At 65.9% G+C, this 57,671-nt stretch carries 47 protein-coding genes (2 of these 47 only partly in view); 23 read left to right on the top strand and 24 right to left on the bottom strand.

Annotation, left to right across the window (positions count from 1 at the left end):
* Positions 1-1,244, top strand: partial view of a bifunctional UDP-N-acetylglucosamine diphosphorylase/glucosamine-1-phosphate N-acetyltransferase GlmU gene (gene glmU, locus NTCA1_RS01360; RefSeq protein ID WP_159827528.1) — the 3' portion only. The gene continues 127 nt to the left of window position 1, outside the view; only the last 1,244 of its 1,371 coding nucleotides appear in the window; its start codon lies off the left edge, out of view; its stop codon occupies positions 1,242-1,244.
* A gap of 291 nt (positions 1,245-1,535) precedes the next feature.
* On the opposite strand, the gene NTCA1_RS01355 is transcribed toward glmU, so the two are convergent.
* Positions 1,536-2,261: a tetratricopeptide repeat protein gene (locus NTCA1_RS01355; RefSeq protein ID WP_086492013.1), complete on the bottom strand. Its 726-nt coding sequence runs from the start codon at positions 2,259-2,261 to the stop codon at positions 1,536-1,538.
* Between the two features lie 200 nt (positions 2,262-2,461).
* Between NTCA1_RS01355 and NTCA1_RS01350 the strand changes: the two genes are divergently transcribed.
* From NTCA1_RS01350 to NTCA1_RS01340, 3 genes are all read left to right on the top strand, one after another.
* Positions 2,462-3,310, top strand: coding sequence for a TIGR00266 family protein (locus NTCA1_RS01350; RefSeq protein ID WP_159827525.1), 849 nt, complete (start codon positions 2,462-2,464; stop codon positions 3,308-3,310).
* A 136-nt stretch (positions 3,311-3,446) separates the two neighbouring features.
* Positions 3,447-5,270, top strand: coding sequence for a glutamine--fructose-6-phosphate transaminase (isomerizing) (gene glmS, locus NTCA1_RS01345; RefSeq protein ID WP_159827522.1), 1,824 nt, complete (start codon positions 3,447-3,449; stop codon positions 5,268-5,270).
* 115 nt (positions 5,271-5,385) lie between these two features.
* Positions 5,386-7,737 carry a bifunctional diguanylate cyclase/phosphodiesterase gene (locus NTCA1_RS01340; protein WP_236549035.1) on the top strand — a complete coding sequence of 784 codons (2,352 nt, stop codon included), beginning with the start codon at positions 5,386-5,388 and terminating at the stop codon, positions 7,735-7,737.
* 21 nt (positions 7,738-7,758) lie between these two features.
* Here NTCA1_RS01340 and NTCA1_RS01335 read toward each other — a convergent pair whose 3' ends face one another.
* Both NTCA1_RS01335 and NTCA1_RS01330 read right to left on the bottom strand, forming a co-directional pair.
* Positions 7,759-8,751: a dihydrodipicolinate reductase gene (locus NTCA1_RS01335; RefSeq protein ID WP_236549034.1), complete on the bottom strand. Its 993-nt coding sequence runs from the start codon at positions 8,749-8,751 to the stop codon at positions 7,759-7,761.
* A gap of 83 nt (positions 8,752-8,834) precedes the next feature.
* Complete coding sequence (locus tag NTCA1_RS01330; protein ID WP_159827513.1) at positions 8,835-10,487, bottom strand: MFS transporter; 1,653 nt, start codon at positions 10,485-10,487, stop codon at positions 8,835-8,837.
* Between the two features lie 221 nt (positions 10,488-10,708).
* On the opposite strand from NTCA1_RS01330, the gene NTCA1_RS01325 reads away from it, so the two are divergent.
* Together NTCA1_RS01325 and NTCA1_RS01320 are read left to right on the top strand one after the other, a co-directional pair.
* Positions 10,709-11,962: an acetyl-CoA C-acetyltransferase gene (locus tag NTCA1_RS01325; protein WP_159827510.1), complete on the top strand. Its 1,254-nt coding sequence runs from the start codon at positions 10,709-10,711 to the stop codon at positions 11,960-11,962.
* Positions 11,963-11,988: 26 nt separating this feature from the next.
* Positions 11,989-12,477: a MarR family winged helix-turn-helix transcriptional regulator gene (locus tag NTCA1_RS01320; protein ID WP_236549033.1), complete on the top strand. Its 489-nt coding sequence runs from the start codon at positions 11,989-11,991 to the stop codon at positions 12,475-12,477.
* Positions 12,478-12,566: 89 nt separating this feature from the next.
* On the opposite strand, the gene NTCA1_RS01315 is transcribed toward NTCA1_RS01320, so the two are convergent.
* Together NTCA1_RS01315 and NTCA1_RS01310 are read right to left on the bottom strand one after the other, a co-directional pair.
* A complete protein-coding gene (locus NTCA1_RS01315; RefSeq protein WP_159827507.1) occupies positions 12,567-12,884 on the bottom strand; it encodes a hypothetical protein in 318 nt (105 codons plus the stop codon).
* 62 nt (positions 12,885-12,946) lie between these two features.
* Entirely contained in the window at positions 12,947-13,243 is a 297-nt protein-coding gene (locus tag NTCA1_RS01310; RefSeq protein WP_159827504.1) for a hypothetical protein, read from the bottom strand.
* 17 nt (positions 13,244-13,260) lie between these two features.
* On the opposite strand from NTCA1_RS01310, the gene NTCA1_RS01305 reads away from it, so the two are divergent.
* The 5 genes from NTCA1_RS01305 (at position 13,261) to NTCA1_RS01285 (ending at position 19,058) form a co-directional block, all read left to right on the top strand.
* Positions 13,261-14,490 carry a CaiB/BaiF CoA-transferase family protein gene (locus NTCA1_RS01305; RefSeq protein WP_236549032.1) on the top strand — a complete coding sequence of 410 codons (1,230 nt, stop codon included), beginning with the start codon at positions 13,261-13,263 and terminating at the stop codon, positions 14,488-14,490.
* Positions 14,491-14,566: 76 nt separating this feature from the next.
* The gene (locus NTCA1_RS01300; RefSeq protein WP_086492020.1) at positions 14,567-14,857 is read left to right on the top strand and encodes a hypothetical protein; all 291 of its coding nucleotides are present in this window, start codon (positions 14,567-14,569) and stop codon (positions 14,855-14,857) included.
* 16 nt (positions 14,858-14,873) lie between these two features.
* Complete coding sequence (locus tag NTCA1_RS01295) at positions 14,874-16,388, top strand: class I adenylate-forming enzyme family protein (protein WP_159827501.1); 1,515 nt, start codon at positions 14,874-14,876, stop codon at positions 16,386-16,388.
* Positions 16,378-17,622, top strand: coding sequence for a CoA transferase (locus NTCA1_RS01290; protein WP_236549031.1), 1,245 nt, complete (start codon positions 16,378-16,380; stop codon positions 17,620-17,622). The genes NTCA1_RS01295 and NTCA1_RS01290 overlap by 11 nt, the downstream gene beginning before the upstream one ends.
* Entirely contained in the window at positions 17,616-19,058 is a 1,443-nt protein-coding gene (locus NTCA1_RS01285; protein ID WP_159827498.1) for an amidohydrolase family protein, read from the top strand. Before NTCA1_RS01290 ends, NTCA1_RS01285 begins: the two co-directional genes overlap by 7 nt.
* Here the strand turns inward: NTCA1_RS01285 and NTCA1_RS01280 are convergent.
* Entirely contained in the window at positions 18,981-19,940 is a 960-nt protein-coding gene (locus NTCA1_RS01280; protein WP_159827495.1) for an enoyl-CoA hydratase/isomerase family protein, read from the bottom strand. The two genes, NTCA1_RS01285 and NTCA1_RS01280, sit on opposite strands and share 78 nt — an antisense overlap.
* A 296-nt stretch (positions 19,941-20,236) precedes the next feature.
* On the opposite strand from NTCA1_RS01280, the gene NTCA1_RS01275 reads away from it, so the two are divergent.
* The gene (locus NTCA1_RS01275; protein ID WP_086492024.1) at positions 20,237-21,040 is read left to right on the top strand and encodes a helix-turn-helix domain-containing protein; all 804 of its coding nucleotides are present in this window, start codon (positions 20,237-20,239) and stop codon (positions 21,038-21,040) included.
* 79 nt (positions 21,041-21,119) lie between these two features.
* Here the strand turns inward: NTCA1_RS01275 and NTCA1_RS01270 are convergent, their stop codons facing one another.
* The 3 genes from NTCA1_RS01270 to NTCA1_RS01260 form a co-directional block, all read right to left on the bottom strand.
* On the bottom strand, positions 21,120-22,157 hold the full coding sequence (locus tag NTCA1_RS01270; RefSeq protein ID WP_159827490.1) for an alpha/beta hydrolase: 1,038 nt from the start codon (positions 22,155-22,157) through the stop codon (positions 21,120-21,122).
* Between the two features lie 202 nt (positions 22,158-22,359).
* Complete coding sequence (locus NTCA1_RS01265) at positions 22,360-24,906, bottom strand: penicillin-binding protein 1A (RefSeq protein WP_159827487.1); 2,547 nt, start codon at positions 24,904-24,906, stop codon at positions 22,360-22,362.
* A 201-nt stretch (positions 24,907-25,107) separates the two neighbouring features.
* Positions 25,108-25,977: an N-acetylmuramoyl-L-alanine amidase gene (locus NTCA1_RS01260; RefSeq protein WP_159827484.1), complete on the bottom strand. Its 870-nt coding sequence runs from the start codon at positions 25,975-25,977 to the stop codon at positions 25,108-25,110.
* A gap of 742 nt (positions 25,978-26,719) precedes the next feature.
* On the opposite strand from NTCA1_RS01260, the gene NTCA1_RS01255 reads away from it, so the two are divergent.
* The 4 genes from NTCA1_RS01255 (at position 26,720) to zapE (ending at position 32,250) form a co-directional block, all read left to right on the top strand.
* A complete protein-coding gene (locus tag NTCA1_RS01255) occupies positions 26,720-29,530 on the top strand; it encodes a ribonuclease E/G (RefSeq protein WP_159827481.1) in 2,811 nt (936 codons plus the stop codon).
* A gap of 319 nt (positions 29,531-29,849) precedes the next feature.
* Complete coding sequence (locus tag NTCA1_RS01250) at positions 29,850-30,632, top strand: succinate dehydrogenase iron-sulfur subunit (RefSeq protein WP_086492028.1); 783 nt, start codon at positions 29,850-29,852, stop codon at positions 30,630-30,632.
* A gap of 35 nt (positions 30,633-30,667) precedes the next feature.
* Positions 30,668-31,138 carry a PaaI family thioesterase gene (locus tag NTCA1_RS01245; protein WP_236549030.1) on the top strand — a complete coding sequence of 157 codons (471 nt, stop codon included), beginning with the start codon at positions 30,668-30,670 and terminating at the stop codon, positions 31,136-31,138.
* Positions 31,135-32,250, top strand: a complete 1,116-nt coding sequence (zapE, locus tag NTCA1_RS01240; RefSeq protein ID WP_159827478.1) for a cell division protein ZapE — start codon at positions 31,135-31,137, stop codon at positions 32,248-32,250. The genes NTCA1_RS01245 and zapE overlap by 4 nt, the downstream gene beginning before the upstream one ends.
* A gap of 364 nt (positions 32,251-32,614) precedes the next feature.
* On the opposite strand, the gene NTCA1_RS01235 is transcribed toward zapE, so the two are convergent.
* From NTCA1_RS01235 to NTCA1_RS01175, 13 genes are all read right to left on the bottom strand, one after another.
* Positions 32,615-34,918, bottom strand: coding sequence for an EAL domain-containing protein (locus NTCA1_RS01235; RefSeq protein WP_236549029.1), 2,304 nt, complete (start codon positions 34,916-34,918; stop codon positions 32,615-32,617).
* A gap of 236 nt (positions 34,919-35,154) precedes the next feature.
* On the bottom strand, positions 35,155-37,050 hold the full coding sequence (locus NTCA1_RS01230) for an XrtA/PEP-CTERM system amidotransferase (RefSeq protein ID WP_159827475.1): 1,896 nt from the start codon (positions 37,048-37,050) through the stop codon (positions 35,155-35,157).
* Between the two features lie 11 nt (positions 37,051-37,061).
* The gene (gene xrtA / locus NTCA1_RS01225; RefSeq protein WP_159827472.1) at positions 37,062-38,609 is read right to left on the bottom strand and encodes an exosortase A; all 1,548 of its coding nucleotides are present in this window, start codon (positions 38,607-38,609) and stop codon (positions 37,062-37,064) included.
* Positions 38,599-39,825 (bottom strand): TIGR03087 family PEP-CTERM/XrtA system glycosyltransferase, encoded by a 1,227-nt coding sequence (locus tag NTCA1_RS01220; protein WP_159827469.1) that lies wholly within the window; start codon positions 39,823-39,825, stop codon positions 38,599-38,601. The genes xrtA and NTCA1_RS01220 overlap by 11 nt, the downstream gene beginning before the upstream one ends.
* On the bottom strand, positions 39,825-40,901 hold the full coding sequence (locus NTCA1_RS01215; protein WP_159827466.1) for a FemAB family XrtA/PEP-CTERM system-associated protein: 1,077 nt from the start codon (positions 40,899-40,901) through the stop codon (positions 39,825-39,827). Before NTCA1_RS01215 ends, NTCA1_RS01220 begins: the two co-directional genes overlap by 1 nt.
* Complete coding sequence (locus NTCA1_RS01210) at positions 40,898-41,779, bottom strand: XrtA system polysaccharide deacetylase (RefSeq protein ID WP_159827463.1); 882 nt, start codon at positions 41,777-41,779, stop codon at positions 40,898-40,900. Before NTCA1_RS01210 ends, NTCA1_RS01215 begins: the two co-directional genes overlap by 4 nt.
* Positions 41,780-41,816: 37 nt before the next feature.
* On the bottom strand, positions 41,817-43,034 hold the full coding sequence (locus NTCA1_RS01205) for an XrtA/PEP-CTERM system-associated ATPase (protein WP_159827460.1): 1,218 nt from the start codon (positions 43,032-43,034) through the stop codon (positions 41,817-41,819).
* An 18-nt stretch (positions 43,035-43,052) separates the two neighbouring features.
* Complete coding sequence (locus tag NTCA1_RS01200) at positions 43,053-44,744, bottom strand: preprotein translocase subunit YajC (RefSeq protein WP_306439269.1); 1,692 nt, start codon at positions 44,742-44,744, stop codon at positions 43,053-43,055.
* Positions 44,745-44,779: 35 nt separating this feature from the next.
* Positions 44,780-45,838: a capsular biosynthesis protein gene (locus NTCA1_RS01195; RefSeq protein ID WP_159827457.1), complete on the bottom strand. Its 1,059-nt coding sequence runs from the start codon at positions 45,836-45,838 to the stop codon at positions 44,780-44,782.
* 9 nt (positions 45,839-45,847) lie between these two features.
* The gene (locus tag NTCA1_RS01190; protein ID WP_159827453.1) at positions 45,848-47,368 is read right to left on the bottom strand and encodes an XrtA system polysaccharide chain length determinant; all 1,521 of its coding nucleotides are present in this window, start codon (positions 47,366-47,368) and stop codon (positions 45,848-45,850) included.
* A 31-nt stretch (positions 47,369-47,399) separates the two neighbouring features.
* A complete protein-coding gene (locus NTCA1_RS01185) occupies positions 47,400-48,044 on the bottom strand; it encodes an XrtA/PEP-CTERM system exopolysaccharide export protein (protein ID WP_086492039.1) in 645 nt (214 codons plus the stop codon).
* A 180-nt stretch (positions 48,045-48,224) separates the two neighbouring features.
* Positions 48,225-49,451 (bottom strand): pyridoxal-dependent decarboxylase, exosortase A system-associated, encoded by a 1,227-nt coding sequence (locus NTCA1_RS01180; RefSeq protein WP_159827450.1) that lies wholly within the window; start codon positions 49,449-49,451, stop codon positions 48,225-48,227.
* The gene (locus NTCA1_RS01175) at positions 49,448-50,977 is read right to left on the bottom strand and encodes an acyl-CoA ligase (AMP-forming), exosortase A system-associated (RefSeq protein ID WP_159827447.1); all 1,530 of its coding nucleotides are present in this window, start codon (positions 50,975-50,977) and stop codon (positions 49,448-49,450) included. Before NTCA1_RS01175 ends, NTCA1_RS01180 begins: the two co-directional genes overlap by 4 nt.
* Before the next feature lie 32 nt (positions 50,978-51,009).
* Between NTCA1_RS01175 and NTCA1_RS01170 the strand changes: the two genes are divergently transcribed.
* From NTCA1_RS01170 to NTCA1_RS01155, 4 genes are read left to right on the top strand one after another with little or no spacing between them, the layout of a single operon-like run.
* Positions 51,010-52,026: a GNAT family N-acetyltransferase gene (locus tag NTCA1_RS01170; RefSeq protein WP_236549028.1), complete on the top strand. Its 1,017-nt coding sequence runs from the start codon at positions 51,010-51,012 to the stop codon at positions 52,024-52,026.
* Between the two features lie 38 nt (positions 52,027-52,064).
* Positions 52,065-52,328 carry a phosphopantetheine-binding protein gene (locus NTCA1_RS01165; RefSeq protein ID WP_086492043.1) on the top strand — a complete coding sequence of 88 codons (264 nt, stop codon included), beginning with the start codon at positions 52,065-52,067 and terminating at the stop codon, positions 52,326-52,328.
* 22 nt (positions 52,329-52,350) lie between these two features.
* Positions 52,351-53,019 carry a hypothetical protein gene (locus NTCA1_RS01160; RefSeq protein ID WP_159827441.1) on the top strand — a complete coding sequence of 223 codons (669 nt, stop codon included), beginning with the start codon at positions 52,351-52,353 and terminating at the stop codon, positions 53,017-53,019.
* A complete protein-coding gene (locus NTCA1_RS01155) occupies positions 53,016-53,795 on the top strand; it encodes a hydrolase 1, exosortase A system-associated (protein ID WP_159827438.1) in 780 nt (259 codons plus the stop codon). Before NTCA1_RS01160 ends, NTCA1_RS01155 begins: the two co-directional genes overlap by 4 nt.
* A gap of 69 nt (positions 53,796-53,864) precedes the next feature.
* Here NTCA1_RS01155 and trxB read toward each other — a convergent pair whose 3' ends face one another.
* Positions 53,865-54,833: a thioredoxin-disulfide reductase gene (gene trxB, locus NTCA1_RS01150; RefSeq protein WP_086492046.1), complete on the bottom strand. Its 969-nt coding sequence runs from the start codon at positions 54,831-54,833 to the stop codon at positions 53,865-53,867.
* A 182-nt stretch (positions 54,834-55,015) separates the two neighbouring features.
* Between trxB and NTCA1_RS01145 the strand changes: the two genes are divergently transcribed.
* Complete coding sequence (locus NTCA1_RS01145; protein ID WP_086492127.1) at positions 55,016-55,894, top strand: alpha/beta fold hydrolase; 879 nt, start codon at positions 55,016-55,018, stop codon at positions 55,892-55,894.
* A 110-nt stretch (positions 55,895-56,004) separates the two neighbouring features.
* Here the strand turns inward: NTCA1_RS01145 and NTCA1_RS01140 are convergent, their stop codons facing one another.
* Positions 56,005-56,223, bottom strand: coding sequence for a hypothetical protein (locus NTCA1_RS01140; protein WP_133084241.1), 219 nt, complete (start codon positions 56,221-56,223; stop codon positions 56,005-56,007).
* Between the two features lie 250 nt (positions 56,224-56,473).
* Here NTCA1_RS01140 and modA point away from each other — a divergent pair, with 250 nt between their 5' ends.
* A complete protein-coding gene (gene modA / locus NTCA1_RS01135) occupies positions 56,474-57,244 on the top strand; it encodes a molybdate ABC transporter substrate-binding protein (protein WP_086492048.1) in 771 nt (256 codons plus the stop codon).
* 34 nt (positions 57,245-57,278) lie between these two features.
* Positions 57,279-57,671, top strand: partial view of a molybdate ABC transporter permease subunit gene (modB, locus tag NTCA1_RS01130; RefSeq protein ID WP_201282390.1) — the 5' portion only. It continues 303 nt past the right edge of the window; only the first 393 of its 696 coding nucleotides appear in the window; it begins with the start codon at positions 57,279-57,281; its stop codon lies beyond the right edge, outside the window.

Genomic DNA, 57,671 nt, shown 5'->3' with positions numbered 1-57,671 from the left:
AAAGTGCAGCCGCGCTGGCGCCGCAGCGGCAGGTGGTGGTTGCCGGGCATGGCCGCGAGCAACTTGAAAAGGCCCTCGGCAGCCGCGCGGCGATCGCCGTGCAGGAACCGCAGCTCGGCACCGGCCATGCGGTGCAACAGGCAGAGGCTGCGCTCTCCGGCTTTTCCGGCGATGTGCTGATCCTTTACGGCGACGTGCCCTTCGTCAGCACCGCCACCATGCGCGCCATGATCGAGCGCCTTCATGCGGACGATTCGCCTGCCGTCGTCGTGCTGGGCTTCGAACCGGAAGACCCGCTCCAGTACGGCCGCGTCCTCGCCCATGACGACGGGCGCATCGCCATGATGGTGGAATACAAGGACGCCACCGAAGAACAGCGCGCCTGCCGCTTGTGCAACTCGGGCCTGATGGCGGTGAAGTCGGCCGACCTCTTCGATCTCCTCGCCCGCGTCGGCAACGACAATGCCCAGGGCGAATATTACCTCGTCGACATCGTCAATGTCGCGACGCTGGAAGGACGTGCCTGCGCCGTGATCGTCACGCCCGACCCGGACGAAGTGGGCGGCATCAACAGCCGCGGCGAACTGGCCGAAGCGGAAGGTCGCTGGCAGGCCAAGCGCCGCATCGCCGCCATGGCGGACGGCGTCACCCTGATCGCGCCCGAAACCGTGTTCTTTGCCTGGGACACGCAGCTGGGGCGCGACGTCATCATCGAGCCCAACGTGGTCTTCGCCCCCGGCGTGACCGTGGCCGACAATGTGACGATCCACGCTTTCTCGCATCTGGAAGGGGCGACTCTGGAAAGCGGCGTCGCGATCGGGCCTTACGCGCGCCTGCGCCCCGGCGCCGTGCTGCGCAAGGGCGCGAAAGTCGGCAACTTCGTCGAAGTGAAGAACGCCGAACTGGGCGAAGGCGCCAAGGCCAATCACCTTACTTACGTGGGTGACGCCAGCGTCGGCGCGAAGGCCAATCTCGGTGCGGGCACGATCACCTGCAATTACGACGGCTATTTCAAGCACCGCACCGTGATCGGCGAACGCGCCTTCATCGGCTCGAACAGCGCCCTTGTCGCGCCGGTGAAGATCGGCGCCGATGCCATCGTGGCGGCAGGCAGCACGGTAACCCGCGACGTGGCCGACGGCGAACTTCGCCTCGTGCGCGGAGAGCAACTGGTCAAGCCCGGCTGGGCCGACCGCTTCCATGACGCGATGAAGAAGAAAAAGGCCGAGAAATCGGGCGTTTGAAGCCTCTCCCGCTCAGGCTGAGCTTGTCGAAGCCCGAACGCAACGGCAGGCTATCGGGCCGATGGCAGGTACTTCCTCGGGCAAGCTCGAGATCTCGAACGCCGTATCGCCTTGCCGCAGGGGGCTTCGACAAGCTCAGCCTGAGCGGGTAGAAGAGGGCTGACTGGATCGCCGCTGTCTGGGAAAAAGCAATCGTCAGCCAAGCGGCCTAACAGAAAAACGGGCGGTCCACCCGGACCGCCCGCCTGCTGAACAGATCTGGGCCGAACCGATCAGATCAGGCTTTTCCGATCAAGCGCCGATCGCCTTTTTCTGGGCGATGAAGTCCAGTTCAGACTTCGCACCGGCGTTTTTCGGATCGTATTCCAGCGACTGGCGAAACAGCTTCTCCGCCTCGTCCAACCGGCCCATCTCGATCTTGGTATAGCCCATGCCGCGAAGCGCGCGGGCCGCTACCGAGGCGTCATCGCCCTTTGTATCCTTGTCCACGATCGCCCAGGCGTGGGAGAACAGATCGTAGGAACGCTGCCATTCCCGGCGCGATTTGAACAGTTCGGCATATTCGTTGGCGAAATGCGCGTTGTCCGGCGCCAGTTCGGTGGCGCGGCGCAGCTCCGCCTCGGCCAGATCGCCCCGGCCGAGATCGACAAGCGCATAACCCTTGCCGAAATGCGCATCGCAGACCGCGCTGCTGACCGCCACGGCCTTTCCTGATTCTATCGACCCCGCCGCGACCGGCCCGGCGGCACTATCGGACTGGCAAAGCCGCGGCCGCGCATCGCCGCCCAGGGCCTGTTCGCTGGCGAGAATCACCGAATCGAACATTTTCACGGCCTGCGCTGGCTTTCCGGCGCGGATCAGGGCGAAACCCTTGCTGACATCGCTGCGGCTCTCGACGTGAAGCGCGGTGTTCACGACCGCGCCGCCGCCGATATCGCGAGCGAAAACAGTGCCTGGCGAAGCAATCGTGCCCAAAGCAACAAGTGAAAATGAAACCGACTTCATGGCGAAGTTCATCGGCGTTATCCTCTCCAGGAACACCGATCGCGCCCCGGTCTCGGACCAAAGGTCCACGCCGGACGATTCTTCGTCGGAACAGTGTTCGTCGAAGCTGATAGACTATCCGACAGGCGCCGTTTGACAAGAACTTTCACGAATCCCAGATATCGAGAAGCGAATCTTTCCCGCTTACGTGCTTTTCATCTGCCGGAGTTTCCATGTCGAACAACCCCTGGAGCCACAGCCGCAATGCCGCGATCGCGGACGATGTCGATTTCGAGATCAAGGGGCACGAGCTCCAGTTCGTCGAGATCGAACTCGATCCCGGCGAAAGTGCCGTTGCCGAAGCCGGCGCCATGGTGTGGAAGGATGCCTCCATCGGCATGTCCACCGTGTTCGGCGACGGTTCCGGCCAGCAGGGCGGCGGCTTCATGGGCAAGCTGCTGGGCGCAGGCAAGCGCCTCGTCACCGGGGAAAGCCTGTTCACCACTGTCTTCACGCATGAAGGACGCGGCAAGGCCCGTGTCGCCTTCGCCGCACCGATTCCCGGCTCTATCCTGCCGATCAAGCTCGATGACGTGGGCGGGCAGCTGATCTGCCAGAAGGACGCCTTCCTCTGCGCGGCGCGGGGCGTATCCATCGGCGTCCACTTCCAGCAGAAGATCATGACCGGCCTGTTCGGCGGCGAAGGCTTCATCATGCAGCGCCTCGAAGGCGATGGCTGGGTCTTCGTGCAGATGGGCGGCACCGTGATCGAAAAGACGCTGGAGCCGGGCGAGGAACTCCATATCGATACCGGCTGCGTGGCCGCCTTCACCTCGGGCATCGATTTCGACGTCACCCGCGCGGGCTCGGTCAAGTCGATGATCTTCGGCGGCGAAGGCGTGTTCTTCGCAAGGCTGCGCGGCCCGGGCAAAGTCTGGATCCAGTCGCTGCCGTTCTCCCGCCTCGCCGGTCGGATGATGGCAGCCGCAATGCCCTATGGCGGGCAGAACCGGGGCGAGAGCACCCTGCTCGGCCTCGGCGCCGTCGGCGGGCTGGCTGCCATGATCGGTGGAGACGATTGAGCCTGCCGGATTACAACCGATAACCCATCCGATTTGCACACATTACCAAGCCTTCATGGTGGCGCCACCAAACGCCAGGCATTATCGGTATAGGGGCAAGACAGTTTCGGCTCGAACCTAAGGTAAACCCAGCGTAATGTGTGGAATCATCGGCATCGTCGGCAAGGAAGCTGTGGCGGATCGGCTCGTCGACGGCCTTCGTCGCATGGAGTATCGCGGCTATGACAGCGCGGGCGTCTGCACGGTAGAGAACGGCCAGCTCATCCGCCGCCGCGCGCAAGGCAAGCTGATCAACCTGGTGAACGAACTGGCCCGCGATCCCGCGCCTGGCCTGATCGGCATTGCCCACACCCGCTGGGCCACCCACGGCGCCCCCACCGCCGCCAACGCCCACCCCCATGCGACCGAGCACCTCGCCCTCGTTCACAACGGCATTATCGAGAACTTCAAGCCGCTGCGCGAAGCCCTCGAATCGCGCGGTCGCACCTTCGAGAGTCAGACCGACACCGAAGTGGTCGCCCACCTCGTTTCCGAACAGGTCGAGGCCGGACTTTCGCCTGAAGAAGCGGTGAAGGTCGTCCTTCCGCAGCTGCGCGGCGCCTTTGCCCTCGCCATCGCCTTCCGCCAGCACCCGGACCTCTTGATCGGCGCCCGCCTCGGCTCGCCGCTGGTCGTCGGCTATGGCGAGGGCGAGACCTACCTCGGCTCGGACGCGCTCGCCCTCGCCCCGCTGACGCAGCGCATTTCCTACCTCGACGAAGGCGACTGGGTAGTCGTGACCCGCGACGGCGCACGGATCTTCGATGCGGACAACAACCCGGTGGAACGCGAGATCGTCTCCTCCGGCGCCTCTGCCGTCGCCATCGAGAAGGGCAATTACCGCCACTTCATGCAGAAGGAGATCTTCGAGCAGCCGACCGTGGTGGCGCAAACCCTGCGCAGCTACATCCACCAGGTGGATCAGTCGGTCGCCCTGCCGCAGATCGATTTCGACCTTTCGGCGATCAAGCGTATCACCATCGTCGCCTGCGGCACCAGCTTCTACGCGGGCATGGTGGCAAAGTACTGGATCGAGACTTTCGCGCGCCTGCCGGTCGACATCGATGTGGCATCCGAATTCCGTTATCGCGATCCCGTTCTGGAGCCGGGCGGCCTTGCCCTGTTCATCTCGCAGTCGGGCGAGACGGCGGACACGCTCGCCGCGCTGAAGCACTGCAAGGCGGCCGGGCAGACCATCGCGGTCGTCGTCAACGTGCCCACCAGCACCATGGCGCGTGAGGCGGACCTGCTGCTGCCGACCCACGCCGGGCCGGAAATCGGCGTTGCCTCCACCAAGGCCTTCACCTGCCAGCTCGCCGTGCTCGCCGCGCTGGCCGCGCACCTCGCGGTCAAGCGCGGGCGCATGGACCGCACGGAAGAGAGCGAAGTCGTCGAGCACCTGCTCCAGACGCCCGCCAGCCTCAACGCCGCGCTCGCCTTCGACGAAGAGATCGCCGCGATGGCGCACCTGATCGCGCCTGCCCGCGACGTGCTCTATCTCGGGCGCGGTCCCGACTATCCGCTGGCCCTTGAAGGCGCACTAAAACTGAAGGAAATCAGCTATATCCACGCCGAAGGCTATGCCTCGGGCGAGATGAAGCACGGCCCCATCGCCCTCATCGACGAGGCGGTGCCGGTAATAGTGCTCGCCCCATCCGGCCCGCTGTTCGAAAAGACCGTCAGCAACATGCAGGAAGTGCGTGCGCGTGGCGGCAAGGTGGTGCTGATCTCCGACGCCGAAGGCATTGCCGAGGCAGGCGAAGGCTGTATCGCCACGATCGAGATGCCGCGCGTCCACCCGCTGATCGCGCCGCTGGTCTATGCCGTGCCGGTGCAGCTGCTGGCCTATCACGTCGCCTGCGTGAAGGGCACCGACGTGGACCAGCCGCGCAACCTCGCCAAGAGCGTGACGGTAGAATAGCACCAGCCAATAGCACCGGATCGGTGGCATCCCCGTCGCAGCGGAGTTTCCTCCCGTCCCGGAAATGCCCTATGCTTTACCGGGCGATAACCCTTCGCCCGGTAAGGCCCGAGGTGTGAGAAAGCGGTCGCACGCCATCCAACCGCTCCCGAAGGAGCTGCCCGTCTCCGCCATACTGGGGCTGAACCAGCCCGCGGAGGGAGACTGGGCGCGCCTGCGCGCTATCCAATATTCCTGCCTGGGCCGTGCCCCGCTGGCCCGCGCCGCCACCCAGTTCGCGGCAATGCTGGCCGCCGCCGCCCTGCTCGCGCCGCGTCTGGATCCGATCCCGATCCTGGCCTGGGCAGTGCTGGTCTGTGCCGCCGCCTGGCATGGCGCCCGTGTGGACCGCGCCGTTTCGGACGGCGGAGAGCATCTGCTCCATCGCGGACATAAGCGTGCGCACTTGCTGGCCACGATCGCCACCGGGCTGATCTGGTCGATCCCGGTCTGCGGCTTCGGCCCGTTTCTGGACCCGCAAGTCACCGTAAAGCTCTGGACCGTGCTGGCCATGCTGATGACGGCTTTCGCGGTTCTGATCCCCGGCGTTCCACTCGGCAGCCTGATCTTCACCGGACTTGTGGGCGGATCGGCCATCGCCTGCTTCCTGGTGCTGGGCCTCTATGACGTCGCGCTGGTCGCCTCGGCCTTCATGGCCGTCGTCATCGCCGGTGCCATCCAGTCCTCACGGCAATTCCTGATCGGAAAGCTGGCCGAAGCGGGCGTGTTGGAGCGGGACGAGGTGGTATCCCTGCTCCTGCGCGAATTCGAGGAAGGCGAGGCCGACTGGCTCTGGCAGATCGACGCCGCGCGCCGCATCCGCGCCGTATCGCCGCGCTTCGCTTTCGCGCTCGGCAGGCAACCGCGCGAGATGGAGGGCATGCCCTTCCTCCAGCTCGTGGCCGGGGCGGACTGGGAAACCGGCGATTTCCCCGCCAGCCTGCACGACCTGGCCGAACGGCTCAAACGCCGGGAGAGTTTCGCCAATCTGCTGATCCGCGTGACCATCGGCGGGAAGGTGCGCTGGTGGGAGATTTCCGGCACGCCGCAAGTCGATGAGAACGGCCAGTTCGACGGATTTCGCGGCGTCGGCTCCGACGTCACCGAAGCGCGGGAAAATTCCGACAAGATCGCATGGCTCGCCCGCTATGATCCGCTGACGGGAATGCCCAATCGCCTCATGCTGAACGAGGCGCTGGGCGAAGCGCTCGCCCATGCCTCGCAGTGGCGCATGCGCTGTGCGCTGCTGATGATCGACCTCGATCGCTTCAAGGCCATCAACGACACATTGGGCCACCATGTCGGCGACCAGCTTCTGGCGCGCGTGGCCGAGCGGCTCAAGGAGCAGATGACCGAGCGCGAGGTCTGCGGCCGGCTCGGCGGCGACGAATTCGCCATCGTCATCCGCGATGCCTGCGATCCGGGATATGTCGAACGCGTCGCACAGCGCGTCATCCAGAGCCTGTCGCAGCCCTATCAGGTGGACCACCATACCCTGTTCGTCGGCGCCTCGATCGGCTCCGCCCTGGGGCCGCGCGACGGCGACACGGTGGAAACGCTGATGCGCAATGCCGATCTGGCGCTCTATCGTTCCAAGGACGAAGGCGGCAACGCGCACTTCACTTACGAACCCGCGCTCCACGCCCACGCCGAAGAACGACGCAAGCTGGAATTCTCGATGCGTACGGCGCTGGAGCGGAAGGAGTTCACGCTACACTTCCAGCCGGTGGTCGATGCGCAGAACGAAACCGTGGTCAGCTTCGAGGCGCTGCTGCGCTGGAACAGCAGCGAGCACGGCGCCATCAGCCCGGTGAAGTTCATCCCCCTCGCCGAGGATACCCGCCTCATCGTCCCGATCGGCGAATGGGTGCTGCGCCAGGCCTGCCGGGAAGCCATGAACTGGCCGGACCATATCCGCGTGGCCGCCAATGTCTCCGGCGAACAATTGCTGGACCCCAACTTCGTCACCAGCGTCGTATCGGCGCTGACCGAAAGCGGCCTGCCCGCCGCGCGTCTCGAACTGGAAGTGACGGAAAGCATCTTCCTGCGCGACGCCGCCCTCGCCCGCTCCGCGCTGGAACAGGTCATGGCGCTGGGCTGCAAGGTGGCGCTGGACGATTTCGGCACCGGCTATTCCTCGCTCGGCTACCTTCGCAAGCTCCGCTTCTCGACGATCAAGGTCGATCGCTCCTTCGTACAGGGCGCGGCGACCGGCAACGCGGAAAGCCTGGCGATCGTCCGCGCCGTGGTTGCCATGGCCGACAGCCTGGGCATGTCCACCACGGCCGAAGGCGCCGAAACCGAGCGAGAGGTGGAAATGATCCGCAAGCTCGGCTGCCGCAAGATCCAGGGCTATTACTACGGCCGTCCGATGTCCGCGAAAGACGCAGCAGCGCTATTCCGCAACCGGGCCTTTTCGCAGGCGTGACCTGCCGCGCCCCTCTCAATTTCAAGCATAGATCGGCAATATCTGCGGCAGGTCCGCCGTCGTTCGGATACCCGGCGCGGCGGCGCAGACGGCAGCAATGGCATTGACGGGCCGATGCGCCGTCAGCCCCGGCGTATAGGCGGCATAGTCCTCCTCGGCGACCGGAAAGGTCACATCGACTTTGACCGGCGTGTCGCCTTCCGTGACGATCCGCCACCCGGACTCGCGCAAGTCCCAGTCATGCTCGATATCGCGCGTCACGTACCAGTTCGCCCGGAACCGCATGACCGGGCGCCCCTTGCTCTTGCAGGTGATGGTCGTGCGCATCGCGCCGACGGTTCCGGCCGAAACCGTACCTGCCGCAATCGACAGATCCGCGCGGGCGGGCGAGAGTTCGCCCACCGCCTCGATCTCGTCCACCACCAGCCCCACCGCATCGGCGACCTGCGATAGCGAACTGCCGAAATCGCCTTTGAGATGCTCGGCCCGGCGCTGGTCGAAAGGCGCCATCGGTGCGCCGAACCCCATGATCCGAAACAGCATCTCCGGCGAGTTGCGGCTGGAAACATCGGCATATTCGTCGATCGTCAACAAGCCATGCTCGCGCTGAAGCGACATCAGCGGGATGGCCAGGGCCTCGGTCACGAAACCGGGACTGGAACCGGTGCTGTAGATCGACGCATTGCCCGCCAGGCAAGCCGCCTCCACCCTTTCGCGCAGCACCGGGTCCATCCTTGCCGGATTGTGAAAGTCCCCGCGTGTGGTGACGATGTTCTTGCCCGAGGCCAGCAGCGCGCAGATTTCGTCCCAATCCGTGCCCTGGCGCATATAGAGAACGCAATCGGCATCGATCGCCACCATGTCATCGAGCGAGCCGGAAGCCTTCACCCCGGTCGGCGGCAAGCCGCAGAGTTCTCCCGCATCCTTGCCCCGTTTTTCGGGCGAGCTGACCCACAGGCCGACAAGCTCCATGCGCGGATGCTCGATCAGCGTTCGCAGGGCACGACTACCCACGTTTCCCGTTGCCCATTGAATGACCCGCCAATTCCGGTTCTGCGCCATTGCTTCTCTCCCTATTCCTGTCGATCGAGGCAGGATCATGGCGCCATCCAGCTTACCGTGTCATGCCGTGGGTCCGGCGAATCCGCCTGCCATCGCACCGATCCGAACGGTCGCTCCAGCCGGCGCCTGACCCGGCTGCCATGATGCGAACGATTGAAGGCGTCCGCCTGTGACTGGATATCGAAATCGGCCTGGGTAAAGCGGTCGCGCAGTCTCAGGTAATCGCCCCAGGTCGGGCAGTGGTAGCGCTCGGTCCAGAGCGTGGGATCGGCGATGTCACGCGCCAGGGACCATTCGAAGCCGCCGTTGCGCTTTCGCATCGACTGCATTCTCATCATCACTGCGTAGAATTCGCGGGCCCGTTCGGGATCGACGTCATAGTCCACCTCGATCACGATCGGACCGGAGCGCAAGGTCAGCGCCATGCCGACCGCCGGTGCGCTGCCCAATGGGACTTCCTCGGTATCAGCCTCGTCGCTGCCGATCGGCAGTACGAGGCCGAGCAACATCGTGGCCGCAACCGCAACCCCGGAGGCAACCAGCGCAAAGGCCACGCTCCAGCCCGCGGCGACTTCGCCCCAGCCCCAGGCCCCCAGGCCGATTCCCGCGGTGATCGCCGATGAAAACAGCGAAAGCGCCCTTGCCGTGACCCAGCGCGGCGCCGCCAACTGCACGGTCACATTGAGCATCGCGATCGTGAGAATGTTGCAGGCGCCGACGATCAGGAAGCCCACGCAAGTGAGGACGATCTCACGACTCATCCCGATCGTCACCAGCGCCATCCCTGTGCCCAGCGCGAAGAGACGCACCGCTTGCTCGGTGGAAATCGCTGCACGAATGTGGCTGACGAACAAGGCTCCGGCAACCGCGCCCACCCCCTGCGCCCCCAGCAGCACCCCGAAGATCGAGGCGTCGCCGCTCAGCAGGTCGCGCGCGATCAGCGGCGCCAGAGCCGAAGCCGTGGCCGTGCTCAGCCCGAACACGAAGACCCGCACCAGTGCCGTACGGATCGCCGGAGCGTGAAGCGCATAACGGACACCGCCGACGATCGCGCGGTCCATACGTTCCGGCGGCAGGCGCGACGGCACATGGCGGCGCTGCCATACGAAAAAGGAGAACAACAGCGGCAGATAGAGCAGCGAGGTCATGCCGAACACCGCCTTGGCCCCGTAGACCACGACGATCAGGCCGCCCAGTGCAGGCCCGAAACTGCGCGCGACATTGTAGCTGATCGTCCCCAACGCCACCGCTGCGGGCAAGTTCGCGCGCGAGACCTGTTCCGGGATCGAGGCCTGCCAGGCCGGCGAATAGAGCGCCACGCCGCCGCCGATCAGCACGCAGAAGCCCAGCAGCAGCCACGGCGTGACGAGGCCGAGAAAGGCGACAGCGGCAAGCCCTGCTGCGCAGATCGCGCTGAAACCCAATCCGTTCATGGCGATACGGCGACGGTCGAACATGTCGGCGATGGCCCCTGCGGGCAATGTCACCAGCACCAGCGGCAGCATCATGGCCGATTGCACGAGGGCCACCATGCTGGGCGAACTGCTCAGCCGCGTCATTTCCCATGCCGCGCCGACCCCCAGGAACAATTGCCCGAAGTTCGAGAACAGGCTGGCGGTCCAGATCCGCCTGAAGGTTCTTTCCCGCAAGGGTGCGAATGCACCGCCGGTCCCTTCGCTTTGCTCCATGCCCTCCCCTTCATCGGCTTTTCCAGGAAATGATGCCTCTGCTGACGGGATCGTCAAGCGAGCCGGGGCCTGTCTGGATGCAATCGCCAAGGCGATAGGAAACGGGCCTCCAATTGCAATTCCCGAAGTGGCCCAGCATGACCCGAAGCAACGGCGCCGTCGAAGGCGCGAGGCCGATGCGCCAACCGCTTCCGGCATCACATCCTGGAGGAGAGCAACTCGTGACGGACGCCTATATCATCGACGCGGTCCGCACCCCGCGCAGCATCGGCAAGATGGGCAAGGGTGCTCTTTCATCGATGCACCCCGAGCACTTGTCCGCCGCCGTGCTGGCCGCCCTGCGGGATCGCAACGGCTTCGACACGGCCGAGGTCGACGATGTGATCTGGGGCGTTTCCGCCGCGATCGGGCTGCAAGGGGGCGACATCGGCCGCATGGCGGCGCTCGATGCCGGTTACGACATCAAGGCGGGGGGCGTCACGCTCAACCGCTTCTGCGGCTCCAGCCTCACCGCGACCAGTCTGGCCTCCGCGATGATCATGTCGGGCATGGCCGATCTCATGATCGCGGGGGGGATGGACATGCTGTCCTACGCCAACGCCCATGGCATGAAGATGCGGGAAGCCGGTGTCGGCAGCGCGGGCATGGGCGCGGGCAATCCCCGGCTCCAGGCCAGGCATCCGCAGACCAACCAGGGCGTCGCGGCAGACGCCATCGCCGCGATGGAAGGCATCACGCGGCAGGAACTCGAAGCGCTCGGCGTCGAAAGCCAGCGCCGCGCCGCGCGCGCGATCGCGGAGGGCCGCTTCGACGGTTCGACCATCGCGGTGAAGGACGATGAAGGCCGGGTAATCCTGGACCACGAGGAATATCCCCGCCCGGATACGACCGCCGAAAGCCTCGCCCAGCTCAAACCCGCTTTCGAGATGTTCCTCGACATGCCTTCGGCGCCGGGCGGCAAGACCTTCCGGGAACTGGTTCTCCAGGTCTATCCGCAGCTCGACATCAAGCCGATCCATCACGCGGGAATTTCCTCGGGCGTGGTCGACGGCGCTTCCGCTATCCTGCTGGCATCACGGGATTATGCCGAAAGGCACGGGTTGAAGCCGCGCGCGCGTATCGTCGCCATGGCCGAAACCGGCGATTGCCCCACGCTCATGCTCAACGGTCCCGTCCCGGCCGCGAAGAAGGTCCTTGCCAAGGCCGGTCTGACCAAGGATCAGATCGACATATGGGAAGTGAACGAGGCCTTTGCCGTGGTGGTCGAGAAATTCATCCGCGACCTTGACCTCGACCGCGCGAAGGTCAATCCGAATGGCGGGTCGATAGCGTTGGGCCACCCCATCGCGGGAACCGGGGCAATCCTGATCGGCACCGCGCTCGACGAACTGGAGCGTACCGGGGGCCGTTACGGCCTCGTCACCATGTGCGCGGCCGGGGGCATGGCCCCGGCGATCGTTATCGAGCGCGTCTGAACATTAGGGCGAAGCAGGAGTTGCGAGTGGACACCGAGGCGGAAGAAAAGCTGACCGGCAAACTGGGCGAGACACTCGATGACCGGGATATCAGCATCCGCCGCCAGGTCGGCCTGCGCATGACGGTGATATCGCGTCTTCAACGCAACAATTTCGACCGCAAGGTGGCCGCGCTGAACGTCACCCGCTCGCAATGGTCGATGATCGCCGTCGTCGCCCGCTATCCCGGCTCGACCCAGCGCACCATTGCCGAATACCTGGAGATGTCGGAAGCCTCCGCAGGCCGCCTGATCGACCGGCTCTGCGCGGACGGATTGCTGGAAAGGCGCGACCGGGCCGACGATCGCCGCGCGCGTGCGGTCTATCTCACGCCCGAAGCCAAGCCATTGCTCGATCAGCTCGGCGAAATCGCCAACGAGAGCGAAGACCGCATGTTCCGGGGCTTTTCGGATGACGAGGTTGAGCGGCTGCGCGACTACATGAACCGCATCTACGATAACGTCGCGCGCGGCTGAAGCGCCGATATCCGTGCCGGAAACGAAAAGGGCGGCTCGTTGGAGCCGCCCTTTCTGTATGCGCTTTCTGTGTGCGTCGGCCGCGAAGATTACTTCGCCGAAGCAATTTCCTTCTTCGAAAGCGAAGTGGTCAGCTTGCCGTCTACCGCCGAAAGGCTGGATGCCGGAACCGTGACGAGACGACCGTTGAGGATCACCTGCGGGTTGCCGTCAGAGGCGACACGGTAGATCGGAGCCAGACGGTTGCCGTTGTCCGCATAGAGCATCTTGCCGGCCGACATATCGAGCGGCGCCGCAGCAGCGTCGGTAACGGCGCTGACCGACTGCGAAGTTCCTGCAAAGGCAGCCGGAACGACGGCGAACGAAGCGATGGAAGCGGCGGCGGCAAAAGCAACGAACTTGTTCATCTTGGGCATCTCCGAAAAACTTTTTTGATCTCGTCGAGGTTCCCTCAACTTACTAACCTAGGTTAGGAGTTGCTGAACAAACAGTCAATTGCATTTTTGGCAATAGTGAGAATATTTTTGCAACTGCACAGGGCGTGATGAACGCACACCCGGCCTCTTCGCACGCCCTCCGTCATCGACGTGTTGCAGCACAGCACGCGGGTATCGCTCAGGCGTACGGCGCTGCGGAACACCGCCATGATCGTCTGCACGATGGCGGGCGGGTTGCCAGTCCCGGCCTTTGCGCTCACATCGAAGGCAAGCCCGAGAGAGGGCGGAAATCCACCAGCGAAGGCGGATTTCAGGGAAAACGGCGACAAGCGGGGATAGGCTGAAGATGGCAACGAAGGTGATGCAGGGTGTGCGCGTCCTGGAAGTGGCGCAGTTCACGTTCACGCCGGCAGCCGGCGCGATCCTGGCCGATTGGGGCGCGGACGTCATCAAGATCGAGCACCCCGTACGCGGCGACACCCAGCGTGGTTTCCTGAACATGGGCGGCGTCCAGCTCGACCCTCTGCGCCATACGCTGTTCGAACATCCCAATCGCGGCAAGCGCAGTGTCGGGATCGACCTGTCCACGCAGGAGGGCCAGGAACTGCTCTATGAACTGGCAGGCCAGTGCGACGTTTTCCTCACCAACTATCTGCCGCAGGTTCGCCAGAAGAACCGCTTCGACATCGAACATATCCGCGCCGCCAATCCCAGGATCATCTACGCACGCGGCAGTGCCTGGGGAGACAAGGGACCGGAGCGGGAAAAAGGCGGCTTCGACGGTACGGCCTTCTGGTCGCGCAGCGGCATAGCCGACTGCATGACGCCGCCGGAACTCCCCGGCCCGCTTTCGCAGGGCATGCCCGCTTTCGGAGATTCGATCGGCGGCATGTTCATTGCCGGGGGCATCTCCGCTGCGCTCTTCCACCGCGAAAAGACGGGCGAGGCAACCGAACTCGACGTCTCGCTGATGAGCACCGCCGCATGGGCATCGGGTGCCAACATCGCGCAAGTGGTGGAAACCGGCGTGGTCTCGCGCAATTCGATGCCGAGTTCGGGCGGCAATGCCAAGAACCCGTTCATGGGCAACTTCTGGACGTCCGACGGCAGGACGATCAACTTGTGCATGGTCAGCCCGACCGGCCTGATCCGCGACACTTTCGAGCATGTCGGCAGGCCTGAAGCCGCCGACGATCCGCGCTTTGCGGATGTGCTCAGCCTGATCGAGAACGCGAAGGCCGCCAGCGACATTCTCGTCGAGGCCTTCGCGGCAAAGCCCTTCGCCTACTGGCGTGAGCATCTCAAGACGCTGAAGGGGCAATGGGCGCCCATTCTCAACCTCCTGGAACTTGCGGGCGACGAGCAGGCCCTTGCCAACGATCTCCTGGTCGAGGTCGAGGCGGCCGACGGCGGCGAACCGCTCAAGCTGGTGCGCGGCCCGGTCCAGTGGAACGGCGAAGCTCTGGAAACCACCCGTTCGCCGCAGGCCTCGGAGCATACCGAAATCGTTCTGATGGAAATGGGCATCGAGTGGGACAGGATCGAGGACCTGAAGACAAAAGGCGCGATTGCCTGAATTTTCGCGAAATACCCGGAATCAGACTGCCCAAAGTTCAGACTGCCCAAGTTTCAGACTGCAAGGACCCAACAAGATGAAGCCCGGAACCCGTCTCAAGAGTGCAGCCTGCGATACCGAAGTCATGGTGATCCGCTGCGCCGAAGGCACGATCGAATGCGGCGGCGCACCGATGGCGGAAGCCCGGCCCGCCGATGCCGCTCCTCTCGCCGCGGATTTCTCGGCCGGAACACTGATGGGCAAACGCTATGTCGATACGGAAGGCCGATACGAACTGCTCTGCGTAAAGCCCGGCAAGGGTTCGCTGTCGGTCGACGGCGTCGCGCTGGTCGTGAAGGACGCCAAGCCCCTCCCTGCATCCGACTGATCAGGACAGGCTCCCGATGAACATCGCGCTTCTTCTCGAAATGGCGGCGGAAGCCGCGCCCGACCGCGTCGGCCTCGTCTGCGAAGGCAGGCGCTGGACTTACGGCGATCTGCTGGCGGCGGCGCGGGGCGCTTTCGAGCTGATCCGGCAAAGCGATGTCCAGTATGTCGCCCTGCTCGATGAAAGCAGCGAGGCAGCCGTCATCGCAGTGTTCGGCGCAGCCTTGGCGGGCGTTCCCTATTGTCCGCTCAACTACCGCCTGCCCGACGCCGACCTTGCGGCGCTGCTGGCCCGGATCTCGCCCGCGCTGGTGATCGGAGACGAGGAGCGCATCACCCGCATCGCCGGCGATCACGGGCACCACGTGCTTTCCCGCGAGGAATTCGCTCTCAAGGTGCAGGAAACGGTTCCCGCAGAAGATGCCCGCGAATACGACCCCGGCGAGGGCATCGCCATCCAGCTCTTCACCAGCGGCACCACCGCTGCCCCGAAAGCGGCCATCCTGCGGCACTCCAACCTGCTGGGCTATATCCTCGGCACGGTCGAATTCGGCTCCGCAGACGAGGCCGATGCGGCGCTGGTGGTCGTGCCGCCCTATCATATCGCGGGCATTTCCGCGCTGCTCTCGTCTATCTATTCGCTGCGCAAGATCGTCATGCTTCCGGCCTTCTCGCCCGAGGCCTGGCTGGCGCTTGTCGCTGCGGAGCGCGTTTCCAACGCTTTCGTCGTGCCCACCATGCTTTCGCGCATCATCGAAGCCATGGAGCGCCTCGGCGGCACCCTGCCCCTGGCGTCGTCGCTCTCATCGCTCCGGGCCATCGCCTATGGCGGCGGCAAGATGCCGATCGAGGTGATCCGCAAGGCGCTGGAGCTGTTCCCATCGGCTGGTTTCACCAATGCCTACGGGCTCACGGAAACCAGTTCCACCATCGCACTGCTCGGCCCGGACGACCACCGCGCGGCGCTGGCCTCTCAGGACCCGAAAGTCCGCGCCAGGCTGACCTCGCTCGGCAAGCCGATCCCCACCGTCGAAATCGAGATCCGCGGGGAAAATGGCGAAGTCCTCGGCCCCGGCGAACCCGGCGAGATCTACGTGAGGGGCGAACAGGTCTCGGGCGAATACAAGGAGAAGAGCGCCCTCGATCCGCAAGGCTGGTTCCCCACCCGTGACGCCGGTTATATCGACGAGCATGGCTACCTGTTCCTCTCCGGCCGGGCTGACGATGTGATCGTGCGCGGCGGAGAGAACATGTCTCCGGGAGAAATCGAGGACGTTCTGCTCACCCATCCGGCCGTGGCCGATGCCTGTGCCTGCGCCATCCCCTCGCTGGAATGGGGAGAGGCCGTAGGCGTCGCCATCGTGCTGCGCGAGGGTCATGACGCGCCGGAAGAACCCGAGATCAGGGATCTCGTTCGCGGCCGCCTGCGATCGTCGCGCGTACCGGAGAAAATCGTGTTTCTTGCGGAACTGCCGTATAACGAAATGGGAAAACTGCTGCGCCGAAAGGTCAAGGACGTCCTTGCGGATTGAGCCGGATACACCTGAATCGAAAACGACCGGGCCGGAAACGGGCGCGCCAGAAGGCGTTCGCCTGGCCATTCCGCTGGCGCGCTGGGCGGACCGGCAGCTGGAAGCCCTCGCCCGCGATCATGGCCTGCCCCGTCTTGACGGTGCGACCTTGCTGGGAGAGCGCGCCGCGAACGGCGGTTTTCGGATCGGCGGCCGTGTTTCCGCAGGGCTTGGCGGCAGCCGGCTCCTGCCTACGCGCGACGGCAAATGGTTCGCGCTGACCCTGATCCGCGATATCGATCGGGAATTGCTTCCCGCCTTGTTCGGCACGACCGATCTTGCCGTTCACGACGATGCCGCGATCGCCGCCACCACACTTGAACACGAATGCGCCGAACTTCTCGAGCGCGGGCGCGCACTGGGCCTCCCGGTCGCCAGCGCCGACGAAAGCCCAGTCTCCGCGCCGGTGGAAGTCATCGAGCGCGGCGAACATCGCGCCCCGCCCAGGGGGCACCGGCCGCTGGTCGTGGATCTTTCCGCCATCTGGGCGGGTCCGCTGGCCGGACACTTGCTCTGGCAGGCGGGCATGGAAGTGGTAAAAGTCGAAAGCCGAACGCGCCCGGACCTCATTCGCCGCGACGATCCATCGACATTCGATCTGATGAACCAGGGCAAGGCAAATCTTCTCGTCGATTTCGCCTCCCATGAAGAAAAGGCGCGGCTGGTCGACCTGATCCGGCGCGCCGATATCGTTATCGAAAGTTCCCGCCCCCGCGCCCTGCGCCACCTTGGAATCGATGCGGATACTCTCGTGCGCGAGGTGCCGGGGCTGGTCTGGCTTAGCGTGACCGGTCACGGCGCGCGCGGGGAGGCCGCCGGATGGACCGGCATCGGCAACGATTGCGGCGTGGCGGGCGGACTATCGCGCGCACTCGCCCGGGCCAGCGGCCGAATGGGTTATGTGGGAGACGCCATCGCCGATCCCCTTACCGGCATCGTGGCGGCGCGCTCGGCCTTGCGCGCCCTCCGCGAAGGTCATGCTGTGCGGATCGGCCTCGCCATGAGCGCTATCGCGAACATGGCCTTGGCCGAAGAGACCGGTTTCGATCCAGCCGCGCTCGAAATCGAGCTGCGCACCTGGGGCCTGGCGGTGGGGCGCCCCTTCCCCCCGGTCTCGCGGCGCTCCCTGACTGCTGCGGTCCGCCCGCTCGGCGCCGATACCGACCGCTACCTTTCGGAATCCGCCCCATGCTGATCCGTAATGCCGAAATCCATGGCCACGGGCAGGCCGACTTGCGCATCGAAGGCGGCATCATCACCGCCATCGGCCACCTCGAACCGCGCGCGGGCGAACCTGTGATCAAGGCGCAAGGCGGCGCGCTTCTGCCGGGTCTTCACGATCATCACCTTCACCTTGCCGCATTGGCCGTGCGCGAAGCATCGATCGTTTGCGGTCCGCCGGACGTGACGAATAGGGACGCGCTTTTCGAAGCCTTCAGCGCGAGCGGAGAGGGTTGGCTGCGCGGCGTCGGCTTCTGCGAGAGCCTGCTGGACGGCATGCTTCCCGATGCGGCCTTTCTCGATACCCTTGCGCCACATCGCCCCTTGCGGATCCAGCATCGCACCGGCCGGATGTGGCTCCTAAATTCGATGGCCCTTGCGAAGTTGCTCGAAGGCGCAGCCCCGCCGCCGGGGCTGGAGCGCCTTAACGGCCGCTATACCGGCAGGCTTTTCGACGAGGATCGCTGGCTGCAACAGGCTCTCGGCAGCGCCCCTCCCGATCTTGCGATAACAAGCAGCCGCCTCGCCGCTTTCGGCGTGACCGGGCTGACCGACATGTCGCCCCGAAACGACCCGTCCATCGCCCGCCATTTCGCGCAGCAGATCGAAACCGGCGCGCTGAAGCAATCGCTGGTCCTCGCAGGCGCGCTGTCGATCGCCGAAGCGGAACCGGTCAACTGGCGCCTGGGCCCCGCAAAACTTCACCTTCACGAGAACGCCCTGCCCGATTTCGACGAGACTTGCGCCTGGATCGCCAGCGCTCACGATCAGGGGCGCGGTGTTGCGGTACATTGCGTCACGGAAGTCGAGCTGGTCTTCACCCTGGCCCTGTTCGAAGCGGCCGGCATTCCGAGAGCCTTTGGGCGCGGCGATCGCATCGAGCATGCTTCCATCGTCCCGCCCGATCTCGCGCGGCGTATGGCGGAACTGCACCTCAGCGCCTGTGTGCAACCCGGCTTCGTATCGCAGCACGGCGATCGCTATCTGGCCCAGGTGGAGCCTCGTCACCAGCCGGATCTCTACCGCCTCCGCAGCCTGCAGCAGGCCGGAGTACCCCTGGGAGCGGGCAGTGATGCGCCTTATGGCGAGACCGATCCCTGGGCTGCGATGCGCGCCGCCGTGCAACGGCGAACGCGCCGGGGTATAGCCTTCACGCCGGACGAAGCCCTCTCGCCCGAGCAGGCCCTGGCGCTCTATCTGGCCGATCCGCTGGACTTGCCCCGCCAGCGCCACATCGCCGTGGGCGGACAGGCCGATCTCTGTCTGCTCGACCGTCCCTGGCGTCAGGCACGTGAGCGGCTCTCGGCACAGGACGTGCGGATTACCATCGCTTCAGGCCGTGTCGTCCACCAGCGAATCGACCAAGCCCCACGCGAGCGCCTCACGCGCACCGAGCCGGCGGCCGCTTAGGATCAGAGACAGGGTTCGTTGGCGACCGATCCGCCGGCTGAGCGAAACGCAGCCCCCTGCGCCCGGCAGAATGCCCATGGCCAGTTCCGGCAACTGAAACCACGATCGCCGCGTCGCCGTGATCCTTGCGGCGAATGCGGCGAGTTCGAGTCCGGCCCCGATACAGGCACCGTCGATATGCGCTTCCATGCGATCCCGGCAGCGCACGGCCTGCCGCGCCGGCAGAGTCTCGCTGCGAATGGCATGGGCCCTTGCCGGATCCGTCGTCGTGCCGAACTCGGATAGCTCCGCACCGAGGCTGAAGCTGCGCCCTTGTCCGCGCAGGCATACCCGCTCGATCGTCGTGTCGGCATTGGCCAGCGCAAAAGCCTCATGCAGGGCGTCGCGCATGGCACGATCGATGGCATTTCCCGCTTCAGGCCGATCGAGAATCACGATCAGGACATCGTCCTCCCGCGACAGGACGACCCGGCCCTCCGGCAGGGGGGAGGTGTTGTGTGCGCGCGCCACGATCCAGCCGCGGTGAGCCTCGCTTCCCTGAAGGGCAGCATAGGCCAGCGACTCGGCGGTTAAAGCGTCGTCGTCGGCCAGTTGCGGCAACATTCTCAGCAACTGGGTCACGATCCGGGCCGCCAAGGGCTGGGCCGCGGCGGCAGCCGCGATGCTCTGCGCGTTATCTCGCGGTCCGATCACCGCGTCCAACCTCGCAGCGAGCGGATGTTCCCCCGATCCTATACCGATCAACGGGTAAGGCGGGAGGGTCGGGAGGGTGCTTTCGATACTTTCTCGCTCCAGATCGACGAAGCCGACCGGCAGGTCAGGAAAGCCACAGGGATGGATGCTCTCGGGAGCAATCAGGAGATCCTGCAGATCAGAAAGCATCCATGCCCCTCACAATTTCCAGACTGGACTCGGGCTCTCCCGGCCGATCGCGCGCCCCGTTTCGCCTCGCCTGAATGGCTTCTCGCCGCAGCAATTCCAAACGAAATTCCCGCATTTCCACGCTTTCAGATCCCTCCCTGTCATGGCCACTTCATCGCGGACACGAAACCTGTTGCTGCATCGCCGGCATGATGCTAACCAGGCTTAGCAAAAAACGAGTCAGGCTCAGTTTTATAGAGACCCGCTCGCGGAGAGAAGTGAGTTTTCCATCACCACCCTTAGGGAGGAGAGACCTCATGCCTGGAAAGACGACATCATCGAACAAGGCGAAGATCGCCCGTCGCGTTATCGAAGTTCTCGAGTATTTCGACGATTCCCACCGGGAAGCCACGGTGATGGATATTGTCCGGCGCTATAACCGCCCGCAGTCCAGCACGTCGGAATTGCTGTCGAGCCTCGTGGAACTTGGCCTGCTGAACAAGGATCCCTATTCGCGCGCCTATAGCCTTACACCTCGCGCCGCCCTGATCGGCACTTCCGGCCAGCCCGAACTCGTCCGTGACGGCCGCATCGTCCGCCTGATGGACCGGCTCGTCGCCCAGACCGGCCTTTCGGTGGCGCTCACCTCGATGGTCGGTCTGGACGTGCAGATCGTGAACTGGCGCCACGGCCCCCGCGCCCTCGCAGCAACGCGCGAACTGGCGGGCGGCATCAAGGAGCCCCTGGCCCGGAACGGTGCGGGCCTGCTCATGCTCTCGACGATCGCCCGGCAGCGCTGTGAAGGCATGGTGCGCCGCCTCAATGCCGAGGCGGCCGAGATGGACAAGTTCCCGTTCTCCGACATGATGGCCCGGATCGACGCCTGCCGGGATCCCCGCTACATTTTCGGCCCTGCCGGCTTCGGCAGCGGGGCCGACGCTCTTTGCGGCCTGCTGCCCCGCCAGCCGGAAGGCCATCCGCTGGTCATCAGCCTGATCTACGGCAAGGACGACAAGGTAAACCCGGAAGCCCTGCTCCAGTCGCTGAGCGACGCCATGCGCAAGTGCCTTCCCGATCCGGCCCCCGTCGCCGAACCCGAACAGCTTCCCCACGCGGCATGACCCGCGCCTGATCGGGTCGCACCGGCAACAGGAATGGGCCTCGCGATATCACTCGCGAGGCCCATCTGGTTTTCGCGCGCTATTTTCTTCCGGCCTCGACCTCGTCGAGCATGGTTTTGGCGATCTTCAGGAAATTCACGGTGTCTACCTGAGCGGACGGCACGGCCTGACGGAACGTGGCGAAACCGTGAATGAGTCCCCGTCCCTCGTAATAGGCTGTCGGCACGCCCGCCTCGACCAGCTTGGCGGCATAGGCCCTTCCCTGATCCCTCAGCGGATCGAGCCCCGCAGTTACCAGCACCGTTGGCGGCAGGCCGGAGAGGTCGCCCAGAATCGGCGAAGTGCGCGGACTCTTTTCATCGGCAGCATAGTGCTGGCGGAACAAGGCGGTCATACTATCATCAAGGCCGTAGCCGTTTCCGAACTGCCTGGCCGAAGGATACGCGCGCGTGAAGTCTGCTGCGGGATAGATCGGCACTTGCAGGATTACCGGCACCGCCGCGGGCTTGTCGCGCAAGGCTGCGGCGGCGATCAGCGTCAGGTTTCCGCCGGCGCTGTCACCGCTGAGCACGAGCCCGGTGACTTCGCGCCCCAGCGCCTTGCCGTTCGCGGCGATCCACCGCGCCGCAGCTTCTCCATCGTCCGGGGCGGCAGGCCAGGGATGCTCGGGTGCGAGACGATATTCGACCGACACGACCGGCAAGTCCAGTTGACGTGCGATTTCCGCTGCCAGGGCGGCGTGGGTATCGATGCTGCCCAGCACATATCCACCCCCGTGATAGAACACCACGACAGGCCCCGGCCCGCGTTCGGCCCTGCTGTCGAACAGACGCAGCGCCATTGCGCCGCCCGGTCCCGGCATCGAAAGGTCCTTGATCACGGCAAGCTCACCCACCGGCAGATCGCGCGAAGGCATGGCCGATGGCGGCAGCTTGCGGATCTGGGCGATGACTTCGGCCGTGAGCAGCGGCATCGGATGCGCGCTGGAAGCCTTGAGATAGGCTGCAACGTCCGGCCGTACTTCAGGCGCGGAAGTCGATGAGCGCGCCGCGACCGCAGCGTCTCTGGCAGCCAGATCATCCGGCGAGAAAGCGGCGGCAAGCACCGATGCCGCCATGGCAACTGCTGCAAACCGTTGGCCGCGCAGCCTATGAGTGCCAAAAGTCGAACCGGCGAAAGTCGAAGATCGTTTCTTCGTATCGATCGCACTCTTCGTATCGATCACTGGGTACATCCCATCCTCCCTGCTGTGGAGAATAGTTGTACGTGTGCCGCCTGTCCTTGGCGAGCGGGACAAGCCCCGCATCGCCAAGGCGAAATCAGTAAACGCCGCCTTGTTGCTCGGCGAAGTCCTGCTGATCGGTGGCGCCCGACGAAGCAGCCGCAGCGCGCGCTTCGCGAACACCGCGAATTTCGGCCACGAGCGCGTCGCGGCGGCGGGCGAATTCGTCTTCGGGCGTGTACTGGCGCGGCTCGGTATCCGGCTTGAAAGCTTCCCAAATCACGGCCGCTTTAGGATCGGTCCCCGGTTCGGCGCCCATGACCTGCTTGCCGCTGGCACGATCGATTCTCACCATGCGGATACCCGCAGGCGCCACGAACGGCTGCGTGCCCCAGCGCTCCTTGGTGGCCTGCACGACCTGCTTGAAGATCGGCGCGGCGATGCGACCGCCCTGGGCATAACCGCCTAGCGAACGCGGCGTATCGTAGCCCATGTAGACTCCGCCGACATAGTCCTGCGTACCGCCCACGAACCACACGTCGGTCGGGCCGTTCGTCGTGCCGGTCTTGCCGAACAGCGGCATGCCAAGGTCGCGCAGGACCACGGCCGTACCGCGCTGCACCACGCCTTCCAGCATGTGAACCACCTGGTAGGCCGTACCGGAATCCAGCACCTGCTTGCCGCGGCGCACGACGCGCGGCATCGGCTTGCCGTCCCATTCCGGCATGTTGCAGGTATCGCAGCGGCGGTTGTCCGGCTTCCAGATCACCTTGCCATTACGGTCCTGCACATAGTCGATCGGCGACGCGGCGAACTGCACGCCGTTGTTCGCCAGCGCCGAATAGGCGTTCACCATCCGCGCGACCGTGGTTTCACCCGCACCCAGCGCGAAGGAAAGATAGGGCTTGTAGTCCCCGATGCCGACCGTCTTGAAGGTCTTCACCACGCGCTTCATGCCGGTGTCGTTGGCGATGCGCACGGTCATAAGGTTGCGCGACTGTTCGAGGCCCCAGCGCATGGTATGGCTGCCCGCCCCGCCTTCCCCGCCGAAGTTGCGGAAGCACTTGTTGCCCAGCGCGCCGCCCTGATACACGCAGAACGTGCCGTCCAGCACCTGCGTCGCCGGGGTCATGCCGTATTGCAGACCGGTGGCGTAGACGAAGGGCTTGATGGTCGAACCGGGCTGACGCTCGGCCTGAACGGCGCGGTTGAAGGAATCGAGGCCGGAATCGAAACCGCCCTGCATCGCCATGATCCGGCCGGTGCCGGGCTGCTCGATCACCATGCCGCCCGAAACCTCGGGAATGGTGCGAACGGCGTAAGTGTCCGCAGAAACCGGCGCGGCGGCGACGAGATCGCCCACTTTCGCAAGCTCCGAGATATTGGTCAGCGCCGAGATATTGCCGTCGGAAAAGCCGATCCGGCCGGTCGAGGCGCTACGCTCCAGGATCACGCCGACGCGCCAGTCCTTGTAGTCGATCGTCTTGTTGGAAACGATGAGCTGGGACTGCCAGGTGCTCATATCGCTGATATGCGCGATCGGACGGGACCAGGTGCGGCCGCCCTGATAGCGCAGCAGGCCTGCCCGCAGGGAGTCGCGCACGGCGTCCTGCATCTGGGAATCGAGCGAAGTGCGCACCCAGAGCCCGCCGGCATAGACGCTGTTCGGGCCGTCCTCGGCCTTTTCGCCGTACTGGTCGATCAGGCGGCGGCGTACTTCCTCGATGAAGTAGCCGTTGCCGGACGGGTAGGTCTCCACCCGGCGGGCTATCAGCCCCAGCGGCTGCGCCTTGGCGGCATCGGCATCGGCGCGCGTCGCCCAGCCGTTGGTCACCATCTGGTCGAGCACCCAGTTGCGGCGCTCGATTGCCATATCCTCGTATTGCTTGCGTCCGTAGCGCTCCGGGGCCTTGGGCAGGATCGCCAGGAACGCCGCCTCGTGCAGCTGCAGCTGGTCTACGTCCTTGCCGAAATAGGCGCGTGCGGCGGCCTGAACGCCAAAGCTCTGGCGGCCGAGCGGGATCTCGTTGAGGTAAAGCTCCAGGATCTGCTGCTTGTTCAGCACGCTTTCGATCCTGCGGGCGACGACCATTTCCTTGAGCTTGCGGGTGACCGAATATTCGTCACCGATCAGGATGTTCTTCGCCACCTGCTGGGTAATCGTGGAACCGCCGCGCGCGCGCCCGCCGGAGCCGAGCTTGGACGCATAGTCCACCACCGCCCCGGCCAGGCCGGTAAGATCGACGCCGCCATGGGTCCAGAACGTCTTGTCTTCCGCCGAGAGGAAAGCATCCACCATCGGCTTGGGAAAATCGACGTAGCGCAGTTGCACGCGCCGTTCGCGGGCATAGCTGTAGACGATCTCGCCATCGAGCCCGCGCACCATGGTCGGCAGGGGCGGCTGATATTCGAGCAGCTTGCCCGCATCGGGCAGGTCATGGGTGAAGGCCACCCAGACGCCGCCGAACACCACCAGCCCCGCGCCCGCCACATACGTCAGGCGGCGCAGCACCTTGCGTTCGCGCCAGTTCCTTCCGATCGCGGCGAAAGCCCCGGCAATACGGCCGCTGTCGCCACGGCGAATGCGATAGTGGGCGTCCTCGGGCGGCTGTTCGGAGCCGTTGTCGATGGTCTCGTCGGTCATTTCGCCTGCCTCTAGAGCATTTTCCCGCCCGGGAGGGAACACCCGACCACCCGGAAAATGCGGCAAGAATGGATTATTCGAAGCTTGCGTCGCTCCGGTTCATGCGGTTTTCGCCCTAGCACGCGGATTCCGCGCAAGGCCAGACTGGCGCCGCTCGGCTCGCCGCAGCATCACCTTCGGTGAGGCGCAAGCCCGCCCTTCTCAAATCCCGCCTTTCCTTGCGAAGTAGGCGCGGATGGCACGCGCCGCCGCGTCCGCAAGCGATTGCTGCCCGGCGCGCGATGTCAGCAAACGGGCGTCCGTCTCGTTATTGATATAGCCGGTCTCGAACAGGATCGACGGGATGTCCGGGGCCTTGAGCACAGCAAGCGCCGCGGTCTGCACTTCATCGCGGTGCAGCCCGAGATTGGCGCTGCGCATCTCGCGCAGCACGAGTTCGCCCACTTGCGTCGATCCGGCCTGGGTCCCCCGCTGCGACAGGTCCAGCAGGATCGCACCCACCGTCTGGCTGGTCTGCGCCAGCGCGACGCCGTTGACCTTCCCTGCGGCGTTTTCGCGGGCCGCGAAACGCTCTGCCGCCTCGCCCGATCCCTTCTCCGACAGGACATAGACGCTGGCCCCGCGCGCCGCGTCGCTATCGGCACTATCGGCATGGATCGACACGAATAGATCCGCGCCGAGCCGCCGCGCCATGTCCGGCCGGTCCGCCAAGGCGATGAAGCGATCGGTGTCGCGGGTAAGCGCCACGCGAATGCCGCCGCCTTCGAGCAGACGGTTGCGCAGCGCCAGCGCGATCCTGAGCGCGACCGTCTTTTCCTTGACGTCGCCCTGCCCCGCACCGGGATCGAAACCGCCGTGACCGGCATCGATCACCACCAGCGGACGGCTGGCATCGGCCGGGCCGTCCACGCGCGGCAGGTCCACCGGCACTCCGGCATCCGGCAGATCGAAGCGCACGACATAGTCAAGATCGCGCGGCGATGGGAAAAACCTGGGCCAGAGCACCGCCAATGCGATCGCCAGCGCCAAAGGCGCGGACAAGATCATGACGAGCTGGATGGGGCGCGACATCACGCCTGACTAAATTTGCCCCGCCCGCGCCGCAATCCCGCCACCCCGCGCTTTTCCCCGGAATTCATCAGTCTGTCAGCGGGGGCCTGACGCGGGAGAAGGACAACATCGACGCCATATCTTGTCTCGATTCGCCGGCAATTCGGCAATGAACTTGCCGTACAGTGTCTTGGATGCTAGGCCGTTCCGACCCGGGCCAAAGAGCATCGGTCCACGCAAGCCGGAAAGACGCCACATTGGATGGCGCCGGGCGGGATCGGCCAGACCTACGTCCCGGGCGTCAAGAAACCGGAAAATTCGTTCCGATCGAACAGGTTGACGCGAGAGATGAGAAGCCAATTGCCGCTTTGCCAGCCTGCGCCTGAAAGGGCGATGGCGGTATGGGCGCAATTCTTCGCGTGTCCGAAATCGCCACGCACGCTTCCTCTCGCAGACACGCCCGCCAGTGTTTCGGCACCTGGTGCTTCGGCACCCAAGGCCTTACCACCTCGCCCTTCGGCAGCCCGCCTTCCGGCAGGTCGTCCGATGGCCGCGGGCAAGACCGCCGCGCCTTTCGCGGCAGACATGAAAACAGTCGCACTCGGGGCGCTGGATTGCCCCGTTTCAATTCTTACCTCCGCCCGCATCGAAGCGAGCCTTGCCGCATCCGGCAGGCCCGATGGTTTCGCGGCGGGCATCATCGAACAGACACGCGCCACCCCGGCTGATCCGGCCAGGGCAGAGCGCGTACGGAGAATACACAATGGCAACGCGCATGCTCATCGATGCGCGCCACCCGGAAGAAACGCGGGTGGCGGTACTCAAGGGAAATCGCATTGAAGAGTTCGATTTCGAATCGGCCGACAAGAAGCAGATAAAGGGCAACATCTACCTGGCGAAAGTCACCCGCGTGGAGCCTTCGCTCCAGGCGGCGTTCGTCGATTTCGGTGGCAATCGCCACGGTTTCCTGGCCTTCAGCGAAATCCACCCCGACTATTACCAGATCCCCAAGGAGGACCGCGAGGCCCTGCTGGCGGAAGAAGCCGCCCATGCCGAGGAAGAAGCCGCCCTGCGCGCTTCGGAAGGCGATGACGAGGACGAGGAAGGCGGCGAAGGCTACGATGGCGAAGGCTATTCGGACGGCGGCCTGACCGAAGTCGACACCTCCGAAAAGGACCAGGTCGCCACGATCGAGGACGGCGCCGTCGAGAACGGCTTCGAAACCGCCGAGGAAGAAGCGTCCGAGGAAGAGAACGGTGGCCGCGGCCGTCGTGGTCGTGGACGCCGCCAGGGTGGCCGCAGCGGCGGTCGCTCGAAGGAAGCCGACGAGCTGCGCGCCAAGCGCATGGCGCTGCGCCGCCGCTACAAGATCCAGGACGTGATCCACCGCCGCCAGGTGCTGCTGGTGCAGGTCGTCAAGGAAGAGCGCGGCAACAAGGGCGCGGCCCTCACCACTTATCTCAGCCTCGCGGGCCGTTACTGCGTGCTCATGCCGAATTCGAGCCACGGCGGCGGCATCAGCCGCAAGATCAGCTCGGCTTCGGACCGCAAGCGCCTGAAGTCGATCATCGCCGAAATGGACCTGCCGCGTTCGATGGGCTGCATCGTGCGCACCGCCGGGCTCCAGCGTACCAAGACCGAGATCAAGCGCGACTTCGACTACCTCGCCCGCCTCTGGGACGAACTGCGCGAACAGACGATGCGCTCGGCCGCTCCGGCGCTGATCCATTCGGACAGCGACCTGATCAAGCGCGCCATCCGCGACATCTACAACCGCGACATCGAGGAAGTCGTCGTCGAAGGTGAGGAAGGCTACCGCGCGGCCAAGGACTTCATGAAGCTCCTGATGCCCAGCCACGCGCGCAAGGTTAAGCCCTATTCCGACCCCGTGCCGCTGTTCCAGCGCTTCGGTGCCGAGGATCAGCTGACCGCGATGTACGACCCCGTCGTGCAGCTGCGTTCGGGCGGCTATATCGTCATCAACCCGACCGAGGCGCTCGTCTCGATCGACATCAACTCGGGCCGCGCCACCAAGGAGCACGGCATCGAGCAGACCGCCGTCGCCACCAACCTCGAAGCTGCGCAGGAAATCGCCCGCCAGCTTCGCCTGCGCGACATGGCGGGCCTCGTCGTCATCGACTTCATCGACATGGAGTACGGCTCCAACGTCCGCAAGGTCGAGAAGGCGATGAAGGAAGCGCTCAAGAACGACCGCGCGCGTATCCAGGTGGGCCGCATTTCCAGCTTCGGCCTGATGGAAATGAGCCGCCAGCGCCTGCGCACCGGCGTTCTGGAAGCGACCACGCGTTCGTGCCCGCACTGCGACGGCACCGGCCTGGTCCGCACCGCCAGCTCGGCGGGTCTCTCGGCGCTGCGCCTGATCGAGGACGAAGCGGCCAAGGGCAAGGGCATCGTGGTTTCGCTCTTCGCCTCGACCGAAGCGGCGATCTACCTGCTCAACGCCAAGCGCGCCGACCTTGCCGACATCGAGGAGCGTTACGGCGTCAACGTCGAAGTGATCCCCGAGGGCGAGAACGAAGGCGCGAAGATGCGCGTCGTCTCCTCCGGTCCGCGCAACGAATTCGTTCCGCGCTTCGACCCGATCGCCGAAGACGTCGAGGACGACTTCATCGACGATGAGGACGACTTCGAGGAAGAAGAGCGCGAGGAATCGCGCGGACGCGGCGACGCCGGTGACGAGGATGGCGAAGGCGGCTCGCGCCGCAAGCGCCGCAAGCGCCGCCGTGGCCGTGGCCGTGACCGCCGCGACGACAACGCCGCCGAAAACGGCGATGCAGGCGAGCCGTTCGAAGCCGAGGAAACTGGCGAAGAAGCCGGTGATTCCGACGAAGGCGACACCGGTAGCGATGAGGACTTTGGTCCTGCCGCCGAAGGCGACGATTCGGATGCGCCGCGCAAGCGTCGCCGCCGTGGTGGCCGTCGTCGGCGTGGACGTCGCAATGGCGAAAACGGTGAGAACGGCGAAAACGGTGAGGAAGCTGCCGAGGGCGACGTGACCGAAACCGAAGAACCGGTGGCAGTCGTGGCCGAAGTAGTGGTTGCCGCAGAGCCCGTCGTCGAAGCTCCGGTAGTGGAGGAAGCGCCGGCAAAGCCCAAGCGCACCCGTCGCAAGAAGACTGACGTCGCCGCCGAAACCGCGCCTGCACCGGAAGCACCTGCTCCCGAAGCACCGGTCGAGGCCCCGGCAGCGGAAGAAGCTCCGGCAAAGCCCAAGCGCACCCGCCGCAAGAAGGCAGACACCGCGGAGGCCGTGGCCGAAGCGCCTGCCGAAGCCCCGGCTGCGGAGGAAGCTCCGGCCAAGGCCAAGCGCACCCGCCGCAAGAAGGCCGATACCGCAGAGGCCGTGGCCGAAGCACCGGCTGCGGAGGAAGCTCCTGCCAAACCCAAGCGCACCCGCCGCAAGAAGGCCGACACCGCAGAGGCCGTAGCCGAAGCGCCCGCTCCCGCAGCACCCGAGCAGCCTGCTGCGGAAGTGCCTGCCGAAGAGCAGGGCGAATCGGCTGACGACTCCACGCCGCGTCGTGGCTGGTGGCAGCGCACCTTCGGCAACTGATCGCGAACAGGGGAGCGGCGCCCGCGCCCTCTCCTTTCCCGGCTACTTCGAAGCCCCCGCACGCCTGCGTGCGGGGGCTTCTGGTTTTCCGCCGTGCTCACACGGCCACTTCACCCGGCAGGCACCTTTTCAACCCCGATTGGCGCTGGTTTGCCCGCGAATCGTTCGTCCTTCGCAATCCCGCGGCACCGATTTGCAACACCCTGAGGCCACGAAACCGCTATCCGCCGCACTCTGGCCCTTGCCCCGCGCCGCTGAATCGCTAAGGGGACATTCAGTCGCGGTTCGTGCCGCAGTGCAAGATCACGGGGATTTCTTCATGGCTAGCTTCACCCTCCCGGCCAACAGCAAGATCAAGAAGCAGGGCAAGGTCCACAAGGCCGAGGGCGCGACCCGCGTCAAGAAGTTCACCGTCTACCGCTACGACCCGGATTCGGGCGAAAACCCGCGTTACGACACGTTCGAGATCGATCTCGACAATTGCGGCCCGATGGTTCTCGACGCGATCATCAAGATCAAGAACGAGATGGACTCGACGCTGACCTTCCGCCGCTCCTGCCGCGAAGGCATCTGCGGTTCCTGCGCGATGAACATGAACGGTTCGAACGGCCTGGCCTGCACCACGGCCATCGAGGACCTCAAGGGCGACATCCGCATCACCCCGCTGCCGCACATGGAAGTAATCAAGGACCTCGTCCCCGATTTCACGCACTTCTACGCGCAGTACGCCTCGATCCGCCCCTGGCTGCAAACGGTTTCGACCACGCCCTCGGGCAAGGAGCGTCTGCAGAGCCCCGAACAGCGCGAAAAGCTGGACGGCCTCTACGAGTGCATTCTCTGCGCCTGCTGCTCGACTTCGTGCCCCAGTTACTGGTGGAATTCCGACAAGTTCCTCGGCCCGGCAATCCTGCTTCAGGCCTATCGCTGGCTGGCCGACAGCCGCGACGAGATGACCGGCGAGCGCCTTGACGAGCTGGAAGATCCCTTCCGCCTCTATCGCTGCCACACCATCATGAACTGCGCGAACGTCTGCCCCAAGGGCCTGTCCCCGGCACGTGCCATCGCGGAAATCAAGAAAATGCAGGCCGAGCGCCAGGTCTGAGCCTGCGGTCCCGGCCTGCGGCAAGCGTCCAACCCGTGTCGTCCGACATAACCTCCCATATCGGCTTTCGCTGCGAGCCGGCCCCGGATCATCCCGGCTGGCTCGATTGGGATCTGGAGGACGACACCCGCTTCAACGCCGTTGGCCTGGGCCGGATGATCCTGAGGTGCGAAGGCGAACGATCGGCGCGCGTCCGGTTGCTGGACGTCGAAAGGCGGCACAGCAATTTGCATGGCAATGTCCACGGCGGCGTCACGCTGGCCTTCATCGACGTTGCCATGTTCGCCACTACATTCAGCGTTCTCGGCTCCGAAATCTACGGCGCGGTCACGCTCGATCTCCATAACCAGTTCATCGGCGCGGGCCTGATCGGCAAGCCGCTTGACGTCGTCTGCGAAGTCATGCGCGAGACAGGCCGCATGGTATTCCTGCGCGGCACGGTCGAACAGGACGACAACCTGGTGTCGAGCTTCCTCGGCACCCTGCGCAAGCCGAGCGCCCGATGACCGCGATGCTCGACCGCTACGAAACGCTGGTCGCGACCGGCGAACTGCGCTCCGACCCCGAGCAGGCGGCGGCGGCAGAGCGGCTCAATCAGCTCCAGCGCGAGATCTACAAGGCGCGCACCGCGACCGGCCTGTTCGGCAAGCTGCTCGGCAAGAAGGCCCCCTCCCCGCGCGGCCTCTACATGTGGGGCGGCGTCGGGCGCGGCAAGTCGATGCTGATGGACCTGTTCCATCAGACCCTCGACATCGAGGAGAAGCGTCGCATCCACTTCCATGCCTTCATGCTGGAAGTCCATGCCCTGCTGCGCGAGGAGCGCCGCAAGGAAAGCGGTGATCCGATCCCGCCCGTCGCTGCCACGATCGCCCGCAACGTGCGCGTTCTAGCCTTCGACGAGATGGTGGTGAACAATTCCGCCGATGCCATGATCATGAGCCGGCTGTTCACGCACCTGATCCTCGATGAGGGCGTGACGATCGTCACCACCTCGAACCGGGCGCCCAAGGACCTCTACAAGAACGGCCTCAACCGCGAACACTTCCTGCCCTTCATCGACCTGATCGAGAAGGAACTGGACGTGCTGACCCTGAACGGTCCGACCGACTACCGTCTCCATCGCCTCGGCGGCATGGCCACATGGCATTGCCCGCTCGGCGAGGAAGCGACCGAGCAGGCGCGCGAGGCTTTCTACCGGCTGACCGATTATCCGCCGGAAGACAGCGACCACGTTCCCTCCGCCGATATCGACGTCGGCGGCGGGCGCATGCTGCACGTTCCCAAGAGCCTCAAGGGCGTGGGTGTGTTCAGTTTCAAGCGCCTCTGCGGCGAAGCACGCGGCGCCGCCGACTATCTGGCGATCGCCCGCGCCTATCACACCGTGATCCTGGTCGGCATTCCGAAGATGGGCCCCGATCGGCGCAACGAGGCGGCGCGCTTCGTGACGCTGATCGACGCGCTTTACGAGCACAAGGTCAAGCTGATCGCAGCCGCGGATGCCCTGCCCGAGGATCTTTACGAGGCCGGTGATGGCCGCTTCGAATTCGAGCGCACGGTAAGTCGTCTCAACGAGATGCAGAGCGCCGATTACCTCGCCATGGGCCACGGCGAAGACTGAAATCGTTAACAGTTTGCGAATCAAACGTTAACGCGGCGGGCAAAGCCTTGCTCTCGCGGCAGCCGAATCACGCCCGATTCTCACGCTCAACAAGCAATAAAAAACGCCCCATTCCATGATCGGAAAGGGCGCTGCGATGGCGGCTGTGCCTGATTGCTGGTCTAGTCTGTGAAGAAAAATGGCTGTTTTCTGCGGTTTTCAAAGTGAAAGAGCGGCACTTCTTTCGAAGTGCCGCTCTCAATTGGTTATTAGCGGCCGTAGCTGCCCCAGTTCCAGCTGTACATAACATTACCCCATGTGAACCGCCGCTATTTTGCGGCTGAGGACATGGATAACAATGAGTTAAAAAGTCATCAAGACTTTTTTAACCAGTTTGCCGGGACTCCCTTCCCACGATCTGCGTCAGGAGATCCCGGAATGGGACTGGGCGGCTGACGTAGTATCCCTGGATGGCATCGCACTGCATGGCGCGCAGGATTTCCAGCGCCGCCTGGGTCTCGACGCCTTCGGCAACGACGGTGCGATCCTGGGAATGCGCCATCTCGATTATCGACTGGACCAGCAGGAGATCTTCCTTGTTGCCTTCCATCGCCTGGATGAAGACCTTGTCGATCTTCACTTCCGTGGCGGGCAGATAGCGCAAGTAGTCGATCGTCGCGTTGCCCGTGCCGAAGTCGTCGATGGACAGATGAATGCCCGACTGGACGAGCTTCTGCAGCATCTGGAACGTCCGCGAACTGCGGTCGAGCCGGTCGGTTTCGGTAATTTCCAGGATCAGCCGGTCGGCGGGCAAACCGTAAGTCGCCAGGATCTCCGCGATCATGCCGGGCAGGCCCGGATTGCGCAGAAGCTGGGCGGAAATATTGACCGACATGGTCATGTCGAAACCGTGGCGGCGCAGTTCCACAGCGGAGCGCACGGCGTCGTCGATGACGAAGCGGGTGATCCGCTCGATCCGGTGGAATTCCTCGGCGATACGGATGAACTTGTCCGGGCTGATCGGTCCGCGCTCGGGGTGGGTCCAACGCACCAGCGCCTCGGCTCCGGTGACGCGGTTGCTGCCGACGTCGAGCTTGGGCTGGTAGGCGACCCAGACTTCGCCGTTGTCGATGGCGCGATCGAGCTGGGTGAGCAGCGAGATCTCCCACTGCGCCTCATGCTTGCGGCTGTCGAACTTGTAGACGAGTTCGTCGTTGCGCACGGCCTCTTCGGCCGACTGCATGGCGCTGGCCACACGGCTCGATACCGGCCGGTCGAACTCCGAATCGATGCCGCAGTTGAACGAGAGATCGATGTCGAGACCGCCGACCTGGATGCCGTTCTGGACGATCCGGTGCAGGCCTTCGAGATTCTCGAACAAGTCGAAAGTGCTGCGGATCGTCGAGAGCCACATGAACATGCCGCCCTCGTGATAGACCGTGACTTCGCTGTCGCTGATGCGGATGCGGCGGACGATCTCGTTGGCGACCTGCCCTTCGACATGCTCGGCGAAGCTGCCGATGATCGCGCCGTAGTTGCGGATCTGGAGCGCGACGAGAATGCGGCTCGAAACGGCATCGTACTTGCGCAGCACCTGCACGCTCGGCAGGCCGGACCCCGAATTGGTTTCGCCTGCAACTTCCACCCGGTCGAGATTGCGCATGCGGAACACGGCGACGGCGGCCATGGCGATCGCGGGAACGATGTCCACCTGCATGCGGAAATGGTCGAGCGCCAGAGGGGCGACGATAAGCACGGCGACCAGGCCCGAGAAGCGATAGACGTCGAGCACCCGGCCCCGGCCAAGCCCCGTCAGGATCACGCCCAGCACCACCAGGAATGCCGGAAGCCAACCCAGCTCAATCGGAACGCCTTCCTTCAGCGTTTCCGCCGCAATGGCATGGAAGAACGCACCCGGGGCATAGCCCTGCGCGGGCAGGGTATGGAGGTCGTGATAGACTTCCGCGCTGGGGGCGATGATGACGTCCTTGCCGCGAATGGTTGCCGGATCGAAACGCCCCTTGAGTACATCGACGTAGCTTACGGTCGGGAAGGTCGTGTAATCGATGGCATAGTCCGGCCGGAAGACACGCTCGGTGGATCGGGAAACCCCTGCAATCTTCGCAGCCATGCTCGGAATGACGCCGATTCGGCTATTGGAAGCGAAGGGGAAGCTCGTGCTCAGATTGAACGGATGCTCCAGCGCCAGAAGCGACACGGGCTGGGCATTTTCGAGGAATGCGCGCGAAGGCATCGCGGCGGCATAATTGCCCCGCGGCCCGTCCTTGGCGGGCATCGCACCCAGGAACACGCGGTTCGGAAACGCCTTGAGCGCTTCCAGGAACTGAGCGCGTCCCTGATCCTTCTCGTGGTCGTTCAGAAAGCGATCGATGAAGACGCGCTTGACGCCTGCACCCTGCAGGTTGCGGATCACGAGCGCGTCATCCGCGCGCGTCACGTCCAGAACCTCCAGTTCCTCCAGGGTCTTGCCGTCCTGGAGAACCATCACGATCTCGCCGTTCGAGGGGTGCATCCGCAGCCAGGTGCGGCCGTTCACCAGAACGTCCTCCAGCGGCAGCGCGGCGCCCGTCACGCCGAGCAGGACGCCGGTCAGCGCCGCCCAGAAGACGATCCGAAACCTGGCGCTCTTCCACACCTTCGCGGCCCTTGCGCCGAGGTCAGACATCATGGCCTCGCAAATCTTTCCCCTCTACGCCCACTCGCAAGACACGGCTTTCCGCATCGGAAAGCGTCCGCATTTCAAACGTGTACTGACGACCTGTTCTCTTCATGCACGCCCTGCGATGACGTTGTCGCTGCCGTGGTTAGAGCAAAGGTCCTAAGAAGAAGTTAGGTTAACCTGCATTGAGGATAAATTTCGCGAACCGTGAGTAACCCAGTTGCCCTATGGGGAAAGGGGCAAAATCAGGCGATCTCCAAATGGGTTAGCGAACGATCGAGCATGAGAAGCTGCCACAGGAGGCGCGAATGGTCGCTTCGCGCGGAGATATGGTCCTCGACCAGTTTTGCCAGGCGGGCGGTGTCCAGCCAGCCGGTTCGCGCCAGGGCGGCGCCGGATGCGATCTCTCGCGCCGATTGTGCCAGCGGCCCCCGAAACCACTGCGCGATCGGGGTGACGAAGCCCTGCTTCGGACGATAGAGAATCTCGTCGGGCAGAGAGCGCCGCATGGTCCGCTTCATCAGCCACTTGCCCTGCCCGCCCCGCACGCGCAGGCTTTCGGGCAGGCTGGCTGCAAACTCGATGAGGCGGTGATCGAGCAAGGGTTCGCGCGCCTCCAGGCTTACCGCCATGCTGGCGCGGTCCACCTTGGTCAGGATATCGCCCGGCAGCCAGTGCTTGAGATCGGCATATTGCGCGCGGTCGAGCCCCGAACGGGCAGGTGCCTGGCGCATGAGCTCCAGCAGGGCATGCTCGGCGCGATAGTCGCCCCGCAGACGTCGGAAATCCTCGGAATAGAGCGTGTCACGCAGCTCCGGCGGGGTGAAACCGATGGCGCGGGCATAGCCTTGCGCGCTGTCGGCGGCGAGCGAGAGCAGCGTCGACTTGGCGCGTAGCGGCCGGGGCGCCCAGTCCGCCTTGGGGTAGAGCCCGCCGAGAGTGCCGAACAACGGCCCGCGAATCGCCTGCGGGATCAGTCCGCGCACGCGGTCCTCGCTTCGCTGGAACAGATGGCGACGATAGCCTGCGAAAGCCTCGTCCGCGCCGTCGCCGGAGAGTGCCACCGTCACCGATTCGCGGGCCAACTGGCAGACCCGCCAGGTCGGCAGGGCGGAGGCATCGGCGAAAGGCTCGTCGAACATTGCGGCGAGGCCGTCGATAGCGGCGAAATCGTCGGGCGAGACCTGCCGGGCGCGGTGATCCGTGCCGAAGCGCCGGGCGATCTGCGCGGCATAGTCGCTCTCGTCCAATGCGGCGACATCGAAGCCGATCGAGCAGGTCTTCACCGGCTGCGTGCTCGCCTCGGCCATGAGCGCGACGACGCTGGAGCTGTCCACCCCGCCCGACAGGAACGCCCCCAGAGGCACGTCCGCCGCCATGCGGGAGGTTACCGCCTGCCGCAGCAGGTGGTGCAGCTCCGCTTCGAGATCAGCGACTTTGCCCTTGCGGCGCTCTGCGAAGGAAACGTCCCACCACTGCACCGGGCGGGGTAGCGGCGCGCCGTGGCGCAGCAGCAGCGAATGACCCGCGGGCAGCTTGGTTACGCCCTTCAGGATCGCGCGCGTATCGGGCACGTAGCCCCAGGCGAGATAGTCCTCCACCGCCAGCGGATCGAGTTCGCGGCGCAGCAGCGGATGAGCCAGCAGCGCCTTGAGTTCGGAACCGAAGGCCAGGCTGCCGTCGCTGAGCGGGGCCATGAACAACGGCTTCACGCCCAGCCGGTCTCGCGCCAGGAACAGCGTGCGCGCTTCGAGATCGTAGATCGCGAAAGCGAACATGCCGTGCAGGCGAGAGACGCAGTCCGGCCCCCAGCGCTGCCAGGCGGCGAGAATGACCTCGCTGTCGCCGTCGGTGCGAAATTCCGCGCCGCCCGCGCGCAGCTCCTGCCGCAGCTCCCGGTAATTGTAGATCTCGCCGTTGAAGACCAGCATGGCCCGGCCGTCCGGCGAGAGCATGGGCTGCGGCGAACCGGCAAGGTCGATGATCGAAAGCCGCCGATGGCCCAGGCCGACCCCCGGCGCGGTCCAGACGCCGCTGCCGTCAGGCCCGCGATGCGCGATCGCGTCGCACATGGCCTCCACCCGTGCCGGGTCCACCGGCTTGGGGGTTTCGAGATGGTAGATACCGGCGATTCCGCACATAGCGTTCTGGCCTAGCGGAGCCCGGTCACGCGGTCCATCCACCCGCCGATCGGCCCGGTCGCGGCCAGGAAACGCGCGATCGAATCGACAGCAGCGCGGTCTTCGGAGGACAGGATCAGCATGGCCGTCGGCCGTGCATCGAGCAGCAGGTTGCCGCCGATCACCGAGAGCTTGAGGCGGCTGTTGCTGCCGGTGAGCACATCGCCGGTACGATACCACGTCACCGCAAGCCGCTCGACCCGGCCATTCCCCAGCAGCCTTTCGCTGCGCCCACCGGCGATCTCGGGGCCCGGCGCCTGCCACGACCAGGCCGTGCCGGGCGTCAGGGCGCCCTGCCCGAAACCGCCCGCCTCGCGGCCCTCGCCCTGCCCGGCATAGAGCGCGACGAAGACATCGACATGGTGTCCGTCATCGTCCGCATAGCGGCCGAGCAGCCGATGGTCGGCCCCTTCCGCGCGCGGTTCCCACCAGATCGCCGGCGTGTAGTCCGCGCGCTTCCAGCCGGGAACGGCAGGCAGGTCGATCCGCTCGGGCAGCGGCGCTGCCAGAGTATCGCCCAGATGCGCCCAGCCCCTGGCCGTGACCAGCATCAGCCCCAGCGCGGCGAGCATGAACAACGGCGCCGCTCTGGCCCTTTCGAGGCGGCCAAGCAGCGGCGAACCCGCGAGCCGCTCCGCATCGATCATCGGTGCATCGAGCGGGCGGTCGAAATAGCGCCAGGCCCCCGCGATAACGAGCGCCAGCACCACCGCGAAGAAGACCCAGCCGTAGACGATGTGATCGAACCCTGCCGCCTTTTCCACGCCCACGATCTGCGCGGCATAGATCGTGCCCCAGGCCCGCACGCCGTTGGCGAGGATCGGCACCAGCACGCAGGCCGCCATCATCGCCGCGCGGCGGCCTCTGCCGACGAAGCAGACATTGGCCGCAAGCGTGCCGAACGCGACCATGGCGATCAGGAACTTCACGCCCGAGCAGGCTTCCGCCACCTCGAAGAGACCGGCGGGGGTATCGATGAACACCCCGTCCACGGTGGCGGGAATCCCGCTGAGATGCGTGAGGGCCACCGTGATCTTCGCCGTGACGGTCTGGAGAAGTTCGACGAGTTCCTCTCCCACCGGCACCAGGAAGGCCATGTAGCAGAGCGGAAAGAACAGGCCTGCCGTCACGCGCGGGCCGAGCAGGAGCGGTACGCTCGCCCCCAGCATGGCCACGGCGCCTGCCTGGCGCGCGAGGTCGAGGCCGGACAATGCGCCCAGCAGCCAGAGGAACGCCGCGCCCGCCATGAGGACGAAGCCCGGCCACCAGCACAGCGGCTCCAGCCGCGCGAGTTCGCGGCGTCTCTGCCAGACCAGCCAGACGAGGATCGGCGGCACCAGCACGATGTGGTTGTAGGTGGAAATGTCCCACCACTGCCGGGCCATCGCGGTCCAGTCGCCAAAGAACGCCGCGACCAGCAGGGCCGCCACCGTGAGCCAGCGGAGCAGAGCGGGTCGCCAGTGCAGCGGCACGTCCTGCCAATATTGGTGCGACGGCATGGCGGCGGTCTCAGGCGGCATCGGTGGCACTCTCCCGCGTCATGCCCAGGAAGCGCGGCAGTTCCGCCAGAGCCGCTTCCCAGCCGGCATGCCGGGCTATCCATCGGCGCGCCGCCTGCCCCATCGTCGCGGCCCGTACCGTGTCACGAGACAGGGCGATCGCCGCTTCGGCCAGGGCCGCGTCGCTTTCGGCAATCTGGAAATCGCGGCCGTCCACGGCTTCGATACCCGTGGCCGCCCCCGGCGAGAGCACCACCGGCAGGCCCATGGCCATGGCTTCCAGCACCTTGTTCTGCACGCCGCGCGCGATTTCCAGCGGCACCAGCGCGAGATCGGCCGCCGCCAGCCAGGGCCGGATATCGTCTACCCTGCCCCAGACATGCACGCCGTCGCGGCCATGGCGCGCCAGCAGCGCGGGCGGCGGATTGCGCCCGACGACATGCAGGGATGCACCGGGACAGCCTGCACGGATCAGCGGCAGAATGCGATCGATCGCCCGCTCCACCGCCGCGATGTTGGGCGCATAGTCCATCTGGCCGGTGAAGACGAGGCGCGGGCCTTCACCGCCCGCCATGCGCGGTTCTGCCGTCACAGCGGCAGGATCGAACAGGATGCTGTCGATACCGTTGCCCATGGCCGAGACCCTGCAGGCCGGATCGTCCAGACGTTCTGCAAAAAGCGCCGCCTCGGCCTTGCTCACCAGCAGGGTCCGGTCGGCCCGCCGCGCGATCCGCGCTTCCTCGGCGCGCAGGAGCCGCCCTTCGCGGCGCTCCATCCAGCTTCGGAAGCCCCGGCCCGCGGCGCCGTAAGCCTCGAACTTGGCCGAATCGACATCGACGAGATCGACGAGTACCCGCCCCCTGAAACTCGGCGGCACATATTGCGCCATCTGGCCCGAGAAAACGAAGATCGTCTCGACGGGGTGATTCTGGAGGACGCTCTCGACCCAGACCGCCATGCGCGGATCGTGAAAGGCCGCGAGACTGAGCGGACGCCCGGTAAACAGCGCCTCGATCCCCGCACGCGGCAGGGACTTGCCCCGCGCCAGCAGCAAGTGGCTTTTCGCCAGCGCCGCCATTTCGTCTTCGCAGGCCTGGTCCCCGGCGTCGTCCGCGAAGCATCCAAGGTGGACCGGCGCGAGTGCGGCCAGCGCCTTCAGCACATGGTGCGAGCGGATCTTGTCCCCCCGGTCCGGCGGGAAGGGAATGCGGTGCGCCAGGAACAGGATATCGCCCATCAGCCGATGCCGCGCGCGATCAGCGGGCCAAGCCGGTTCGCCACGGCAAGCGGCAGGCGCTGCCAGAGGCTGATCTGGAGAGAGAGCTTCGCGCTGGCCGGATCGGCCTCGCGCTTTGCGGCACCGGGCGCGGTCCAGGCCGCGTAAGTCAGCGGTTCAGGCTCGAAGCCCCAGTTGCGCTTGAAATGATAGGCCCCGCTGCCGGTCTTGGAGCGGCCGAAGTCGAACACCGCGCACCCGCGCCGCCGCGCATGGAGCATGAGTTCGTAGTACATCCGGTCATTGGCGCGAAGCGCGCGCGCTTCCTTGGTGCCGCCGCCCCAGTAAGGCATGGCCGCAAGCCGGTGATAGAGCGTGATGACGCTGGCGACCGGCCGGCCCCGATGGCGCACGGTCAGCACATCGGCATCCCCGCCGAAAGCATCGAGCACGGCGTCGAGCAGGCCGCGCGGAAACACCGGGGTGCCGAGATTGCGGTAGCTTTCCGCGAAGACGGCATAGTGCGCGGCGCGGTCGCGTTCGGCTGTGCCGATCTCCACTTCGAGATCGTTGGCCAGGGCCTTGCGCACTTCGGCGCGCTGCTTGCGGGGAATCTGAGCCAGCTGCGCCTCGTCGTCGGCCGCCAGCGGGCGCGCGAAGTTGCAATGGCTTTCGCTGCGCAGCGCCCAGCCTGCCCGCTCGCCGGGCAGAACGCCGCCGCGCAGCTCGATGGAGGGGCAGGACTGACGCAGCGCCAGCTCCTCCAGCGCCGCGAAGAGCGCGTCGCAATCGGCGCCCTCTTCCGTCAGCAGCCCGCCGCCGACCGCAAAACCGGACGAGGCGAGCAAGCGGCCGAAGACCGGCGAATGAATGGCATCGAGCGGCAGGAAAGCCAGGATCTCTCCCTGCCGTTCCTCGATCAGCGCCAGAGCGCGATTGCCGGTGGCCTTCGCCACCGAGACGAACCAGGCCGGGCGATGAAACGGCGTCGCCTGTGCGTGGCGCGCCGCGAACTGCTCCAGCCGCGCCACTTCGCCCGCGTCGGCAAGATCGACCAGCCGCACCGCGCCCCCGGCAAGAGCGAAAGGCGCGTTCATGCCGCCAGGGCTTGCGCGAGCGGAACGGCGCGCGCGGCCTCGCCCGCAGCGAGTTCGTCCATCCGTCCCCAGCGGAAATCGCCGATCAACTGACGCAGCTTGCCCGCCATCACGCCGAGATTGGTGTAATGGCGCAGACGCGAGCGCAGCGGCGCATCGGCAACGCGCGGCTGGTCGGGATCGATCTCCCAGGGGTGGAAATAGAATACCGCCGGGCGTCCCTCGGCGTTTACCTGCCGGATCGCCCAGCGCGAGAATCCGTAAGGCAGCACCCGGAAGAAGCCGCCCCCGCCCGCCGCCAGACGCCGACCGGCGAACCTTGCAGTCGTCACCGGGATTTCCACCAGCGGACTGTCCGGCAAGGGATTGAACGCAAAACGCGGCGCCTCGCGCCAGCCGTAGTGGTCGTGCGCGATCGGCGCGACGCTGGAACTATAGGCATAGCCCTGCTCGGCCAGCACATCGAAAGCCCAGGGCGTACGCGCGTCGATGGAGAAGCTGGGCGCGCGGTAGCCGCTCACCTGCACTCCGGCGGCATCCTCGATCGCCTTGCGGCTCATGTCGAGGTCGCGGGCGAAAGTGGGCGCATCCATGCGGAACACGCGCTCGTGGTCCCAGCCGTGGCTGGCCATTTCGTGCCCTGCCTCGGCAATGCGGCGCAGCAGCCGGGGATGGCGCACGGCGACCCAGCCGAGCGTGAAGAACGTGCCCTTGACCCCGGCGGCATCGAACAGCGCCAGGATATCGTCGCAATTACGCTCCACCCGCGTGCGAATGGCAGGCCAGTCCGCCCGGTCGATCACCGTTTCGAAGGCGCCGACCTGGAACCAGTCCTCGACATCGACCGAAAGGCCGTTGATGAGCCGGGTATCGTTCATGGCCGTCCCTCCTTGCAGGCCGACTGCAGGATGCGCGTCAGGCTGCCTGACGCTGCCCCTGCCCGCCTTCGAACCATTCGATCAGCATCGTCAGGGTGTGGCGCAAGGTGCGTTCCTGCTCTTCAAGACGGGCCTCAAGCTGCGCGGTGCGGGTCGCGGACTGGGCCAGCTGGTCCAGCAGGGCCGCCACGCGCGGATCCTCACTCGCAGCGACGGTGTCCTTCTGCCGCTCGACATTGGCCGCCAGTTCGAGAACGGCGTGCTGCAGCTCGTCGATCTGCGAATCGCGATCCGCCAGCGCCGCCTCGATCAGGGCCATGGCCGCCTTGGCATCAAGGGAATCGACGGGGAGCGCATCGACAGGGCGCGCTGGTGCCTGCCCGCTCGGGGCAGCCATCGCGACCTCGGCAACCGGCTCGCTCGGGCAGACCAGGGTGCGGGTACCGTCCTCGTCCAGTTCGCCCAGCACTTCGTGCAGCATGTCGAGATCGATCAGCGAGCGCTGCTCCACCGCGCCGAGCAGCAGCAGGCGGTTGACGATCTGGTTGATCCGGCGCGGAATGCCGCCGGTCGCTTCATGCACTTCGGCGAAGACGCGCTGGTCGAAGCCGGGATTGCCCTTCCAGCCCACGCAGTTCAGCCGGTGCTCGACATAGGCCTGCACCTCGCGCGGCTCCATCGCCGTCAGGTGATGGGTGGCGATCACGCGCTGGCGAAGCTGTTCGAGCAGCGGGCTCTCCAGCAGGGTCGCGCGGAATTCCGGCTGGCCCAGCAGCAGGGTCTGGAGCAGCGGGTGCGAGCCGAGCTGGAAGTTCGACAGCATGCGCAGTTCCTCGACCGCGTCGATCGCCAGGTTCTGCGCCTCGTCCACGATCAGCAGGCAGCGGCGGCCCGCGCGGGCCTCGGCATGGAGGAAGCCCTCGATCGCGCCGAGCGCCGAGGCCTTGTCATGCCCGGCCACCGGCAGCCCGAAGGCCTGCGCCACGACATGGACGATCGCCTCGCCGTCCAGCGCGCTGGTGACGATGCAGGCGGCGGTAAGCCGCGCCGGGTCGATCGAGGCCATCAGGTGCGAGACGAGCGTGGACTTGCCCGCGCCGACTTCGCCGGTGATGACCACGAAACCCTCGCCCTGCGCCAGTCCGTAGCCGAGATAGGACAGCGCCTTGCGGTGCGTCGCGCTCTCGAAATAGAACGTCGGATCGGGCGTCAGCTGGAAAGGCCGGCCCTCGAACCCGTAGAATTGGTCGAACATCCCTGCTCTCCTTCGCAATCAGAAGCTGTAGCGCAAGCCCGCCAGGGCGGACGCAGTCCAGTAGTCGTCGTAAAGCGGATCGTCACGGGTCGTCCCGTCGATGCCGAGGGCTACGCTCGCACGCAGGCGGCGGGCCAACATGCGGTAGTAGCCAAGCGTGGCGCCATAGCCCGAAACGTTGCCGGTCAGGGCATCGCTGCTGCTCAGCCAGTTGGCGTAGACATTGGCCGACCAGCCCGCATCACGGCCAAGCTCGCCGCTGAGATAGGCGGCGATCCACCAGTTCTCATCGACCACGCCATCGGCGGCGGCCAGCACGGTGTTGCGCCCGGCGATGAAATCGCGCCGGTCGTAGCCGGCGCCGATCCCGGCATTCAGGTGGCCGATCTCGCGCGAATAGCTCGCGGCGATGCCGCGTCCGCGATAGACCGCCGAGCGCACCGAGCCGAGCGCGCCCGACAGGCAGTTGTTGCCGTCGAGCGAGATCACGCAGCCGCGCAATTCGCCGGTCACGGGGTCCCGCACGGCCACGAAGTCGTTCGGCAACTGGTCGAGCGCACGGTTCAGCTGTCCGCCGAAACCGCTGATGCTGTCATAGACGCCGACGCTCAACTGGCTGCGATCGTCAGGGGCGTAAGCCAGCGTGCCGCCGAAGCTGGTCGAGCCGTAGCGGCGACCGATATGGGCGGACAGTGACGTGCGGCGGCTGGGGCGCCACATGACGGCGACGTCCCAGAGCAACCCGCTGACATCGTAGGACAGTTCGCGCGGCGCGCCCTTGTCGGTAACGTAGCGTCCGTCGCGGCCGACCACCGGATTGCCGTCTGCATCGCGCAGGGCATCGCGGCTGGAGACTTCGACATCCTCGTAGCCGATGGCGCCCACGACCTGCACGGTGCGGCTGACAGGAACCGTCACCAGGGCGCGCGCCTGCATGTCGCGCACGCGCTGGTCGAGGTTGGAGACGTCCTCCTGATAGAAGCTGCCCGCAACCCCGAGGCCCACCGGGGCGACCACATGCGGTGCGACCCCGGCCTGGACGTCGGCCATCTGGGTCACGCTCTTGTCGAACAGGTCCGCCGCGGCGCCGCCGGGCACGGCGACATAGGCATCGGGCTGCTCGACCTTGGTGAAACCGGCGCGGTAGTTGGCGGAAAGATCGATGTCCCCCGCGCGGGTCTTGAACGAGGGGCCGCCGTAGACCGAATAGATATTGGTGCGGGTATCGTCGTCCAGCAGCCCGCCCGACAGGGCCGAGCCACCGTTCTCGACGCGGGCCTGGGTGGCAAGCGCACCCGCCTCGAACGTCAGGCCCGGCGTGATCGTGGCATAGCCGCGCACCAACCCGCTGATCGCATCGCCGCTGCGCGCCTTCTTGCCCCAGCCGATATAGCGCTCATAGCGCACCGAGGCGGACACCGCATTGTTGCGCCCGGAAATCCCCGCGTCCACGCCCGCCGCAAGCTGGGTATAAGTCAGCACGTCATTGCCCGGCGAAAGCTGCGCATCGACGATCTGGTCGATCTCTATGTAAGGCGTCACTTCCAGACGGCGCGAACCCTTGCCGCCGCGCCCGGACTTGCGCTGTGCGTCGCCGCCCTCGGCCGGCGCAGCCGCCCCATCCGAAGCGCTGCCGACCTGGTCGTAGCCCATAGTCTGCGCCCGCACGGACGGCGCGGCCACGGCGGCCAGCGCCGCCGCGAGCGTCACAGTGCTCAATCCACTCAATTTCATCCGACGGGACATCATCCCTTGTAACCGTAATAGGAGCCGAAGCGGCGGCCGCTCGGGCTGAACTGCGCGTCGTTCAGCAGGAGCTGCACGTTGGGGCAGGCATTCAGGAGCGAGATCGCGTCTTCCAGCGCGCCCTGCCCGGTCCGGTCGGCGCGGACGATGACGACGGTCTGGCCGACATATTTGGCCAGCTCGGCAGCGGGAGAGGCCGCCAGCGCAGGCGGCGAATCGAAGATCACCATGCGGTTCGGCGCGTTCTCGGTAAGCTGCTCCAGCACCCACGCGGTGCGCGAGGAGGCAAGGTACTCGCTGTCGTTGATCGTCGCATCGCCTGCGGGCATTACCCAGAGGCCCGGAATATCGGTGCCGAGCACGCAGGCAGCCGGATCGATCGTCTCGTCCATCAGCGCGTCCATCAGGCCCGGCCCGCCCGGCAGCCCCAGCGCGGAGAGGATCGAAGGCTTGGCGAAGTCGGCATCGACCAGCAGGACCTCGCTCTCCTTTTCGGCGGCGATCGAGAGGGCGAGGTTCAGCGCGCAATACGTCTTGCCCTCGCCGGGATGGGGAGAGCTGATGAGGATGCGCTGCGCGGCGGCCCCGGCGCCCTGACGGCGCAAGTCCCCGGCCTGGACCAGAAGCTGGCGCTTCACGATGCGGAATTCCTCCAGCAGCGTGGTGACGGCGCCTTCGGGCACGATCAGGCCCTGCTCGCGCAGATGCTCACGGTCCACCGGATGGTGCGCGCCGGTGAAGGCGGCGGCGACCTGCGGCTCTGCCGTTGCAAGAATCTCGGCCGGGCTTTCGGGCGCGACGCCCGCCGGAGGTGCGAAAGGCGGCGCGAAGGGCGCAGGCGCGGCAGGTTCGGCGGCGGGCGGAACGGCGGGAGCGGCCACCTTGCGTACCGGCTCTGCGGGCAGCGGCCCGGGGCGCGCGATTATCGCGTTGAAATCGAAGTGTCCGGCGGCGCGCTCGATCAGCGACTTGCCCGCAGCGCGGGTGCTGTCCGATCCGGCTTCTTCATGGTCTTCAGCGCCCTGGCCCGAAAACGGCATCTTGCTGTGCTGGGTCATAACCGTTCCTCAGGCCACCATGCCGCGCTGGATGAATTCCACCGCCAGCAGCACCACGCAGAGCGCGCAAAGCGCCGCGCCCGCACCGAAGAAATACTTGAGGCGGCGGCGACGCAGCAGGCGCACGCCGTCGGTCACGTTCTGAGAGATCGCGCCGAGCACCGGCAGGCCGGTCGCGCGCTCCAGACCCGCCGTCGTGGCGAAGACCGAGCGGACCTTGCCGAGCGCGAAAGCCCCCGCGCAGCCCCCGACGATACCCGCCATGAGCACGCCGACCAGCAGGACCGGACGGTTCGGCGCCACCGGCTTGCGCGGCGTCGTCGGCGGATCGACCACCTGGAACTTCACCGCCTCGCGCTCGGTCTTCACTTCGCCGCGCAGGCGCAGTTCCTCGCGGTCCTGCAGAAGCTTGTCGTATTGCTGGCGCAGGACGTCATAATCGCGATTGATCCGCTGCGCCTCGGTGGCGAGTTCCGGGTCCTGGATCGCCGAGGCCGTGAGCGTCGCGACGTCGGACTGCAAGGCCGCCTTGCGCGAGGTCAGCGCCTGGACATTGGCAAGCCGTTCGGCGCGGATCGACTGGAGCGACGAATAGGCCGGATTAGGCACCCCGCCGCCGCCCGCCGCTTCCTGAGCGGCGGCGCCGCGCAGCGCTGCCACCTGGTTGCGCGCCGCGATCACGTCGGGATGGTTGTCGGTAAGACCGCGCGCCCGCATGCTCGACAGTTCGGCCTGCGCCGTGGCGAGCGCGCCCGTTGCCCCTCCGGCCCCGCCGCCCGCAACCGAGCGCGGTGTGCTGGCCAGTTGCCCATCGATCGCCGCCAGCGAGCTTTGCGCGGCGGAAAGATCGGCATCGAGATCGCGCAGCTGGGTCCGCGAGCTTTCCAGCCGCTGCGCCACCGCCGCCCCGCCCAGCACCATCTCGGGATGCTGCGCCTCGAACGTGGTGCGGCGCTGCTCGGCGCTTTCCAGTTCCTTTTCGCGGGCGCGAAGCTGCTGGTTCACGAACGTCAGCGTCTCGACCATGTCGCCCCGGTCGCCCGAGAGATTTTCCTCGCGGAAGATGTCGATCAGCTTCTGCGCCACTTCGCGGGCGAGCTGCGCATTCTCGGCATCGGAGAGCGAGGCATAGTTGGCGGTGGCCGTGATCTCGAACAGGTTGTCCTGCTGCGCCACCACCGAGACGTTCTTGCCGAGCCCCGCCACGGCCGCTTCCATCTGCTTGGGCGACTGGATGGTGTCGCCCAGCCGGGTGCCGCGCACGACTTTTTCCAGGTTGACCGCGCTGGTCAGGGTCTGGCGGATGCGTTCGATATCGCGCTTCTTGTCGGCCACGCCGATTCCGACCTGCTCGGCCAGGGCATCGTCAAGCTGGATGAAGATGCGCGCGCGCGATTCGTAAGTATTGGGGATCAGCGCGATCGCCAGCCAGCCCAGCAGGCAGATCGCCCAAGCCGCCGCCAGCGCGATCCAGCGCCGGTGCCAGACGCTGTGGAGCGCCGCGAGCAGTTCTTCGTAAAGGCCGTTCATCGCGCCGATCCGCTCCCCTTGGTGCCGAGGCTCAGAACATCGATTCCGGGATGATGATGACATCGCCCGGATTCAGCATGACGTTGGCCTTGCTCTTGCCCTTCTTCAGGAGGTCGCTGAGGCGCAGCGCATATTCGGTCTGCTTGCCGCTGGCCTTGTCGAAGCGGATCAGGCGGGCGCGGTTTCCGGCGGCATATTCGGACAGGCCGCCCACCGCGATCATCGCGTCCAGCACCGTCATGTTGGCGCGGTAGGGGATCGAGGCCGGCTTCTCGGTGGCACCGACGATGCGGATCTGCTGGCTGTATGTGCCGGAAAAGCCATCGACGATCACCGAGACCAGCGGGTCCTGGATATATTGCGAAAGCTGAAGGCGAATGTCCTCGGCCAGCATCGCGGGCGTCTTGCCCACGGCGGGCATGTCGGCGATCAGCGGCGTGGTGATGCGGCCGTCGGGGCGCACCTGCACTTTCGCGCCGAGTTCGGGATTGCGCCAGACGAAGACGGTCAGCTGATCGAGCGGGCCGATCACATATTCCTCGCTTGGCCCCTCCTGCATCGCCACGAACTGCGCGGGCGGCAGCTCCGGTTTCGGCGCCGCATTGGCGCAGCCGGACAGCACGACGCTGGCAAGCGCGGAAGCGGCCAGAAGTCGGGTGAAGCGGCGATGCGACATAGACCAATCCCTTCAGGCGCCCGTGTCATTCCGCCGTACAGGATTGGCGGACCGGGCAAATTCCAGTCTGGCCTATCGCTCAAAAGGGTGAACATTGCGTTAGTGGTATGGCAGCGATTCCCGTGCGGTCCCGGAATGGGACAAGAACGCGATCAATGCTGAAGCGCCGGGAACAAACCGTCAGGCCAGCACTTCCAGCGCCGGCCCCTGCCCCAGGAAACTGGCGGGACTGGCCGTGGCGCCATAGGCCCCGGCGCAGAACACCGCGATCAGGTCTCCCGCTTCGGCGCGGGGAAAGCCGCCCTTGTCGGCCAGCTTGTCGAGCGGGGTGCAGAGGCAGCCGACGATCGAGGCTTCCTCTTCCACCGGCGCACCGAAGCGCGTGGCGATGGCCGAAGGATAGTTGCGGCGCACCACCGTGCCGAAATTGCCCGAGGCCGCGAGCTGGTGGTGCAGCCCCCCATCGGTCACCAGGAAGACCTCGCCGTGGCTTTCCTTGCGGTCGATCACGCGGGCGATGTAGATCCCCGCTTCCCCCACCAGATAGCGGCCGAGTTCGATGCAGAAGGCGGTGTCCTTGAGGACTTCCGGCAGGTTCTGGAAACGCGCCGCCAGCCGCTCGCCCACCAGTTGCAGATCGACGGGTTTGTCGCCCGGGAAATAGGGGATGCCCAGCCCTCCGCCGAGGTTGCAGTGCGGCAGGGCCACGCCGCTCTGCAAGGCGAGCCGCGCCGCAAGGTCTAGCGCCTGGCCCTGGGTTTCCGCGATCGCTTCCGCGTCCAGCGCCTGGCTTCCGGCGAAGATGTGAAAGCCGCGCCATTCCGCGCCGCTGGCGGCGATGCGGCGGACGAGTTCGGGCACCCGCTCCGCATCGATGCCGAACGGCTTGGCGCCGCCGCCCATCTTCATGCCCGAGCCCTTGAGGTCAAAATCGGGATTGACGCGGATCGCCAGGCGCGGCGTCAGGGCCAGTCTTTCGGCAATGGCGAGGGCGCGATCGGCTTCGGCCTCGGATTCGAGATTGAGCGTCACCCCTGCCCGGATCGCCGCTTCCAGTTCGCGGTCGCGCTTGCCGGGACCGGCGAAGCTGACCAGCGCAGGGTCGATCCCGGCCCCGGTCACGATGTCCAGTTCGCCGCCGGAGGCGATGTCGAAGCCGTCCACCAGCCCGTTCATCAGCCGCAGCAGCGGCGGAAAGGGATTGGCCTTCACGGCATAGTGCAGCGCCAGCCTTTCCGGCATGGCCCGGCGAAGCTGCGCCACGCGGTCACGGATGCGGTCCGCCTCGTAGAGGAACAGCGGGGTATCGCCGACCTCTTCCACCCACTGCGTCACGGGCTTCCCGCCGACCACGAGCACGCCGCCCTCTGCGGCAAAACCGGCAGGGATCGGACCCAGCGCCTTCATGCCCCGGCTCCTGCCGCCAGTTCCGCTGCCAGTTCTGCCGCCAATCCGTTGCGGTCGATCTTGCCGTTAGGGCCGATCGGCATGGCTGCGCGCCAGTGGATCACTTTGGGTTGCATGAAATTCGGCAATTCCTTCATGAGCTTCTTCGGCAATTCTGCTTCCACGTCCGAAGTGCCCGGAGCGGCGCGGACCACAAGATGCACCGCCTGCCCCAGCCGCGCGTCGGCCACGCCCAGCGCCGCCGCCTCGGCGACAAGGCCGGTGGCCAGCGCCGCCTCTTCCACTTCCTGCGGGCTGATGCGGTTGCCCGCGCTCTTGATCATCGCATCCCGCCTGCCGACGAAATAGAGCAGCCCGTCCACGTCGCGCCGCACTCGGTCCCCCGACCAGACCGCCACACCGCCATAGCGCGAGCCCTTGGGTGCGGGCCGATAGCGTTCGGCGCTACGCTCCGGGTCCTGCCAATAGCCATGGGCGACCAGCGGGCCGCAATGGACCAGTTCGCCTTCCTCGTTATCGGCGGCGATCTCTCCGGCATCGTTCACCACCAGCACTTCGGCATGGGGAATTTCCTTGCCCATGGACGTCGGATGGGTGTCGATCAGGGCCGGGTCGAGATAAGTCGAGCGGAAGGCTTCCGTCAGGCCGTACATCGCGAAAAGCCGTGCCTGCGGGAAAAGGGCGCGCATGCGGCGCACGAGGTCCACGGTCAGCGCGCCGCCGGTATTGGTGAGGCGCCGCAGCTTGGCGGCCACTTCGGCAGGCCAGTCGATCTCGCAGATCTGCACCCAGAGCGGCGGCACCGCGCCCAGGCTGGTAATGGCGTGGCGGTCCACCGCCTTCATCACGTCACGCGGGACGAGATAGTCGAGCGGCACCGCGCAGCCGCCCGCATACCATGTCGAAAGCAGCTGGTTCTGCCCGTAATCGAACGAGAGCGGCATCACCGCCAGCACCCGGTCTTCGGGCGTGACGCCGAGATAGCCCGCCACGCTTTCCGCCCCCAGCCACATGTTGGCATGGCTGAGCATGACGCCCTTGGGGCGCCCGGTGGAGCCGCTGGTATAGAGAATGGCGGCCAGTTCCTGGGGATCGGCCTCGGAAGGCGCCAGATCCCCGCCAAGCGCCTGCGCCTCGGCCAGCGCCGCGCCTTCGTCGATGGCGCGGCAGGCGGCGGGCAGGTCGCCATGCTCCAGCGTGGCCAGCCGCGAGGGCGTGGCGATCAGCAGCACGGCGCCGCTGTCGGCCAGGATATGCGCCACCTGCCCGTGCTTCAGCAGCGGGTTGATCGGCACATGCACCAGGCCCGCGCGGGCGGCGGCCAGCGGCAGCAGGCAGGTCAGCTCGCCCTTGGCCGCCCAGGAGGCCACCCGCGCACCCTTTTCCGGCACTTCGCCTGCGAGCCATGCCGCAAGACGGGAGACACGCGATCTTAAGGCCTTGTAGTCCAGCACGTCTCCGCGCAGCACCAGCGCCTCGGCCGAATCCTCTCCGCGCAATGCGAGATGGTCTAACGGCAGGATCATGGCGGAAAGGCTCCACAGGAGTTCACAGGAACGTGGTACAGGTCGATTATCACCGCGATCTTAAGCAAGTGCAATCGGATGGCCAGCTAGCCGCCTGGCTTTCCGAGAGCAACCAGCGCGCCCCTTTCGACCGGCTGGACTGGTTCGCGGGACTGGCCCGGCATTGCGGGCTGGAACCGCTGATCGCCACCGCGCGCACCGAAAGCGACATCGCGGTACTGCCCTTGCGCGGTCATGGCGGCCACCTTCATGCGCTGTCGAACTGGTACACTTTCCGCTACCGCCCGCTTGCCTCGGGGGGAGACGGATTGCTGGAAGCGCTCGCACGCGATCTGGCCCGAAAGGCCCGCCGGGTGACCCTTTCCGGCCTGCCCGACGAGGACCGTAGCGCCTCTCGCCTCGAAAACGCGTTTCGCAGCACCGGATGGCTGGTTCGCCGCAGCGCCTGCGATACCAACCATGTCCTGCCCGTCGATGGGCGCAGCTACGAGCAATACCTCGCCGCGCGGCCCGGCAAGCTGCGCACGACGTTGAAGCGCAAGTCCGGCAAAGTGGAAACCCGGGTGCTGGACCGCTTCGATGCCGAAATCTGGCGCGCCTACGAAGCGATCTATGCCGAAAGCTGGAAGCCCGAGGAAGGCAGCCCGGCCTTCCTGCGCGCTTTTGCGGAAAGCGAAGGCAAGACCGGACGGCTGCGGCTCGGCGTGGCACTGGCGGACGGAGAGCCGGTGGCGGCGCAGATGTGGACCGTCGAGCACGGCACCGCCTGGATTCACAAGCTGGCGCACCGGGAGGCGGCGAAACCGCTCTCGCCCGGATCGGTGCTCAGCGCCGCGCTGTTCCGCCATGTCATCGATGTGGACCGGGTCGATCTGGTGGACTTCGGCACCGGCGACGATCCCTACAAGCGGGACTGGATGGAAATCGTGCGCCCGCGCTACCGGTTGGACATGTTCCGCCCCGGCGCGCCGCGCAACTGGCCGATACTGGGACGGGACATGCTGCGAAGCGGCGCGCAATATCTTGCCGCGACCGCGAAGCGCGGCTAGAGGCGCGGGGTTATCAAAAATGCCCGAAGAGAGGGGCCATGCAAGACGATACCGACCTGCTTCTGCGCCGCATCCTGACGGACGTGCTGGGCCTCAAGCAGGGTCAGGCCGAGACGTTCGATGCCGATACCGGCCTGTTCGGGCACTTGCCCGAGCTGGATTCGATGGCTGTCGCGGGCCTGCTGACCGAGCTGGAGGACCGGCTCGACATCATCATCGAGGACGACGAGATCGACGGCGAGATGCTGGAGACTTTCGGCGGCCTGCTGGAATTCGCGAAAGCCAAGCGCGCCACCGCATGACAGTGATCGCGGGGCGCATCCCATGACCCCCGCGACATGGCCGCTTCCGGGTAGTCCCGAAACCGCCCTCGCCTTCGACGCCGCGCGTCTGCGGCGGCTGCTGATCGTCCCCGCGCTGTTCGACGAAGGCAGTCGCCTGCGCCGCTTCACGGTGGAAGTCATGCGGCGGCTGGACTGTGCCGGGATCGATTCGCTGCTGCCCGACCTACCCGGCACGAACGAGAGCCTGCTTCCTCTGGATGCGCAGGACTGCGGCCTCTGGCGCGAGGCCATGCTGGTGGCTGCGCGGCATTTCGGCGCGACCCATGTGCTGGGCCTGCGCGGCGGCTGCCTCTTCACGCCCGACCTGCCCGCCTTCCACTATGCCCCGGTAAAGGGCGCACAAATTCTGCGCGGCATGCTGCGCGCCCGCATGCTGGCCGGCCGGGAAGCCGGACTTGATGAAAACCGCGAAGCCCTGACCGCCATGGCGCGGACCGAAGGCATCGCGCTGGCCGGATACGCGTTCGGACCCGCGCTGTTCAGCGAACTCGAGGGGCTGGAGCCTGCCTCCGGGCCCAGTGTCATCGCGCAAGAGCAGATCGGCGGCAGCGGCCTGTGGCTGCGCGCCGAACCGGACGAAGACCCTTCGCAGGCAGATGCCCTTGCCGCGATCCTGGCGGAGGCCCTGATCAAGGCAGGCCAGCCATGACCCGGCGCCATTTCAGTTTCCCCTGCGAGGGCGCGCAGCTCGTCGCCACATTGGACGAGGCGCCGGGTCAAACCGCGCTGCTGATCGTCTCGGGCGGGAACGAGGTACGGGCCGGCGCCTGGAACGGGCAGGCCCAACTCGCAGCAAAAGTCGCCGCAGCGGGCTTTCCCGTCCTGCGCTTCGACCGGCGCGGGGTGGGTGACAGCGCGGGGGAGAACCGAGGGTTCCGTTCCAGCGGGCCGGATATCCGCGCCGCCCTTGCCGCCCTGCGCGCCCGGTGCCCGCACGTCCGCTGCGTGGTGGGTCTGGGCAACTGCGACGCCGCCAGCGCGCTGATGCTGGCCGAGGGCGCCGGGCTGGATGCGCTGATCCTCTCGAACCCGTGGACCATCGAGGATGGCAAGGAAGAGGCTCCTGCCGAAGTCGTGCGCGATCACTATCGTCGCCGCCTGGCCGACCCTGCCGCGATCAGGCGGCTGCTGACCGGCAAAGTGGCCGTCGCGCCGCTTATCCGCAGCCTGCTCGCCGCGATGCGACCGGCGCCCGTTCGGCCAGAGGGTCTGGCACAGGAGATCGCACAAGGGCTGGCGGCATTTTCCGGTGAAGTCCGGCTGCTGGTCGCCGCGAGAGACCGCACCGGCCTCGCGTTTCTGGCTAGCTGGGACAAGGCGGATTCCCGCCTGCGGCACTGCGCGGGGGCGACGCACAGCTATGTCGAACCCAAAGCGCAGGACTGGTTGCTGGCGCAAGTTCTGGACGTGCTGAACGGGCAATAGGCAAGCCCGCCGGTTGCCGCCCGCTTTCGTCAGGACCCGGGGGGCTCACCCCCCGGAAATCCCGTCAGATCAGGCCTCGACTTTCGCCGCTTCGGCGAAGTCGCGGTGTGCAAGGTAGCGTTCGGCGTCGAGCGCGGCCATGCAGCCCGTGCCGGCAGCGGTGATGGCCTGACGGTAGACGTGGTCCATCACGTCGCCGCAGGCGAAGACGCCGGGGATGGCCGTCTTGGGCGTACCGGGCTCGACGAGGAGGTAGCCGGTCTCGTCCATGGCGAGCTTGCCCTTGAACAGCTCGGTGGCCGGGGCGTGACCGATGGCTACGAAAGCGCCGTCGGTGAGGATTTCGCTCTGTTCGCCGGTCTTGGTGTCGATCAGCGCCAGCGCGCGGAGGCCGCCGTCCTCGCCTTCCATGAAGCGCTCGACGCGCTTGTCCCACACGACCTTGATCTTGGGGTTGGCGAAAAGGCGGTCCTGAAGGATCTTTTCGGCGCGCAGCGTGTCGCGGCGATGGATCAGGGTCACTTCGTCGGAGTGGTTGGTGAGGTAGAGCGCTTCCTCGACCGCGGTATTGCCGCCGCCGATCACCACGACCTTCTTGCCGCGATAGAAGAACCCGTCGCACGTGGCGCAGGCCGAGACGCCCTTGCCCGAGAGTTCCTGTTCGCCCGGAACGCCCAGCCACTGCGCCTGCGCGCCGGTGGCGATGACGAGGGTGTCACCTTCGTAGATGTCGCCCGAATCGCTGGTGGCGGTGAAGACCGGACCGGAGAGATCGACCGAGGTGATGATGTCGTACATCATCCGCGTGCCGACGTGGACGGCCTGGGCCTCCATCTCCTGCATCAGCCAGGGGCCCTGGATGACCTCGCGGAAGCCGGGATAGTTCTCGACGTCGGTGGTGATGGTCAGCTGGCCGCCGGGCTGAAGACCCTGCACCACGATCGGCTCCATCCCGGCGCGCGCGCCATAGATCGCGGCCGAAAGGCCTGCGGGGCCGGAGCCGATGATGAGCATGCGGGTCTTGTGCGTCGTCGCCATGTTGAAAGTCTCCGGCGTGAAGTGGCAAGGGACACATATCCGTCCCAATATCGTTGGGGCGCGAGATAGGGCCAATCACCCCGGTTTGCCAAGCACTGCGCGCGCTAAGGAATATCTTGATCCCCGCAAATCCTGACTAACCCCTCATTGACCTTCGCCGCCCGGCGGATCACGGTTCCATGATGAAAAGCCAGCTTGGACCCACTTCGAACCGCTTCATCTCGCAGCGCCTCAGGCTCAACTACGTGGACTGGGGCAATCCCGATGCGCCGCCGCTGATCCTCCAGCATGGCGGGCGCGATCATTGCCGAAGCTGGGACTGGGTGGCCGAGGAACTGCGCCACGACTGGCATGTGATCTGCCCCGACCTGCGCGGCCACGGCGATTCCGAATGGTCGCCGGAGGGGCATTACGGCATGGACGCCTTCGTCTACGACTTTGCGCAGCTGGTCCACACGCTGGGGCGCGAGAAAGTGACGATCGTCGCCCACTCGCTGGGCGGCAACATCGCCACCCGCTTCACCGGGCTGTTTCCCGAAAGCGTCGAGAAGTTCGTCAATATCGAAGGGCTCGGCCCGCCGCAGCACATCCGCCGTCAGATGGAGGAACGCGGCGTGGGCGAACGCCTGAAACAGTGGATCGAGGACAAGCGCCGCGCCTCCGGCCGCGCGCCACGCAAGTACGCTACCCGCAAGGATGCCTATGAGCGCATGAAGGAGGAAAACGCCTTCCTCACCGAAGAACAGGCCCGCCACCTGACCATCCACGGCGCCAGCCGCAACGAGGACGGCACCTGGAGCTGGAAATTTGACAACTACGTCAACGTCTGGTCCGCCTCGGACCTGCCCACCGACGACGTGATCGCGCTGTGGCAGGCGATCTCCTGCCCGGTGCTGATGCTGTGGGGCAAGAACAGCTTCGCGCAGAGCCCTGCGGAAGACGGCCGGATAGACCATTTCCCCACGGCCACGCTGATCGAATATGAGAATGCCGGGCACTGGCTGCACCACGACCAGTTCGATCGCTTCATGGGCGACGTGAAAAGCTTCCTGTCCCGCTAAATTCGCCTCCGGCGAATTTTCAAACAGTATCGGAGCAACACGGCAATGACGGGCGGCCCAGCCGTCCGTCCGTCATTCCATCAGGCTAGGTGTCATCAGACTAGGGGCCATCAGGTCAGCAGAAAATAGCCCAGACCCAGCCAGCAGCAGGCGCAGAGCGCGACGGCGAGCATCAGGCCGCGCGCATCATGACCGTGTTCGCCGAAAGCGCCTTCATGGCCTGCATAGACGAGGCTGGAGCTTACGCCCCGGTCCAGCCCGGATATCCGGCCGACAAAACCCTCGGCACGGTTTTCGAAACGCATGATTCCCTGGTCAACGACCTTCATCAACAACATCCCCGCCTTGTGCGCAGCGGCCATTCCCGCCGGCTCGACACCGCCCGCCTTGTTGGCGTGACGCCTGCGACCTTTGCGCAGAATCGGATGCTAACATCTTCGCCGCCCCTTGCACAGACCACCTGCAAAGCCTCTCACCGCCCCAGAAAAACCCGTGTGAGAAAATTGGTCGGGAGGCGGCTGGAACATGCTCGTCTCCCATCATATACGAACGGATATAGCCAACCGGAGATCTCCCGCCATGCGACGGCTGCTCGCCTATCTGACTTCGCTGACGATGCTTTTCGCCGCCCTGGCGATGCCTGCCGCCGCACAGGGATCCGGCCCGCTCGTGCTGGCTGCCGCCAGCCTTCAGGAATCGATGAATGCCGCCGCCGATGCCTGGACGGCCAAGGGTCATCCGCGCCCGAAGATCTCCTTCGCCGGATCCTCCGCGCTGGCCCGCCAGATCGAAGCGGGGGCACCTGCCGATATCTTCGTCTCCGCCGACGAGCCGTGGATGGACGAAGTGCAGTCCAAGGGCCTGCTGCGGGCGAAGACGCGCGTGTCGTTCCTGACCAACGACCTGGTGCTGATCGCCCCTGCCGCGAAACCTTCGCGCCTGAAGATCCGCCCCGGCTTCGCGCTGGCCGCCGCTCTGGGGCCGAACCGGCTGGCCGTCGCCGACACCAATGCCGTGCCTGCCGGGGTCTATGCCAAGCAGGCGCTGACCCGGCTCAAGGTCTGGCCCTCCGTTCAGGGCAAGCTCGCGCCGGCGGAGAACGTGCGGGCCGCCCTCGCCCTCGTCAGCCGCGGCGCGGCACCGCTCGGCATCGTCTACAGCACCGATGCCCGCGCCGAACCGGGCGTGCGCGTGGTGGATACTTTCCCCGCCAGCTCCCACGATCCCATCAGCTACCCGGTCGCCGTGCTGGCTTCCTCGCGCCACAAGGACGCGGAAGGCTTTCGCCGGTTCCTGATCTCGGCCGAGGGCAAAGCCGTATTCCGCCGCTTCGGCTTCGGCACGCGGTGATCGCGATTCGCAGGCCCTCCCGGAACCCATTGCCATGCTGACCGCCGAGGAGTGGCAGATCCTGCTGCTGTCCCTGAAAGTCAGCGCCGTCGCCATGGCGGCGGCCCTGCCCGTGGCTTTCGCGCTGGCCTGGGTGCTGGCGCGCTGGCGTTTTCCCGGCAAGGTCCTGCTCGATGCGCTGGTCCACCTACCACTGGTGCTGCCACCGGTGGTGACCGGCTGGCTGCTGCTGATCGCTTTCGGGACCAACGCCCCCATCGGACGCTTCCTGTCCGACTGGCTGGGGCTGACCTTCATCTTCCGCTGGACTGGCGCCGCGCTGGCCGCCGCCGTCATGGCGCTGCCGCTGATGGTGCGGGCGATGCGGCTCTCGATCGAAGCCGTGGACAGGCGCCTCGAAAGCGCCGCGCGCACGCTGGGCGCGGGC

The organism is Novosphingobium sp. TCA1 (assembly GCF_009811895.1).
GTDB lineage: Bacteria > Pseudomonadota > Alphaproteobacteria > Sphingomonadales > Sphingomonadaceae > Novosphingobium > Novosphingobium panipatense_A.
Note: the sequence above shows the minus strand (reverse complement) of the source record. Positions and strands in the feature narration are given on the sequence as shown.

Coding starts and splice junctions, on each gene's coding strand:
- NTCA1_RS01270 (WP_159827490.1), bottom strand. CDS start 22,157: ATGGCGGCATCGGTGCTTGCCGCCGCTTTCTCGCCGGATGATCTGGCT.
- NTCA1_RS01140 (WP_133084241.1), bottom strand. CDS start 56,223: ATGAAGGTCGTTGACCAGGGAATCATGCGTTTCGAAAACCGTGCCGAG.
- NTCA1_RS01210 (WP_159827463.1), bottom strand. CDS start 41,779: ATGAACGATACCCGGCTCATCAACGGCCTTTCGGTCGATGTCGAGGAC.
- NTCA1_RS01190 (WP_159827453.1), bottom strand. CDS start 47,368: ATGAACGGCCTTTACGAAGAACTGCTCGCGGCGCTCCACAGCGTCTGG.
- NTCA1_RS01145 (WP_086492127.1), top strand. CDS start 55,016: ATGAAAAGCCAGCTTGGACCCACTTCGAACCGCTTCATCTCGCAGCGC.
- NTCA1_RS01205 (WP_159827460.1), bottom strand. CDS start 43,034: ATGTTCGACCAATTCTACGGGTTCGAGGGCCGGCCTTTCCAGCTGACG.
- NTCA1_RS01265 (WP_159827487.1), bottom strand. CDS start 24,906: ATGACCGACGAGACCATCGACAACGGCTCCGAACAGCCGCCCGAGGAC.
- xrtA (WP_159827472.1), bottom strand. CDS start 38,609: ATGCCGCCTGAGACCGCCGCCATGCCGTCGCACCAATATTGGCAGGAC.
- NTCA1_RS01255 (WP_159827481.1), top strand. CDS start 26,720: ATGGCAACGCGCATGCTCATCGATGCGCGCCACCCGGAAGAAACGCGG.
- NTCA1_RS01220 (WP_159827469.1), bottom strand. CDS start 39,825: ATGGGCGATATCCTGTTCCTGGCGCACCGCATTCCCTTCCCGCCGGAC.
- NTCA1_RS01175 (WP_159827447.1), bottom strand. CDS start 50,977: ATGATCCTGCCGTTAGACCATCTCGCATTGCGCGGAGAGGATTCGGCC.
- NTCA1_RS01235 (WP_236549029.1), bottom strand. CDS start 34,918: ATGATGTCTGACCTCGGCGCAAGGGCCGCGAAGGTGTGGAAGAGCGCC.
- NTCA1_RS01230 (WP_159827475.1), bottom strand. CDS start 37,050: ATGTGCGGAATCGCCGGTATCTACCATCTCGAAACCCCCAAGCCGGTG.
- NTCA1_RS01155 (WP_159827438.1), top strand. CDS start 53,016: ATGACCCGGCGCCATTTCAGTTTCCCCTGCGAGGGCGCGCAGCTCGTC.
- NTCA1_RS01285 (WP_159827498.1), top strand. CDS start 17,616: ATGCTGATCCGTAATGCCGAAATCCATGGCCACGGGCAGGCCGACTTG.
- NTCA1_RS01250 (WP_086492028.1), top strand. CDS start 29,850: ATGGCTAGCTTCACCCTCCCGGCCAACAGCAAGATCAAGAAGCAGGGC.
- NTCA1_RS01165 (WP_086492043.1), top strand. CDS start 52,065: ATGCAAGACGATACCGACCTGCTTCTGCGCCGCATCCTGACGGACGTG.
- NTCA1_RS01305 (WP_236549032.1), top strand. CDS start 13,261: ATGGCAACGAAGGTGATGCAGGGTGTGCGCGTCCTGGAAGTGGCGCAG.
- NTCA1_RS01260 (WP_159827484.1), bottom strand. CDS start 25,977: ATGTCGCGCCCCATCCAGCTCGTCATGATCTTGTCCGCGCCTTTGGCG.
- NTCA1_RS01160 (WP_159827441.1), top strand. CDS start 52,351: ATGACCCCCGCGACATGGCCGCTTCCGGGTAGTCCCGAAACCGCCCTC.
- NTCA1_RS01280 (WP_159827495.1), bottom strand. CDS start 19,940: ATGCTTTCTGATCTGCAGGATCTCCTGATTGCTCCCGAGAGCATCCAT.
- trxB (WP_086492046.1), bottom strand. CDS start 54,833: ATGGCGACGACGCACAAGACCCGCATGCTCATCATCGGCTCCGGCCCC.
- NTCA1_RS01355 (WP_086492013.1), bottom strand. CDS start 2,261: ATGAACTTCGCCATGAAGTCGGTTTCATTTTCACTTGTTGCTTTGGGC.
- zapE (WP_159827478.1), top strand. CDS start 31,135: ATGACCGCGATGCTCGACCGCTACGAAACGCTGGTCGCGACCGGCGAA.
- NTCA1_RS01295 (WP_159827501.1), top strand. CDS start 14,874: ATGAACATCGCGCTTCTTCTCGAAATGGCGGCGGAAGCCGCGCCCGAC.
- NTCA1_RS01180 (WP_159827450.1), bottom strand. CDS start 49,451: ATGAAGGCGCTGGGTCCGATCCCTGCCGGTTTTGCCGCAGAGGGCGGC.
- NTCA1_RS01330 (WP_159827513.1), bottom strand. CDS start 10,487: ATGGAGCAAAGCGAAGGGACCGGCGGTGCATTCGCACCCTTGCGGGAA.
- NTCA1_RS01195 (WP_159827457.1), bottom strand. CDS start 45,838: ATGACCCAGCACAGCAAGATGCCGTTTTCGGGCCAGGGCGCTGAAGAC.
- NTCA1_RS01350 (WP_159827525.1), top strand. CDS start 2,462: ATGTCGAACAACCCCTGGAGCCACAGCCGCAATGCCGCGATCGCGGAC.
- NTCA1_RS01275 (WP_086492024.1), top strand. CDS start 20,237: ATGCCTGGAAAGACGACATCATCGAACAAGGCGAAGATCGCCCGTCGC.
- NTCA1_RS01315 (WP_159827507.1), bottom strand. CDS start 12,884: ATGAACAAGTTCGTTGCTTTTGCCGCCGCCGCTTCCATCGCTTCGTTC.
- NTCA1_RS01300 (WP_086492020.1), top strand. CDS start 14,567: ATGAAGCCCGGAACCCGTCTCAAGAGTGCAGCCTGCGATACCGAAGTC.
- NTCA1_RS01185 (WP_086492039.1), bottom strand. CDS start 48,044: ATGTCGCATCGCCGCTTCACCCGACTTCTGGCCGCTTCCGCGCTTGCC.
- modA (WP_086492048.1), top strand. CDS start 56,474: ATGCGACGGCTGCTCGCCTATCTGACTTCGCTGACGATGCTTTTCGCC.
- NTCA1_RS01215 (WP_159827466.1), bottom strand. CDS start 40,901: ATGAACGCGCCTTTCGCTCTTGCCGGGGGCGCGGTGCGGCTGGTCGAT.
- glmS (WP_159827522.1), top strand. CDS start 3,447: ATGTGTGGAATCATCGGCATCGTCGGCAAGGAAGCTGTGGCGGATCGG.